The sequence below is a fragment of the Azospirillum picis genome (genome assembly GCF_017876115.1).
GTDB classification, from domain to species: Bacteria; Pseudomonadota; Alphaproteobacteria; order Azospirillales; family Azospirillaceae; genus Azospirillum; species Azospirillum picis.
On record NZ_JAGINO010000015.1, the window covers coordinates 1 to 56,565 of the forward strand.

Here is a 56,565-nt window from a genome sequence, read left to right on the forward strand (position 1 = left end):
CCTCAGCACAGGACATCCGCGGGGTGGAGCAGCCCGGTAGCTCGTCAGGCTCATAACCTGAAGGCCGCAGGTTCAAATCCTGCCCCCGCAACCAAGACACCGAACGCCCCGTTCCGAAAGGAACGGGGCGTTCTTTCATTCGGGCTTTGGTGCGCTTGCTACCGGGCTCGAACCGGCAGAATGCCTGGGACCAGTTCCATTGGCAGCCGGTTCTCCCCATTTGGCTCAGGTCAAACCGGCTTGAGAACGACCAGCACGATGGCGGTGGCCATCCCTAGCATGATCCCCGCAGGTGCGTGGCGCAACAAACCCACCGGTGTCTCCGACCCCCCGCCTGCCAGACGGCGCAGGCGTCCGGCCAATGCACCATGCAGCGCGGAGAGCAGCAAAATGATGGCGAGTTTGGCGGCCAGCCAAGTCTGAGGGAACCATTGGCCCGTCATCGCCAGCATCAGCCCGACACCCCATACAAGGAGCATGGCCGGCGTCGTGACGCGCCGGTCCCAGTGGCGCACGCCTCCGAGGAGCCTGGACCGGCGCGTGGACTCCTGGCCTCCATCCGTTTCGGCTACGGCGCCGATGGTCATGGAAACGGCCAGCATGCCGCCGATCCAGGTCACCACCGCGGCGATGTGCAGGGCCTTGAGCCAGAGATACTCCATGGTGTGTCCTCAGCCGGCTGCTGTCAGGGATGCCTGTCGACGCGCCAGAGCGCGTTCATTCACAAAGGCGCCAAGGGGAATGAAGGCTGCGACAACCATCCGGATCGTTTCGGCGCGCGTCCAACGCCCCTCCGATACGGTCTGGACGAGCATCCAGACATACAGGACAAAGGCAAGGCCGTGGATCGGCCCCATGATGGAGGTTGCCATTGTCAGGCCGGCGAAATGCTTCAGCGGTACGGCAAGGCCAAGGAGCAGAAGAAGCGTTCCCCCCTCCAAGAGCGACACGGCGCGCATCCTGCGAAGCCGAGCCAATTCTTCGGCCCGCTCGGCGGGATCGGTCATTCGACCTCCTTGAGGACCTTCTCGACCCGCTCCAGGCGGCTTTCGATGGTTGAGATGTGCCGGGCCAAGTTGGAAAGCGACGCGGCGCTCTCTTCCTGGGCTTTGACGGCCCGCTCGGCAAGGTCGCGGTAGGCCTCATCATCCGCCAGCCCCAGGCGGGCCGTTCGCGCAGCGGAGAAGTACTTCATGCCGAAGATGAGCAAGACCACGACAAAAGCGACTATCGTGAGGAGGAGAAAACTGCCGGCATGGTCGGCCATGCTTTGGTCCTTTCAGGCTTCCGAGGTTTTCGAAGGCGGGCTTAACGACTGTGCTGCATCCGCGACGGACGTCGGAGTCAAAGCAATGTCGAAGGGTAGGACCTCGTAGAAGTTGAGCGCCTTTCCCTCATCGGAAAGCTCAAGACGGCTCGTCACCAGTCCGGCATCTTCAAGCTTGCGCAAATGCAGATGCAGAAGAGGCCGGCTGATTCCGATCTCGCGGGCGAGCTGGCTCACATAGGTGCGGCCATTGGTCTGGAGAGCTTCGATGATCCTCAGGCGATGAGGGTTGGCCAGCGCGGCCAGGCTCTCCAGCAGCCGGTCTCCTTCGCTTTTCAAATCACCCTCGCAAAGCCGTCTCCACCACCTGTCAGAAAAATCTTACAAGGTTATGTCGGGTGCGGTCAATGATTCCCGTCACCTGAAAGAAAAATATGTCGGGTGCCTTCGTTTGGCTGGCAGGCCGACGCCGAAGCGGGGGACGCCGTCCTGACCGCAGGCAGCGGTGGCGTGTACCGGATGGAGGGGCGACCGTGGCCCACCCCTGCAGCCGCCAAGTCCCGTGTGCGTCACTGCACCTCGAACAGTGTGTACACCCCAGGCACGGCAGGCTGTGCGGGACGTAACCAATCGGGTGGTGTTCCGCGCGTCATCAGGTTGCCGAACGAGATGCTTGCGCCGGTGCTTTCAGCGCCGGACACCTCGCCAATCGGCGCCTGCGGTAGGCAGAACAGGACCCAATGAATGTCCCGTTGCCGCATGACGGTCCTCGCTTGGTCGGCAGGCGCGTCCCAGGTCCGGTTGAAAAGGTTCAGCCCACGATGGCCGCGGTGATACAGCGCGCCGACCACCCGGACGGAGCGGGCTCGGAACAGGAGTTCCGGCGCGTCGTTCGGAAAGACGAGCAGCATCTCCCCGGTCAGGCCGCGCAGGGTCGCTTCGACGTCTCGCATCGGGCAGGGCTTCAACGGCGTGTGGTCGGTATCGGGCGGGCGTGCGGCCGCAGCGCCCATGGAAATGGAGAGCGCCGCCAACGCCAGCGTCATCATCGCGGCCGTCCGGAAACCGCCGGCAAGGGCTGTGTGGCAACGCAGCCATTCCAGACCCAGGACGATGCCGGCTATTCCCATCGCGGCGGCATAAATGGAGAATCGGATATGCACCGCACCCACGAGCAGGCCGCAGCCTCCGCAGGCCAGGCCGTAAACCATGGCCACGCCGCTCACGCGCCGCCGGAGCGCGCAGGCGCCGGCGAGCAGTCCCATCGTACCCAATCCACAGTGGATGACGAAGTCGTAGGCATCGCCGATCGGCTTCATCTCGCTGATCCGGTTCCAGTCAAATCCGGCTTCTTCCCCGGCGGCACCGCTGGTGAGCATGACCTCGGCGGGGACGCGCAGGGCGTCCACGAAGCCGAGGATCCAGGTCACGCCCGTGAATCCCAGGACAAGCATCGTGGCGGTCAGGCGCAGAGGCAGGCGCCATTCGGCCGTGATCAGCATGCTTGCCGCCGCAGTGGTGATGACGAGAGCCGCCATGACGAACGGGACGGACAAGCGGTCCATCTCGACCCCCAGGATTCCGTCCGTCGGCGGGTCGACCAGGATCGCACCCATCATCGTGATGGTCAGTGTTCCGCCAGCCACCAACAGAAGGCGGGCGATCCGCCGCCGTTCCGCCGGTGTCCCGGCCGTCAGCCAGCCGATCCCCAGGCCGCCATAGGCCATTGCGCTGTAGGTCAGGCTTTCAACACTCAGCCAGGCCCCGACCGCCGCCCAGAAGCCCAGCGCCGCTGCGGGCAGCAGCGCCGGGCGCAAGGCAGCACGCCAGGCACAACCACACGCGAGCGCCACCAATGCCACGAGAAGGACATGGTGGTCCGCCACGCCGAACAGCCCGTAGCTGAGCAGCATCGGTGTTACGGCCACCAGTCCGCCGACCGGCGTTCGGGAATGGCGCGTCGGCACCAGTGGGGCGACCGCCCAGCACAAGGCCATGGCGAGCACCATCTCGCTCAACGGTCCGACCATCACGCCCACGGCCGTCAAGGCGCCATCAAGCCCGAGCATGGGACTGAGGAGACGGACGAAGGGAAGCATCACGCCTTCAAGCAGATGCGTCCAATGAAGCGACAGCGGCTGCCCGGCGTCCGCCCCGGCAACCGTATGGACAAGTTGCCCGGTTTCAATGACGGCGCGCAGGCGGTTCAACCGCATCCAACTGTCCGGGTCTATCATCGCCGAGCCGTCGAAGGCGATCAGATTGGCCCTCGCGGAAAGCGCGATCACCATGACGAAGGCCAGGGTTCCGGCGAACAGTACGTCTTTGACGCGCGTTTCACCGAAGTGGTCGCATGGTGCGGCATCGGCCGGCATCGGCCGGCAGACGACGGATCGCGCGGCGGAGGGAGCGTGGCTGGCCATCACTGCACGAGCACCATGGTGGTGAGGTCGGTTCCGACCTGGGTAAAGACGACCTTGAGGTCCTGCGGCAGCGCTGCATGATAGTATTTCGACGGGTCGCTGGCACAGTTCCGCATGAGGGTCTTGTTGACGGAAGAGCCGTAGGTGATGGTGTAGATCACCACATTGTGGTCGGCCTTCGCCGCGTTGCAGATCTTGAGCAGGTCTGTGTCGAGACTGGATGTGGACCTGTCGGTGTTATAGGAAAAATATTCAGGTTCATTGACATCGTTGATGCCGTCAGTCATCAGAACAATAACCTTCTTCATATATGGCACGTCGTAGTCAAGCGGCAGAGCAACCTCGGCGTGCGTGTTCCAAAGACCGCGCCATCCCGGCGACAGCATGCGCCATCCCCAGACCAAACCTTCGCCGATCCAGGTGGACCCTTTGGCCGTGTAGGAGGCCAGCGATGTGTCCAGGTCGGAACGAAAGGCGCTTAGTGCCTGGCTGACGCCCGGCGTTCCCACCGTCTTGCCAACCGTTCGGCGGCAATAGTCTTCCACCCCCCAGGCATCAGGCACCTTCCGAGAATCGAACTTGAAGGCGAGCGGCGGGGCGTTTCCCAGGTGCCGGTTGCCGGTCAGCGAACCCTTGACAGTCGCCAACGGGCAATCGCTGGCGCTGGTGGTGCCGTACTTGACCGGGGTGACGATGTCGCTCTTCGCGTTGACGGCCTGCTGGAGGACGTTCACGAAGCCGTTGTAATGCACCATTCCGACATACAGGTTCTTCCTGGTCTGGTCGCTCTCGAACAGCATGTCGAGCAGGGCCTTGACGCCGGCCTTCAGGTCCTTCTGCGAAGACGACATCGAACCCGAATTGTCGAGGACGATGACCATTTCCATGCCGCCCTTGTTCGACGTCTGGCTGGTGAACATGGCGCCGCTGGTCTTGGTGATGCCGACGCTGCCGACGGGGGAGCCGCCCAGCGTCTCGATCAGCGAAGCGAAGACCAGGGGCAGCGAGGCGGTCACGGTGACGGTGAATCCCTGCACCGTCGGCGGCGTCCCGCTGGTCGCCACAGCCAGGCTGGTGGTGGCACCCATGGTGCCGGGAGGGAAATTGGCGTCGAAATACTGCTGGGCGAGCGCCTTCAGTTCCGCGTTGGTGCGCACCTGGAAGTTCTCGCGGGCAACCGCCAGCGTCGCTGCGTCGGCGGCATAATAGATGCGGGAGGTGGCGAGCTGCGCGCGCGCGAAGTCGATCGCGACCCCGAGGATGCCCAGCAGCACCAGGAAGCTGACGGCAACCATGATGGCGATGGAGCCGCGGGTATCGGCAATGAAGCCGGCTGGACGCGATGGTTCGGCGGTCCGGATGCTGTTCATGCCATGCCTCCCGAACGATGGGTCAATTGGTGGCGAGGGTCCGCAGGTCGGTTGTGGCGCGCGGGCGGAAGACCGCCGATCGCCTGATGACCGGGGTGAAGATGTTCAGGGTGGTCCAGGGTCGGTAGGTGAAGAAGACTTCCGCGACCAGGACATTGTGGCTGGTCGGCAGCACCTGTGCCGCCGGCAGTTTGCCAACCATGCCGGGGCTGCCGACGCTGCTGCCGGCACCGGGCGTGGTGAAGCTGCTGGCCTGCTGCCAAAGGACGGTCTGCGCGCCGTAGGGCGCGGTGGGATTGGTGGTGTACCAGCCGACGCTGGACAGGATGATTTCGCCGTTCCGGGTGACGGCCAGGTCGCCGCCTGCCGTTGCCCCTGCATTGAAGATCGTCTGGACGTTGCATGGCGACGCCGTCTGGACGCTTGGTGCGTAGATCGTCTGGCATTTGGTCGCCAGGTCGGCGACCGTCACGGCCACGCGGTCGAGCGTGGCCGTGGTGCGGGCGTATCGCGCGACGTCGAGTGCGGTCATCACCATCAGGAACAGCGTCGGCATCAGGATCGCGGTTTCGATGGAAACGGCGCCGCGGCGATCCCGCAGGATGGAGAATGCCGACGGCCGCAGGAGCGGGCGCCATGCCGGTGGGAGCGGGTTCATTCGTTCTTGACCACGGCTTCGACCATGAAATGCGCATCGCCGTCGCCCATCAGGGTCTTCCAGATCGGGGTCAGGTAGGGGCGGCTGGCCGTGATGCGGTAACGCACCACATCGCCCGGCCCGCCGGCACCGCTTGCCGCCATGTTGCCGTCCCAATGCCCGTTCTTGTTGACGTCGGTGTAGGGTTCGTCGGCGTCCCAGGTGCCGTTGTGGTTCGTGTCGGTCCAGGGTTCCGGATCGGTGAGGTTGAAGCTTGAATAGACCCACAAGGTGACGAAGACGCGGCTCGGCTGGAAGTAGCCGGCGGTGATCGTCTGCACGGTGTCCTTGATGTACTGCTCGCGGCTGGTGTTGGCGGGCGTCCTGCCGGTGATGCCGATGCGCGACGCCTCGCGGGCGGCAAGTTCAAGGCAATTGCGGCTCAGCTCCAGCATGCCCAGCTCGAAGATGCCGACGAAGATCAGGATGATCACGGGTGCCACGATGGCGAACTCGACCGCCACCGATCCCTTGTTGTCCATCCGCCGGATCGAACGCTTCGGCATGGGCGGGCTCCCTCACTGGCTCCAGGTCCTGGCGACCTGGATGAAGGCGGGGCCGGCGACGATGATGAAGACGGCCGGCAGGATCAGCACCATCAGGGGAATGCTGATGAGGGCCGGCAGGCGGGCGGCACGCTCCTCCACCGCCATCATGCGCGCGTGGCGCATTTCCGCCGCCAGGGTGCGCAGGGCCTGGGTGAGCGGGGTGCCGTATTTCTGGGCCTGGAGCAGCGTCGAGACCAGCGAGCGCAGGGACTCCAGATCGTTGCGGGATGCCAGGTTGCGCAGAGCTTCCCGCCGGTCGGTGAGCACCCGCAACTCGTCGGCGGTGGTCATCAGCTCCTCGCTCATCGCACGCGCGGCGATCCGCATCTCCCGCCCGACGCGGGCAAGCGACAGGTCGAGGCTGTAGCCGGCGTTGGCGCAGATGATCAGCAGGTCGAGGGCGTCGGGAAGGCTGCGGCCGATCGCCGCCTGGCGCCGTTTGGCCAGGGACGCCAGGATTCGCTCCGGCAGGACGATGCCCGCATAGGCGCAGGCGAGGACGGCTCCGAGCTGCAGGGCGAAGACCGGCGGAAGCGGGTTGAAGCCGAACACGGCGACCGCGCCGGCGGCGACGCCCGCCAGTGCGCTTACATTCTTTGCCGTCAGGAAGAGCGGCACGTAATCGGGATCGCGGAAACCGGCGTTGAGAAGGCGCTGACGGATGCGGGCGCGTTCCGCGGCATTGGCCAACGCGACGGTGCCCAGCGCACCATGCAGGGCGCGGAGCATCCGCGCGAGTGCCTCACCGGGCGAACTGGCCCGCAGACCGCCCGCGTCGCTCTCATCGCCGGACGGCCCGCCGGTCTGCCAGCGCACCACCCGGTCCAAATGGTCGCGGATGCGGTCCCGCCCGCGCGAGGCCCCCGCCGCAACCAGCGCGAGAACGCCGAGGGCCAAGAGCAGAAGGACCAGTCCTTCCGCCCCGGTGTTGGCGATGGCTGCATACCAGGATCCGGTCCAACCGCCCATCATCTCAGGCCTCCGCCCGGGTCATGCGGCCGATCGCGAAGGTGCCCGCCCCCAGGCAGCCCGCCGCACCCAGCAGCAGCATATGTCCCACCGGATCCCGGAACAGGATCAGCATATAGGACGGGTCGATGGCGAAGATCATGCCCCCCGTCACGAAGGGAAGGGAGGTGACGATGTACGCCGACATTCGTCCCTCGGCGGTGAGTGCCTTGACCTTCAGGCGCATGTCCTTGCGCTTGCGCAGGATGTCGCTGAGGTTGCCCAGCGTTTCGGCGAGCTGTCCGCCGGTTTCGCGCTGCACGATCAGTGCGACCACGAAGAAATCGAAGTCGGGCAACCGGATGCGGAGGGCGGCCTCGCGCAGCGCGTCCTTCAGGTCGACGCCGATCGACACCGCATCGGCGACGCGGCGGAATTCGGAGCGCACCGGCTCCTCGGTTTCCTGCCCGGCGGCCACGATCGCCTCGCTCACCGGGACGCCGGCCCGGGTGGCGCGCACCACCAGATCGATGGCATCCGGAAGATGGTCGAGAAAGCGGATGGTGCGGCGATGGGTGAGGAAGGCCAGGATCTGGCGTCCGGCGAACAGGCCGACAGCCAGGGCAACGGCGGCCGCTGGCAGCATCGGCAGCGCCCGGCCGGCCAGGAGCAGACCGGTGCCGAAGGCCAGGAGCGCGCCGGCCGCCGTGGGGCGCAGGGCACGCCAGCCGCCGGCCGGCTCGATCAGCCGTTCCAGATGGCGCAGGACCCCGTGGCGCTCGTCGTCGCCGCCATCCACCGACGGGCCGGCATCCCCGCCGATCACGCTGGCCGCCGGTGCGCCGAGGGTCGCGAGGCGCTCGGCGACCGCGCGGCGGCGCCCGGTCAGGGCCTCCCGCAGCACGACGAAGAGCAGGATCACGCCGAGGATCAGGAGGAAGGCGCCGATGCCGGGCGCCAGCATCTGCAATGCCGCCGGCGTCATGGGGTCTTCATCGCTGCCATCAGCGCCTCCTCAAGGCCGTAATAGGCGGCGCGGCGGGAGAAATGCGGCCGCACCCCGGTGCCGACGAACGTGCCGTTGACCTTGTCGCCGAAGGAGGTGGCGTCGTATTCGAAGGTGAAGAGGTCCTGGGTGGTGATGACGTCGCCTTCCATGCCGATCACCTCGGTGATGCTCTGGATGCGGCGGACGCCGTCGCGCATGCGCTCGATCTGGACCACCAGGTTGACCGCTCCGGCGATCTGCATGCGGATGGCGCGGATCGGCAGGTTGGCGTTCGACATCAGGACCATGTTCTCGAGACGGATCAGCGCGTCGCGCGGCGTGTTGGCATGGACGGTGGTCATCGAGCCGTCATGGCCGGTGTTCATCGCCTGCAGCACGTCGAAGGCTTCGCTGCCGCGCGTCTCGCCCAGGATGATGCGGTCGGGGCGCATGCGCAGGGCGTTCTTGACGAGGTCGCGCTGGTTGATCTCGCCATGGCCCTCGACGTTGACCGGCCGCGTCTCCAGGCTGACGACGTGGGGTTGCTGCAATTGCAGTTCGGCCGCGTCCTCGATGGTCAGCACGCGTTCGCGCGAGTCGATCATCCGCGACAGCGCGTTCAGCAGGGTCGTCTTGCCCGACCCGGTGCCGCCGGAGATCACGATGTTCAGCCGGCAGGCGGCGGCGATCTCCAGCAGCTTGGCCATGCCGGAGGACAGGTTGTCCTGCCGCACCATCTGCGCGAAGTCGACCTTGCGCTTGGCGAACTTGCGGATGGAGATGACGCAGCCGTTGAGGGCGACCGGCGGGAGCACGATGTTGACGCGGCTGCCGTCGGGGAGGCGGGCGTCCACGGTCGGGCTGGATTCGTCGACGCGGCGCCCAACCGAGGCCGCGATGCGCTGGGCGACGTTCGTCGCGTGGGCGTCGTCGCGGAAGTGGCAGTCGGTCAGTTCCAGTTTGCCGTGACGCTCGACATAGACCTGGTGGGGGCCGTTGACCATGATGTCGGTGATCGTCTCGTCGGCCAGCAGCGGTTCCAGCGGCCCCAACCCGAACATGTCGTCGAGGACATGGGTGACGATCTGCTCCTGCTCGGCCGCATTGATCGGCAGCCGCTCGCCCGACGCGATGGCGGCGACGATCTCCACCAGTTCGTCATGCAGCCGGCCGCGCCCGGTCGTCACCGCCGCGGACACGTTGATGCGCGAGAACAGCTTCTCGCGGATCAGCCGTTCCAGGGGATCGCGGTCCGCGACGGCGGGTTCGGGCGGGTCGGCCGCCATGGCGCCGGCAGCCGCCGCAGCGGCGGGAGCGGGCGCCTCTCGGTGCCGATCGGGCGGGGCGGGTGGAAGGGTGGATTGAACCTTGCGTCCGAACATGGCTCACCTCAGCGTCCGAACAGGCGGGCGAGCGAAAAGCGCTGGACGGCGCGCCGGCCGGTCAGATCGTCGGTGATGCGCATCAACTGGTCGGTCGCCGTGCAGCGCCGCTGGGCCAGCAATTTTCCGGAATTGTCGGCGAACATGGCATGCCGCGTGAACGGGATCTCGAAGTCGACCCGTCGGCCGACCGCCTTCTCGAAGTCGCGGCGGCTGATGTCGGCCTGCGACGGCGGAGCGGTGTGGTTGAGCACGACCAGGAGCCGCTGGCCGATGTCGTCGCGTCCCGCCAGCTTGAGGATGCGCATGACGTCGCGGATGGAGGCGATCGTCGGGTTGGCGACCACCACGCGGACCTGGGCGCGGGAGAGCAGGTGCTGGTAGACCGGATCGGGCCGCCGCGGCACGTCGAACAGGACGTAATGGTGGCGCTGCTCGAGGACCTTGATGACCTGATCCAGCGCTTGCGGTTCGTAATGCGTGTCGTCGCCCAGCGGCTCCTCCGCGCTGAGCACCGACAGCCGTTCGCCGTGATGGACGAGCGTCCGGTCGAGGAAGATGTTGTCGATGCGGTGGGCGTTCTTCAGCGCTTCCATCATGCCGGTCTGCCTCTTGAGACCGAGCATCAGGCTGATCGCCCCGCATTGCAGGTCGAGATCGACCAGCGCGACGTTCCGCCCGATCTTGTTGGCCAGCAGCCAGCCGACATTGGTCATGACGGTCGAGGTGCCCACCCCGCCGCGGGCGCCGGTGACCGCGATGATCTTGCCGGTGCGCTGGCGCATCGCGCTGCCCGACTGGCCGCCGAGCCCGATCGAGATGCTGCGCCGCAACCACTCGGTCGTCACCGGCTTGACCAGATAGTCGGCAATCCCGAGGTGCATCAGGTCGCGGAACAGGCCGATGTCGTTCTGCTGGCCGAGGACGATGACGACGACCCCCGGTTCGCAGGCGCTGGCCAGCTCGTCGATGTCGGAGAGGGGCAGCCGGGAGCCGGAGACGTCGACGATCAGCACGCGCGGCGGTGCCGCGGTCCCGAGATAGGCGATGGCGTCACGGACCGATCCGCGGCGGACGACCGTGAAGGTCATCACCTGCTCCTGCACGAGCAGGCGCAGCGCGTTCTCCGTCTCGCCATCCGTGACGAACGCCGCGATCTCGGCGGCACCACTGCGCTTGGCCGGCCGTGCCGACGCCTGCTTTCCCAGGATGGACATCGCAATCCCCCGCCCGTTCAATTACCGCGCCGTCGTGGAAGCGGATGACGCCCCGCCGCCGTCTAGCCGAAGTGGCGTGTTCGTCCGGTAGCGTTGGACGGAGTCCTCCATCACCGCACCGGCGGCCGGGCCGCTGCGCTGCGGCTCCGCGAGGTCGCGTGGGTCGGCGAGCATCAGGCCGAGGTTGGCCGCGGTCGCGCAGCCGAGGCGGGGCGGCGGCAGTGCCTTGCGCCCAAGGTCGAAGGCGGTGTCGTTCTCCCGCTCGAGCAGCGTGTCGCGGGTGAGCGGCGGGCAGTCCGGGATCACCAACACCGCCGTTTCCCGGCGCAGATGCAGCATTCGGCCGGCCGGGCGGTTGGCCGACGATACGCCCATGTTGCGGTCGGGAACGCCGGCGGCCGCCAGCGTCGCCAGGACGTTCCGAAGCGTCGCCTCCTCGACCCGATCCCCCGGCGTCAGCAGGATGTGCGCGGCATAGGGATTCCCGTCCATCCGCGCGAAGCGGCGGAGAAGCTCGATGGTGGCGCCATCCAGCGAGCGCCGCCCGGGCGGCAGGTCCAGCGTGGTCTCCTCGGCGGATTGCGCGACGGTGAGTTGCTGCTGGACGGCAGTCTCCTCCTGGTAGATGGGCTGCGGCGAACAGCCGGGGAGAGCGGCTGACGCGATGAGGACGCCGAGGACGGCAAGCGGCGGGGCGATGGGCGTGCGCATCGATGGCACCTCAGTAGATGTAGCCGGCGGGGCCGTAATAGGAGCCGACCGGTGCCGGCAGGCCGAGCGCCTGCTGGCGGCGGCGCACCAGATCCTCCAGCTCCCGGTTCGGCTTCGTGCCGTGTTGCGGGATGACGCCCGGCCCGCGGTGGATCGGGTTGACGACGTAGGGCGTCACGATCACCACCAGTTCGGTTTCGTTGTTGATGAAGCGGCGCGACCGGAACAGCTCGCCCAGCACCGGAAGATCGCCCAGCCCGGGAAATTTGGTCAGCGTGCTGCGGTTGTTGTTCTGCAGGAGGCCACCGATGGCGAAGCTCTCGCCGCTGCCGAGCTCGACGGACGTCTCGACCCGCCGGACCGTCAGCGCCGGGATCGTCAGGCTGTTGATCGTCACGGCGCCGCTGTCGGTGAGTTCGCTGACTTCCGGCCGCACGGTGAGTGCGATGCGGTCGGGCGACAGCACGGTCGGCAGGAAGTTCAGCACGACGCCATACTGCTTGAACTCGACCTGGATCTTGTTGTCCTCCTCGGCGATCGGGATCGGGAACTCGCCGCCGGCAAGGAAACTGGCGGGCTTGCCCGACATGGCCACCAGGTTCGGCTGCGCCAGAAGCGTCACCAATCCCTGGTCCTGCATGGCATCGATGATGCCGGCGATGTTGACCCGCCCGTCCGAGCTTCGCATGTGCCCGATCAGGGATGACGCGCCGCTCGGCGCGCGGGTGTACATGTTCGTCGCCTGGTCGATGAAGTCGCGCCCGAGCGCCGCGGAGGCCAGGAAGTCGCCGATGCGGACCCCGCCTTCCCAGTTGACGCCGAGTTCCTGGCTGACCGAGCGGGAGACCTCGGCGACCTGGACGCGCAGGGTGACCTGGGTCGGCCCGGTCACCGCCATCTGGTTGATGACCTTGTCCTCCGGGCGGGCGAACCCGCTGACCATCTCCATCACCGAGTCCGCGACGGCAGGGGTCGGCACTTCGCCGGTGACGATCAGGCGGTTCGGCTGGGAGGTCACGCCGACCGGAAGGCCGGGAAAGCGGGCGGTGATCTGTTCGAGCAGCGGCGTCAGGCCGTGGGTCACCCGGATGTCGCGGTGGAGGATCACCTGGTCGTCCGCCCCCAAGGCATAGACCGTGGTCCGCCCGGGCTTGCGGCCGAGCACGAAGAGTGCCGTGCCGGAGGCGGCCTGCACGTCGGCGATGTCGGGATCGGCGACATAGACGTTGGTGGCCGGTGCCGACAGCTTGATCATCTCGCTGGTTCCGACGTCGATGGTCATGGTTGCGGTCGCCGCCTGTCCTGAGCAGGGAAGCACCAGCGCCATGACCAGTACGATCCACAGGACGGCGATCCGGGCGGCTGGCCGCCGCAGGGTGCGGAACACGGGCACGAAGGGCGCCTCTTGGCTGAGGGGAGCGGGAGGAAACAGGGTGCCTGGGTTCATGGCGTGCTGCGGCTCGCTCCGCGGATGATAGTGGGGACGGGGGGCTTGCCCAGTGCCGGCGCCTCGGGGGTGGGCGCCGGCGCGACCGGCGGGCGCGGCGTGACGACCGAGACGTCGGTGGCCCAGACCACCGATGGCTCGCCTCTCTGCGCGGAATTGGCCGGGCCAGTCGCGGCGACGCCCGGTGGCCGTGCCAGGCTGCGCAGGCTGAGCGTCAGGCGGCCGAGGCCGGTGGCGACAGAGATGACCTGCGCCTGCTTGGCGGTGACCTCGAGCGTCACCGTCCGGGCGACGCGCGAGGGCTGTCCCGTCCCCTCGCGTTGGATGTCGGTGCGTTGGTCGACGGCGAGGACGCGGAGATCCTCCAGGATCGTTTCGCTCGCCAGCCGATGGCCCGTCGCGTCCTCGCCGACGTCCTGGGTCAGCAGCAGGTCGACATGATCGCCGGGAAAGATCAGGCCGGCGGTTCCCGACACCTCGTCGACCGCCACCGAGGCTGCCCGCAGGCCGGGTGTCAGGACCGCGGCGAGAAAGCCGCGCTCGCGCGGCGACAGCAGCCGGTCGCGGCTGATGATCTCCCCCGCCTTGACGGCCTCGCGCACGACCGAGCCGGTCAGCGCCTCGATGTTGTCCTTGCCTTCGACCAGCGTGTCCGGGCGCAAGGCGTTTTCCGGAAAGGAGTCCCAGCGGACCGCCATCGGTTGCAGGAAGGAGCCGGCGGCGAGATCCGTCGCGGCGACGGCGATCCGCCGTTGCGGAACGTCGACGGGAGGTGCCGCGGCTTGCGTGCCGATGGCGGCCTGCACCATCAGGCCGCCGACGACGGCCATGGCCACAGCCGCGATACCGAGGAAGACCGTGCCGAGCTTCATCGTGCTTCGAACCCAACGAGGTGGAACTCAGGCCTTCTCCCGGCGGCGACGGATGGGCGGTCAGCCGGGAAAGAGCAGGGGATTGGACAGAAGCGCCGCCGCCGCGATGGCGACGCCGTAGGGGAGCCCGTCCCGGCCGGCGGTGGTGTTCCGTCCGCCAGCGCGCAACCGCCGCAGGCCGCGCCGGACGAGCACCGCGGCCGCCAGGAGACCGCCGAACAGGGCGGTTCCCAGCAGCAGGGCGGGCAGTCCCGAAAGACCGGCCCACAGTGCTGCCGCCGTCATGAGCTTGACGTCGCCGCCGCCGAGAAGGCCGCCGAGATAGGCGGCGAACAGGACCGTGAAGGTGACGGCCCCCGCCGCCAGCGCTCCGGCCGGGTCGAATCGGCCCGGCTCGACCATCGCGGTCAGGATGAAGAGGGCGGCCAGGGCCATGGAGACCCAGTTCGGGATCACGCGCCGGCGGACGTCGCAGGCCGCCGCCCAGGCGAGCAGGGCGCACAGCGCGGCAGCGATGCTCTCATCCATGTAGCCTCACCGGTTAGGGGGTGGTGCTGCTCTTGGCGTTGTTGCCGACCGTGGAGATCCTGTCCGAGATGTTATTGAACAGCGTGTTCAGGTTGTTGCCGACGGCCGTGACGCCGCCGATGATGACGACGGCGATGAGGGCGGCGAGCAGGCCGTATTCGATGGCGGTGGCGCCACGCTCGTCTTTGCGGAAACGGCGGAGAATGCGGAGCATTTGATGTCCTCCCGAAAGGTCGCAACACTACGAAAAGAATTTGCGTGTGAAGAGGCAAGAAGAGGATGCGCGTTGATTTTTCAGGGCATCCGATCCGTGCACTTCGCCAATTAACACGCGGTCACAGAGGTTTCCAAGAGGAAATGAATAGAACGTCGAGCGTATGTGCTACTTTGACGCATATCTGGTGGACAGGCACGGTTAAATAAGCAAGAAATATCAATGGCATCCGGTTGCAACGCAAGTGTCGCCAGCCGATCACTGTCCGATCGTCCTTGCATATCCGGATAAACGAATTTTAATCCGTGCAGATGTTTCGCTTACTAAGGTAATGTTTGTGTAAGAACAAAAATACATTTGTTCGATATGTAAATATTGCGATACGTAAGGTTTTTCTCAGCGACAATTTGGCCTATTTATCAGTGAAAACCACTTTACTATCCTGGTTGATAAGCATATAGGCTCGATTCTAAGTCTACGAAAGAGAGTAATCTCTCCCGCTTGACTCGGATATTGCTCGAGGTATGAGCAGTCATCGTGTATTCCCTGAAACAAGTGCTTTTTCTTCGAAGGTTTTCCGAGGCGGGAGGTGTCGCATGCCCCATGTTCTGATTGGGCTAGGTGCGACCGGCGGACAGGTGCTGAAGGCGTTTCGCGGGTTGGTTGAACCGCAGATGCATGAAACGCAAAGCTTGGGAATGGCCGTCCGCTTCCTTCTCGTCGATACAGTGAACGAGGCGCCGGACGATGCAACACAATCGGTTCCCGAATGGCGGACCGGCTTCGCTGATCACGAACGCGTAGACCTCCACCCGGCCGACTTGAAGACCAGGTCTACGAGCACGGCAAGCCATCAGTCGTCCCGTCTGCTTCACGAGCGCGTCGAGCGCGCCATGCGTGGGGATGACGAGCGATCGCTGGCGGCGCTCTGCGCGGACTCCCGACGGCTCGGCAGGCTGCTCCTCGCCGGGGCCGCCGCCTCCTTCACGGCGGCGCTCGACAGGGCGGTCGCGTCCTTGCAGTCCGATGCCGCGATGCCCCTGACCTTCCACATCGTCTTCGGACTGGGCGAGGGGCCGGGCGGCGGCCTGATCGAGGTGGTCGCGGGAATCCGCCTGCGTTGGCGCGACCCGCGGCGCGCGCGCATCCTCGTCTACGGACGATTGCCGGATCCGGATGGAAGCGGCGACGACGGTTCCTCCAACCGGCCGTCCAACACCTATGCCGCGCTTGTGGAACTGAACGCCCTGGCCGCCGGCGAGCTGGCCCCCCAGGACTTCACGTCGGGGGAGCTGAGCGTCGAGAGCCGCCCGGCCTTGAGCGCGGCCTATCTGTTCGGTGGAACGCTGGAGAACGGACAACCGCTGTCCGATGAGGATGTGCTGGAGACGGCGGCCCAATTCCTGCGCCAGCGGATGGAGATCGACCAAGCCGAAGGTGCGGGCCGGGACCGCCTGCGCCAGCTCGAGGGCGGGGCATACGGAGGAAGCGGACCGGACCAGCAGATCTGGAGCCAAATCGCATCCGTCCCGCTTCTCGCCTTCGGGTCCAAGCGCCTGGTTTCCCCGGACGGCGAAATCCGTGAGGCGCTGGGCCTCTCCTTCACCCGCGCCGGGTTGCTCCACTTGCTGCACAACCACTGGCAGGACGGTGCAGGATTCGTCGACGAACCTTCCGGCGCGCCCGCCGGTGCCGCCTTGCGGGGTGATGTGGAGAGCCGATGGCTGATTTCCGAAGATCACCTGCTGCTCTCGCAGGCCATTTTGCCGGCGGAGGCTTCCGACAAGCGCTGGCAGTCGATCACCGACGAGTGGTCGTCGATCATGGAGGGATTCAAGGATCTGGCCCGCCTGCGCGAGCGCGGCAAATGGCTTGATACGCTCATCGCGCTCTGCCATCGCCGCTATACCGAGGATTTCCGGAATGTGGGGGTCGCGGAATTCTATCGGTCGCGCTACGCCGAGGCGGCGGGCATGGCTGCCGAGGTGCGGGCGCGGATCGAGCGCGACCTGATCGAAGGCTGCAGGACGGGCCGCTGGTCGCTGGGCGATCTGGCCGGCATCGTCGACTCGCTGATCGGCTGGCAGGAGGAGCGGCTCGCCGGGATCCCGGAGCGGATTGCGCGGATCCGGAGGTCGGAGGATGAAACGCGGGTCCGGATCATCGGCGTGTGCCAGAAATGGGCCAGCCTCGGACCCTTTGCCCGGATATCCGGCAAATGCGAAGCGGTGCTCGACGAATGCGCCGTGCAGTTGCATGACCTGAACGTGAAGATGACGCGGGCCGAGGCCTGGGCTTTCGCCGGCCAACTGCTCCCCGCCATCCTGACCGAATTGCAGGATCTGAAGCAAACGATCGAGGCGGTCGTCCTGCGGGTGGCCGACGTCGTTGCGACCATCGACCGGCGTCTCGACCGCCTCGCCGACGTGCTGGAGGCGGAGCCGAACGCCTATGTCCCGGTGGTTCGGCTGTTCAACCGCGATCGGTTGCGCGGCATTGCCGCGGCGGTCCTGACTGACGAGCGCGAACAGCGGGACCATGCCACCCGGATGCGCGACTCCCTCTTCGCCAACATGGACAGCCAAGCCGGCTTCCAGGCGCTGCTCGATCACTTCGACGGGAGCGACCCGCTGCATGCGCTGCATGCGATCGGCGACTCGCGGGTCGACGATGCCCATGCGAACCATGTGGCAACCGCCGGCGAAGGGGTGCTGCGGCTGACCGTCCTCGACCAGATCCGGGAAATGTACGGCAGCGATCCGTTGGCGCTGCGCTCCTTCTTCGACACCGTGGTCTCGGCCACCCATTGCCTGATCGAGCTGAACGGCACCGCCAGCGCGACGGAGCGCCGGTCCTTCGCCCTGCTGCCGCATGCGGGCAAGCCGGAGGCCTTCGCCAAGCAGGTCCGTGCCGGCATCCGCGCCTGTGCCGGCGCCGAGATGACCCTGTTGGACACCGGCCGGAGCCCGTTCGAGATCGGCATCGTCACGATCCAGGCGGTGCCCGCCCTGTCCGAGGTCGCGTCGCTCGCCGCCTTCGATGCGGCATACCAGGCTCGGTTGTTTTCCGACACCGCCACCGCCTTCTACGACATGCATACGGTGAGCACCGCCACCGACCTCAAGCCGCTCGTCACCCAGGTTCCCGAGCACCAGAAAGAGATGGCGGCCGGCTTCAACCTGCCGCATCTGCTGATCGGGTTGGTGCGCGGTCTCGTCTACGACCGCAGGGGCGGGTCGTCGGGGACCGACGGATTCCTGCTGGTGCCCAAGGATGCCGACGGGTTCGACGAGCAACCCGTCTATCTCGGCACCGACCTGTTCGCGTCGAGCGAGGCGCTGCCGGCCTCGACGGTGGCGCTGCTGAGCGCGAACAACGCCCGGGCGCTGTCCGATGCTTCGCCGGCGCAACTCGACGACTGGCGCCAGGGGGTGGTGTCGCTGGTCAATCGCACCAAGGCCGAACGGGGCAACGACCCCACAGACCTGATCTACCGCAAATTCGTCGAGGCGGGAAAGACCGCGTCGCAGATGCTCAGGGGAGAACGCCGATGATGGCCAACCGGATGGGGATGTGCCCCAATATCGGGAATTGCTCGGTCGCCAGCGGCCGCACTCAAATCCCGTTGCAAGACGATGAGAACGCCACCTGCCCGGAATGCGGGCGCCTCCTGATCGCTGCAACGGTGCCGAGAGGCAGGACCATCGGACGCCGCCGGATCGTCGCGGCCGTGGCGGCGGTGCTCCTGCTGGCCGGCGGGGCTGCCGGCTATCTCGGCCTGTCCGCCGGCCGGCCGGCCGGGCCGCCCCACCCGCCCAGGGTGGTGGCTGCCCCTTCCACCGCGGGAGGAGACGCCGAGATCGCCATGGCTTCCCCGGAGCCTCCCCTGACGGCGGAGCCGGGTGCCCAGTTGTTGCAGGGCGTGGCGGTCGCCGCCGGATCGATGGTGCCGGTTCCGGCGTCCTCGGACCCCATGCCCGAGACGCCGGTGATCCTGCGCCTGTCGGGCTCCAACACCATCGGATCGAAACTCGCGCCGATGCTGGTCGAGCGCTTCCTGTCTGCCGACGGATACGAGCTGACCGGTCGCCGCTCGAACGCCGCCGGCGAGTCCGTCATCCTGGCGTCGCGCAACGGCACGCGGGTGGCAGTGACCGTGGCGACGCACGGGTCGGCGACCGCGTTCACCGACCTCGAACAGGGGAAGGCCGACCTCGGCATGGCGTCGCGGCCGATCACGCCAGCCGAGGCCACCTGGCTGTCGGCGCTGGGCGACATGACCTCGGCCTCCAGCGAGCACGCCATCGCGCTTGACGGCGTGGCCGTGGTCGTTCACCGGACCAATCCCCTGACGTCGCTGTCGACGCGGCAGATCCGCGACATCTTCAGCGGCAAGGTCACCGATTGGGTTCAGGTCGGCGGCCGGTCGGCGCCCATCCGGCTCTATGCTCCCGACGACAATTCCGGGACCTTCGACGTGTTCCGGTCGCTGGTGCTGGGCAAATCGACGCTGAGCGACAAGACCCGGCGGGTCGAGGACAGCCGCAAGCTGAGCAACGCCGTGGCGGTCGACCCCAACGGAATCGGCTTCGTCGGCCTGCCTTACATCGGCCTCGGCAAGGCGTTGGCGATCGCCGGGGAAGGGGACGGGGAGCCGTTCATGCCGACCGTCTTCACGGTATCGACGGAGAGTTACCCGCTGTCGCGGCGCCTTTTCCTGTATGTGCCGGTCAGCCCCGTCAACCCGCTGGTGCTGAACTTCATCGAGTTCGTGCTTTCCTCCGCCGGCCAGGCGGTCATCGCCGACGTCGGCTTCGCCCCGCTGACCGTCGAGGCGGCAACGGCCGTGGCGCCGTCCAGTGCCGCGCCGCGCGAGTACAAGGACTTGGCTGCAAAGGCCCGTCGCTTGTCCGTCAATTTCCGCTTCCGGTCCAACGCGTCGACGCTGGACGACAAGGCGGCGGGGGATCTCGACCGGCTGGTCGACTTTCTGTCCAGGCAGAAGCCCGAGGATCGCGGCGGGCTGGTGCTTACCGGCTTTATGGATGCGCAGGAGGCCCATGCGACCAATGCCGGCCTGTCGCAGCAGCGTGCCCAGATCATCGCCGAAAAGCTGCGTCGCCGCGGCGTCTCCGTGCAGAGCATCATGGGACTCGGTGCCGAAGTGCCGGCCGCCTCCAACGACACCGAAGAGGGCCGCGAAAAGAACCGCCGCGTGGAGGTTTGGCTGCGGGCACGCTCGTGATGCGCTCCGTCTCTCCCGCCGTTCCTGCCGCCACCTCTGCCGCAGGCGCCATCATCCTGAATCCGGAGTCCCCCATGCGTCGACGCGTCATTCCACCGGTCTTGGCTTCGGCCGCCGTCATCCTGCTGCTGTCCGGCTGTGGCACGACCGCCGACGGCGGATTCGCGATGGGTGGTCTGCAGGCCGATCGGCCACGGCCGTCGGCGTCCCTTCAGGTTGCCGACGCGGCGATGCGGCGCGGCGATGCCAAGGGCGCGGCACTGCTCTACGAAGTCGCCCTGCGCGCGGATCCGGGGAATATCGCTGCGGCGCGCGGCTTGGCGGCGGCACTGGAACGGGCGGAGGAGCCGGACGCCGCCGTCGCCGCTTACCGCGCGGTTCTGGCGATCGAGCCTTCGGACGTGAAGGCGCTGCGGCAGCTCGGGCACCTCGAACTGGCGAGCGGGCAGGCGAAGGCCGGGGCCGACACGTTCGGGCGGCTGCTGGCGATCGACCCGTCCGATGCCGATGCCCGTGATGGCGTCGCCGCTGCGAAATGCATGGCCGGCGCCTGCGAGGCCGCGGTGGCCGAGTACCGCCGGTTGCTGGATCAGCATCCCGAACACCGGAAGATCCGCAACAATCTCGGCTTCACCCTGCTTCTTGCCGGCGACACGGCCGGGGCGATCACGGTGCTGAAGCCGTTCGCCGATGATCCGAGGGCGTCGCCCTCCCACCGCCAGACGCTGGCGCTGGCCTACGGGATGGCCGGCCGGTTCGACGAGGCCGAGCGGATCGGGCGGATGGACCTGGACCAGGCCAGCGTCGATGCCAATCTCGCCTTCCTGAAGGCACGCGGTGCGCCGTCGGCCGATGCCGGACCGGCAGACGGGCGGGGAGGTGCACAGAAAGCGCCTGCCCCCAGCGCCGGGACGTCGGCCGACGGCTCCGTCGACCGCAAGCGGTGACAGGGCGGCGCCTGCCCCCGTGGCTCGGCTCAACCGGGTTGGTTGAAGACGATGCGCAGGGGGCTATCGGTGCGGGTGGCCACGCCGGCGGGAGGCCAGGGGCCGGCAATGGCATCGACGTGAAAGCCTGCCATGTTGTCGCTGTCCGGTTGGCGGCGAAGAGCCGGTCGGCCGTCGCCCGCTCGCCCTCGCCCTCATCCTTGCCTTCGTCCACCAAGACGATCGACACGCTTCCATGTCCGCAGGGCAAGGCGTAGAGGAAGCAACCATCCCTCGACACCGCAGTTTCGGCTTCCCGACGGTCGAGCCGGCATGTCACGGCAGTTGGGCTTGAGCGCCCGCATCCGGAAGGGACGGCGAACGGGCCGCCTTCAGCCTCATCCTAGGAGGACCCGGTGCCCAAAGCCATGGCATCGGCCGCCAAACCCCTGACCTGAAACGACTTTCCGCCTAAGTCTATTTTTCCGCTTCTAATCACGACTAACTTCATCGAGTATAAGATAATTAGGGCGATGCGGTCATATCCGCTCGGCCCTCCCGATGGAGCTCATCATGCGCGGACCAGATGACTGGAGGTGCTCCACCATGCCGGGCAGGGCGCCGGCCTCTCCGCGGATGATCCTTGCCTGACCCATCCACCCATAGGTCGCAACGATACCGAAACGGACAAACCGGAAACACGGCCGACGCAGTTCCCCGGACGCCGACAAGCCCGAGGTCGAAGGGACCGATCGCCTAAGGCCGGCCTTTTCCCGAGCGGATCAAGGAAGGACCGACACCGATGCCTGCAACGCCTAATGTCACCTCTCCCACCTTCTCCCCGGCGGAGCGCCATGTCGTCGTCGTCGGTGCCGGCTTCACCGGCAGCCTGCTGACGGCACATCTGCTTCGCAACACGGCGGTTCCGCTGACCGTCCACCTGATCGAATGCGATCACCGTCCGGGCGCCGGGCTGGCCTATTCGACGCCGAGCGGTGGCCATCTGCTGAACGTCCGCGCCTACAACATGAGCGCCTACCCCGACGACCCGCGCCACTTCCTGCGCTGGCTGTGGAGCAGGGATGGCGACGGGCGGACGCCGCCGAGCGGCCATGCCTTCGTGTCGCGGGCGCTTTACGGCACCTATGTCCAGGACGTGCTGGCGGAGGCTCAGGCCGAGGCGCCGGAACGGGCGCGGCTCCATCTCATCCGCGGCGAGGTGGTCGACGTGCGGCCGAATGGCCCCGCCACCGCCGCGCGGTCCTTCGACGTGCGCCTGGCCGACGGCCGTGCCATTACCGGCGACATGGTCGCGCTGTGTATCGGCAACTTCCCGCCGTCGCCGCCGTCGCTCGGGTCCGCCGGCGCCGCCGAGGCCCTGGCCTCCGACCGCTTCATCGGCGTGCCCTGGGACTTCGACGCGATTTCGCGCATCGACCGCGATGCGCCGGTGGCGATCCTCGGCACCGGCCTGACGATGGTGGATACCGTCCTGTCCCTGCTGGAACAGGGACACCGCGGACCGGTTACCGCGCTGTCGCGCCGTGGCCTGCTGCCGCAGCGCCATGAGGAAACCCGTCCCTACACCACCTTCCTGCATCCGGAGGTGATGCCGCACACGGTGCTGGACGTGCTGATCGCGCTGAAGGCGGACGCGCGGCGGGCGGTGGGTGACGGTTATGACTGGCGCGCCGCCTTCGATGCCCTGCGGCCGCACCATCACCGGATCTGGAAGCACCTGCCGATGGAGGAGCGGCGCCGCTTCCTCCGCCATGCCCGGCCGTTCTGGGAAGTGCACCGCCATCGCATGGCACCCGAAGTTGCGGACCGCATCGACGACGCCCGCGAGTCCGGCAGGCTGGAGATCCTGGCCGGGCGATTGAACGACCTGTCGCTCACCGGCGACGGGCTGGAGCTTCGCATCGCCCCGCGTGGCGGCGCCGGTACCGTGTCGCGGTCGGTCGGGGCGCTGATCAACGCGACCGGCACCAATTGCGACTACGGCCGCATCCGCCATCCGCTCGTGCGCTCCCTGCTCGACCGCGGGATCGCGCGGCCGGACGCCCTGCGGCTGGGGCTGGACGTCACGGAAGATGGTGCGGTGATCGGTTCCGACGGTATACCGGCGCCGTCGCTCCTCGCCCTCGGTCCGGTTTCGAAGGCACCCTTCTGGGAAATGACCGCCGTCCCGGAGTTGCGCAGCCAGTGCGCGGCGACGGCGTCCCGGATCCTTGCGGTGCTGTCGCATGGGACGGGAGCGGCCGACGGCCTCGCGATGGCGGCCGTCGATCACAGGCAGGCGGCGACTCCGCACGCATGAAACGGAGCCCGGCCTGGCCGGGCTCGACATTCTCCGTCGCCGTCGCTACCCGCCGCTTCGGCGGCGGAGAATGGCCTCGGCCAGTGTCAGGTCGGCCGGCCGGTCGACGTCCACGGCGGCATCGGCGAAGGGCAGGTCGACGGCGGCGAGCACCGTCCCCGTCCGGCGACCGAGCGCCGCCAGCGCATCGTCGAGCCGCAGCCGGCCGAGCGCGAAGGCCAGCAGGGTAAGGGGGCCGAGCTGGCGGATCATCCGCCACGGCCGCTTGCGGTCCCGCTCGACCTGACGCCAGAAGGTGACGACCGACCGCGACCGGGGGGTGCGGAAGGCGAACAGGTTGCAGCCGCTGTAGGCACCGCCGCGGAAGCGCAGATAGGTGCGGCGGCTCTCGGGATAGGCGGCGCGGATCGTCTCCGAGCGCGCCAGCGCCACGGCGGCGTCGGCGCCGGACGGCAGGTTGGTCCAGAAGTGATCGACCATCGCCGTGGTCAGCAGCGGGTGGTCGGCGGTGGTGACCAGGAAGGGGAAGGAGGTGTCGGGCCCGGCATGGTCCAGTGCCGCCAGGACGCTGAGGCTGGGCGACTCCGCCGCCGGAAGGACGGTCACCGCGCCGCCTGCCAGGAGGTGTGCGAAGGCGGGGTCTGCCAGCACCAGGTCCGGTTTTTCGATCAGCACGAGGGTGTGACCGATCCGCGGCACCGCGCCCAGGGTCTCCAGCACCCGGACCAGCATCGGCACGCCCGCGACCGGGGCCAGCGCCTTGTGGGACACGCCGGCGGCTGCGGCCACCGGATCCTCCGGTCCCCGGCTGCCCGCCAGCACGATCGCGGTGACGCCGCCCTTGTCCGCCCTGCCGGTCGCGACGCCGCTCACGGGGCCGGTCCCAGGGCCGTTCACAGCGTCTTCCCGTAGATGCGGTAGGTCTTGTAGGCACGGCCGCCGACCGCCTCGGCGATCCGGCGCATCGGCATGTTGTCCTCCAGCACCCAGGACATTTCGATCCGGTTGAGGCCCAGGGCTGCCGACTCTCGGCGGACGGCGGCGATCACCAGGAAAGCCAGCAATCCGCCGGTCATGCCGGCGGCGTGCTTGCGGCGGACGCCCATCAGCGGGACGCGGGCGCTGCCGAGGCCCGACACCTTCAGGCGCCACAGCAGCTTGGCCCAGCCGAACGGCAACAAGCTCCCTCCGAGATCGCGGACCGCCTCGTTCAGGTTGGGCAGGCAGACCGCGAAGGCGGCGGGCTCGCCGTCGACCTCGGCGAACCAGACCAGCCGCTCGTTGATCAGCGGCTTGAGCTGCTTGGCCATATGGTCGATTTCTTCCGGGGTCAGCGGCACGAAGCCCCAGTTGCCGCTCCAGGCGTCGTTGAAGATCGCGGTCAGGGCGTCGATCTCCCGCCGGTATTCGGCCATGCGCAGCGGGCGCACCCGGATGTTCGCCGGCAGCGGGCGCCCGACCAGCGCCCGGATGCCGGCGGGAAGCTCCGGATCGTCGCTGATGTAGGCCAGCATGTCCTTCGCCTTGCGGTAGCCGGCCGCCTCGATCAGCCCGCCCAGGTAGGGCCGGTCGTGCCCCATCAACAGCATGGGGGGCGTGTCGAAGCCGTCCACCAGCAGGCCGGTCTCCTCGTTGATCGACAGGTTGAAGGGGCCAAGCACCTCGCGGCAGCCGCGCTCCCGCAGCCAGGACTCGGCCGCATCCGTCAGCGCCGCGACGACCGCCGGGTCGTCCACCGCGGCGATCAGGCCGAAATGGCCGATCCCGGCCTCGGCGAGCCGGTCGATCTGCGCGCTGATCCGCCCGACGTCGCGGCCGTCGCGGCGCGCGATCCAGAAGGCCGCCTCGGCATGGCGGAAGTACGGGTTTCCAGCCGGCGACAGGGCCGCGCGGCGCTCCATCATCAGCGGCGGGATCCAGTGCGGATCATCGCGGTGCAGCGCGAACGGCAGGCGGATGAAGCGATCCATCGCCTTGCGGCCGCTGACCGGCTCAAGGTCGATGCCGGTCGCGACCGCGCGTCCCGGCCCCTGGTCGGCGAGAGCGCTCATCGCCCCGCGACCCCTTCGCGCGCCCCGGGGGGGCGGTCGCGGGGAGGCGACCCCGTCAGCTCCGCCACCCACGGATAACGCTTCGCCTCCTCGACGTCGTAGCCGAGGTTGAACACGGTGGGGCTGCGCTGGCGGTTGCGCGGCTCCGCCTCGAAGCTGCCGGCGAGCTTGTCGACCAGGAAGGTGGTGATGCCGAAGTTGGAGTTCTCGTCATGGAAATGGTGGGCGAGATGCAGTTGCTTGATCCGCAGGAGGAGGCGGTTCTTCGGCTTGACGTTCAGGTGCTGCATGCAATGGCAGAGTTCGTAGATGCACATCAGGGTGGTGGCGCTGGCGAGCGCGGCGGCGGCACCGGCGCGGCCGTCTATGGCAAAGCCCACGGGCAGGGCGATGACGAGCAGCAGCGGCAGCGTGTTGGCGAGCGAGCCGAACAGCACTCCGAGGTCGTGCGGGTCCTGGTGATGGTCGAAATGGATGCGCTTCCACAGTGCCGCCGTCCAGCGCGACCGGTAGAGGAAGCGGCCATGCAGGATGAAGCGGTGCAGGCCGTATTCCACGAACGGGTAGAGCAGGACGATAGCCAGCGCCGCGAGCATCGTCCGTCCCGGCGCCACGCTCCACAGGGCGGCTGCCGCACCGGCAATGACCGCGATCGCCGCATAGACCTGGATCGCCGGATAGGTGACGTAGGCAGCCACCAGGTCACGCGCGGACATCCGGCCGAGGTCGTAGGTACGCCCATGCCATCCGGTTCCCATCCGCCCAGCTCCTTTCTCTTCCGCCATGCCAGTTTCCACATCACGCAGTTTCATACGCTCACTCCTCCAGATACAGGAGGATGGTGCCGCCGATGCAGGCGAAGATCAGTGGCGGCGTCCACACGGCGAGCGTGGCCGGGAGGGTTCCCGCCTCCGCCAGTGCGGACAGGAGTCCCTGCACCAGCAGGAACAGAAGGCCGAGCCCCAGCCCGATGGCGAGGCCCGACCCGAAGCCCGGACTGCGGCGCACGCCGTGCAGCGCCGGTTGCGCCAGCAGCAGCATGACGAGCGCCGAGGCCAACGGCGAGAAGATTCTCTGGATCTGCACCTCGTAGTAGGCGCGTGCCCGGGTTCCCGACCACGCGCCGTCCATGATCGACAGGATGCGCTGGACCGACTGGTACTGGGTCGGACGTGCGACGAACAGGATGTTGGCGGGCGATGGTCCTTCCGGCCAGGGCATCTCGTCCAGGTGCTTTGCCTTGAGCGTTCCGCTGCCGACCAGCGTGACGGCATCGACGTCCCCGAGCATCCAGCCCGCGTCCGTCCATCGGGCCGTACGCGCCACCGTTCGGCCGGTTGCAAGCCCCTGGTCGTCACGGCTTACGATGGTGACGCCGTCCAGCCGGCGCCCATCCTCCTGCACGCGCTCGATCGAGATGATGCCGGTACCGGAACGGACCCATACCGGCTTCGGCGCCTCGGTTTCGCCGGCCGGCGGCGGGCGCGCCGCCCACCAGTCCTGCAGGGCTCGCTCGGCCCGCGGCGCAACCTGGTCCATCAGCAGGACATGCAGCACGGCGATGACCGTCACCGCCGGGATGAGGAGCCGGAGCAGGCGCCACGGCGACGCGCCGACCGAGCGCAGGGCGATGATCTCGTTGCGCTGCGCCAGGGAGAAATGGGCGGTGAGCGCGGCGATCAGGATGCTCAGCGGTACCAGTTGCCCGACCAGCAGCGGCAGGTGCAGGCCGATGTAGGTGAGCATGTCCACCGGACCGTGCCCGCGCTCCAGCACCGCGCTCGCCTTGTCGAGCAGGTCGAGCAGTTGCAGGAGGCCGGTGAAGGCGAGCAGCACCGCCAGGAAGCGGCCGAGGAACGCCCGCGTGAAATAGATGGCGAGCATCAGGTTGTACGCCGCCGGTGCGGCAGCAGGCGGCGTAGCCGCAGGAACAGCATGTCGATCGCCTCGAAGACGCCCCCGAAGGGGTTGGCGCCGGGACCACGGTCCACGACGGCGTAGAGCAGGATGCAGCCGGCGGCGAAGAGGGCGAAGGGTCCCCAGAGGCTGAGGAGCGGATCGGCCCGTCCGAGGTCGGCCAGGCTCTCGCCGAGCTGGATGGCGTGGTGATACAGCAGAAGGATGACCGCCGAGGTGGCGATTCCCTGCCAGCGGCGGGCACGCTTGGCCGCCATGCCCATCGGAACGGCCAGCATGGGCAGCAGCGGCAGCGACACGGACCGCACCAGCCGGGCGTGGAACTCGGCGCGCAGGCGGCTGCGCGTCACGGATGGGGCGCCGCTGCGCATCTGGTCGCGCAGCTCGCTCATCGTCAGTTCGCGCTCGCTGTCGCCGCGGGCGCGGAAAAGCGGGATGTCGCGGGAGAAGGGGCGCTCGATGACCAGCCGGTCGAAGGCCAGCACCGAGTCCTGCTTGCCCGGCACCTTGCGGATCTGTAGGGCCTCCCGCATGGCCAGGGTCATGCGCTGCCCGTCATCGGAAAGGCGCAGGTCGCCGCGCTTGGCCGTCGTGGTGATCTCCCCGCCGTCGTCGAGCTTCTGGTGGACGAAGACATGTTCCAGCCAGTCGCCGTCCGGGCTCATGCGGTCCGCATAGATGGTGTAGCCACCGCCGGTATCGATGAAGGTGGCGGTCTTGATCGTCGCGTCCCAGGGCGCGTTGGTGACCGCATAGAAGATTTCCCGGTAGGCGTAGCGCGAGTAGGGCTGGATGTAGCCGTAAAGCGCGATGCTGAACAGCGCCAGCACCACGCCGGCGCCGAGGAAGGGAACGCCGAACCGCCGCAGCGAGATGCCGCAGCCGCGCAGGGCGTCGATCTCGCTGTCCTCGCTGAAGCGGGCGGACACCAGGAAGATGCTGATGAAGAAGGCTGCGGGAAGCGCCAGGCCCAGATAGTGCGGCACCAGATTGGCGGCCATCGTCAAAATCTGGCCGAACTGCTTGCCCTGGTCGGCCAGGAGGTCGAACAGCCGAAGGATGCGCTCGAGAATCAGCGCCGTCAGCACGACCACCAGCGAGATCGCCAGCGGCTTGGATGCCTCGGAAAGAATGTAGCGGTCGATCAGGCGCACGTCGCGGCCCTTGTTCCCCGAGAAGCCGCGGTCATGCCGCAGGCGCAGTCCAGCAGGCGCGCAAGGCCGCGACGATGGCGTCGAGTGTCTCCGGGGCGGGCGACTCGGCCTGCCCCAACGCCGGCTGCCCCGGCCACCCATGGTCGCGGAAAGTCAGCCCGCCGAATGCCCGCTCCCCGTCATAGCGCGGGATGACATGGAAGTGGACATCCGGATCCACCATCATCAGCATCAGGTAATTGATCTTCTCATAGGCGACGAACGCCTTCAGCGCGGCCTCGACGCCTGCCACCGCCAGTTCGAGGTCGGCGAACGCCCTGGGACCGATCTGGCCGAAGCCGGTCGCCGGCTCGCGGCAGGCCAGCACCAGCGATCCGAGGGTCACCTGCTGGGGCCGCAAGAGGACCGTCCAGCAGGCGGTCTCGGCCACCAGGGTGCGGGGGTGACCGAACTTCCGCATCGTCGCATTCGCCATGCCCGCCGTTCCTGTCCGCCCGTCGCCATGAGAGGACACTATTTAGGGCTGCCCGGAACGGCAGGCAAATGAAAGACATCGCCATCTGAGGGGAAATCGGCCGTCATGCCGGGATGGGCCGACGGCCGCAGTCGATCTCGAAAGCGCCGTCGGTGTGGAACCCGTCAGCGCCACAGGTGCGGACCGCCCCCGCCAGCCGCCAGCCGCCGTCTGTCAGCGGCGCCACCGTGAATCGGTTCCAGCTCGCCGGTTGTCCGCCGGCCGCGGCGTCGGCGGAGGCGGACGCCACCCCCATCACCGGAATGGTGCTCCCGCCGGGACCCGGCAGGGAGGCGACATGGTTGCGGTGATGATGGCCGTGGAGGACCAGCTCGGCGCCGGTGCGGGCGAGGATTCCCTGGATGCGCCGCCGGTCCGTGAGCGCCTTGCGCTCGGAGCGGCCGACTCGGAGCGGGGGATGGTGCATCAGGACGACGCGGAACAGGCCGCGCCCGCCCAACTCGCCCAGCATCGTCTCCAGCAGCGCGGCCTGGCGGGCGCCGACCGCGCCGGTGGCGAGCAGCGGCGGACTGGGCACGGCAGTCGATACCCCGATGAAGGCGACAGGCCCGCGCAGCCGCAGGAAAGGGAAGCCGGCCCCGTCATCGGAGGGGCCGGCTTCAGGCTCTCCGCCGCTCGCGCCATCGCCGGTCATCCAGGGCCGCCAGAGGCCGAGGCCGGACTCCCAGGGCACGCGGACGGTGGCGTCATGGTTTCCCGGGACGACGGTGACCCGGTCGGGCGGCCCCACCCGTTCCAGCCAGGCCCGTGCCCGCTCGAACTCGTCCGGCAGCGCGATGTTGACGAGGTCGCCCGTCATCACGAGGTGGTCGGGGCGGTGGGCGGCGATGTCGTCGAGCAGCCTGGCCAGCACCTCCGGCCGGTGGACCCGATGCCGCTTGCGCCGCCAGGAAATGAACCCTAACAATCGCTTGCCCGCGAGGTGGTGCAGCCGCGCCGGCCAGCCGGGCAGCAAGGGCAGATGCGGATCGGAAAGATGGGCGAAGCGGAAGACGGGTTGCATGGCAACGACAATACATCGGTGAGCTCTTCCGGACACGCTTCCAAACCGATGGCCGGCGCCGTTCCGGCAGCCTCCTCCCCGAAGCGCCCGCCCGTGGCATCGATTATCGGCCGGTGTCCGGTGCGCCTGTGGGGCATGACCTCCGCCGAGCGGCTGCGCCGTTCGCTCGCCCGTGCTGGCGTGACCGAGGTGCGCCAGGGCCTGGACGTGCAGGAGGTGGGCGACGCATCCCCCAGCGACGACGGGCGGCGCCATCTGCTGGTGCGGGACGATCATGTGTTCGATGCGGTGCTGATCGCCGACCTCGCGCGGGCTGAGGACACGGTCCTCACCACCGATGCCGGCCTGCCGGTCGCCGCCATCGTCGGCGCCGCAGACGTGGGGGCCGCCGCGGCGATGCTGCAGGGGGGCGGATCCGTGCCTGCCGGACTGCGCGTCGTCGGACCCGGCGGACTGAGCTCCGCCTACAACAACGCCCTGCGCAAGCGCGAAGCCCCGTACCTGATGCGGCTGGATGCGGACACGCTTCCGGCGGTGGAGCGGCGCATGTTCGCCGGCTCCTACAAGGGGGTGACCGACCTCGTCACCAAATATGTCTGGCCGGCGCCCGCGCTGCGGGTCACGCGCTGGTGCGCCGGGCACGGCATCACCCCGAACATGGTGACGTGGCTCAGCCTGGTGCTGGTGCTGCTGGCAATGGCCGCCTTCTGGCACGGCTGGTTCCTGAGCGGCCTTGTGATGGCCTGGGGGATGACCTTCCTCGACACGGTCGACGGCAAGCTCGCCCGCGTCACCATGACCTCGACCAAGCTCGGCAACGTCTTCGACCACGGCATCGATCTGGTCCATCCGCCCTTCTGGTACTGGGCGTGGATGGTGGGCCTGGCGGCCGTCGGGCTGCCGCTCGATCCCGGCTGGCTGGTGCTGGCGATCGTCGTCGCCGGCTATGTCCTGCAACGCCTGCAGGAAGGCCTGTTCATCGCGCTGTTCGGGCTGGAAATCCACATCTGGCGCCGCTTCGACAGTTGGTTCCGCCTGATCACCGCGCGCCGCAATCCCAACCTGCTGCTGCTGACGGCGGGGGCGCTGGCGGGACGCCCGGACCTGGGCATGCTGGCGGTCGCCGTATGGACCATCGCCTCGCTGTTGGTCCATACGGTGCAGATCCTCCAGGCATTGCCGGCGCGCCGGTCCGGTCCCCTCGTGTCCTGGCTGGCGCGATGACACGGGTCGGACTGATCACCAATCCGGTCAGCCGCGGCAACCGTGACGGCGAGTTCGGCCGGGCCGCCGCCGACTTCCCGGACTTGCCGCAGGCACAACCGCGCACGACGGCGGAACTGCTGGACAGCTTGGCCGAGTTCCGTCGGCGCGAGGTGCGGGTGATCGCCGTCAGCGGCGGCGACGGCACCTTGCGGGAGGTGCTGACGGCACTGCCCGGCACCTATGGCGACGAGCCCCCGGACATCGCCCTGCTGCCGGCAGGCAAGACCAACCTGGCCGCAAGGGTCGTCAGCCGGGCCGGAAGCGGGGCCGCCGGGCTGCGGCGGCTGCTCGGCGCCGCCAGCGACCGTTCCCTGCAAAGGATCGAATGGCCGGTGCTGGAGGTGGTGTGGAACGCCGAACCGGAGCGGCGGTTGCGCGGCTTCCTCTTCGGGGCCGCCGGTTTCTCCGTGGGTACGCAGCTCGCCTACAGCCACATCCACAAGGCCGGCATCAACGACGCGGCTGCGGTCGCCCTGTCGATCGCCGCAACCACGGCCTCGGCGCTGTTCGGGCGCGGGCGGCGGTCCCTGCTGGCGGGGGAACCGATGGAGCTTGCCGTCGATGGCGGTGCGCAGCGCGGCGGGCGGCATTTCCTGATGCTGGCGACCACGCTCGACCGGCTGGTCTTGGACATCAAGCCGTTCTGGGGCGAAGGAAACGGCGCCCTGCGCTGGCTCGACATCGCGGCGCCGCCCAAGCGGCTGGTGTCGGCCCTGCTGCCGACGCTGCGCGGCCGGCCGCGGCCCTGGATGGCCGAGGCCGGCTATGCCAGCGGGCGGGCGCGCGAGCTGACGCTTGAGCTGACGCACAGCTTTGTGGTGGATGGCGAACTGTTCGAGCCCGGTGCCGCCGGGGTGCGGCTCACCGCCAGCGTGCCGGTCGGATTCGTCGCTCCGGGCGGGCGGTCGTGACGGACCACTTGCCGGAGGCGCCGCAGCCTGCCCAGCCCTTTTCCAATCCGTTTCTGGCGGCCATCGACGAGGGGCTGGGCCGTCCGGTCAGCGCCGAGGCGCGGCGTCTGACCGATGCGATCCTCGCGCGTCATCGCGGGAGCGTGGCGGCGGTGCTGTTCTATGGCTCCTGCCTGCGAAGCGCCGATCCGGAGGGGATTCTCGACGTCTATGTCCTGACCACCAGCCTGCGAGGCTTCCACCGGCGTCTGTGGCCCTCCCTGTTCAACGCGCTTCTTCCGCCCAACGTCTCGTATCTGGAGGTTCCGGGAGAGAACGGACGGATGATCCGGGCCAAGGTCGCGGTGATGGGCCTCGGCGCCTTCGCCCGCGCCATGCGACCGGACGGCCTGGACACCACGCTGTGGGCGCGGTTCTGTCAGCCTGCGGCGCTGATCCATGCCGACGACCGGACGGTGCGCGGACAGGTCGTCGAGGCGCTGGCCGATGCGATGGCGACCGCCGCCGGCTGGGCCGTGCGGCTGGGACCGGAAACCGGCACGCCGGCCGATTACTGGACCACCCTGTTCCGCCACACCTACGGAGCCGAGCTTCGGGTAGAAAGCCGCAACCGGCCTGAACTGATCTATGGCTGGGCCGCCGGACGTTACGACGAGCTTCTGCGCCCGGCATTGGCCAGGGCGGGAATCGTGGTCGAGGACGAGGACGACGGGTGCCTGCGTCCGCTGGTCGCCGACCGCTCTGCGGTGCTGCGCAGGTGGAGGATGCGCCGCCGGTTTGGCAAGCCGCTGAACGTGCTGCGTCTGGTGAAGGCGGCCTTCACCTTCGAGAACGGCGTCGACTATCTGCTGTGGAAGCTGGAACGCCACTCCGGCCGGCGGCTTCAGCTTACCGGCTGGCAACGCCGCCATCCGGTCCTGGCGGCGCCCGGCGTGCTGTTCCGTCTCTACCGGGACGGCACGCTGCGTTGAGGTTTCCCGCCCCCCGTCAAATGCGGAGGGCGGGAAACGGGGTCAGCGGACGGCCATTTCCAGGCACCGGGTCTCCGGGATCACGTCCAGCGAGCGGCCGATCCGGATGATCGCCTCCGCCGCCGCGTCGAGCTGGGCCGGGCTGTGGGCGGCGCTGACGCTGGAGCGCAGCAGCGACGCGTTGTCCGGCGTTGCCGGCGGCAATGCCAGATTCAGGTAGACGCCGGCATCGAGCAGCGCATTCCAGAAGGTGATGGCGACGGTGATGGACGGCATGCGGATGGAGACGATCGGGCTCGTCCGCGGGCCGAGCTGGAAGCCGGCGTCCTTCAGCGTGTGGTACAGGCGGCTCGCATTGTCCTGCAGCTTCCGACGGAGGCCCGGCTCCTCTTCGACGCGGCCAAGCGACCGGATCACCGAGGCGATCACCGCCGGCGGCAGCGAGGCGGTGAACATGTACGGCCGGCAGGCGATGCGGAGGATGTCGAAGTCCGGGAGATTCGAGACGCAGAACCCACCGACGGCACCCAGGCTCTTGCTGAAGGTGCCGACAATGAAATCCACGTCATCTTCGATGCCGGCTTCCTCGACCAGCCCGCGCCCGTGATCGCCGAGCACACCCAGCGAATGGGCCTCGTCGACCAGCAGATGGGCACCCCATTCCCGCTTGACCTCGGCGATCTCCGCCAAGGGAGCGGTGTCGCCGAGCATGCTGTAGATGCCCTCGACCACGATCAGGCGGTTGCCGGGCGTATCCTTCAGGCGGCGCAGGCGGCGTGCCAGATCGTCCGGGTCGTTGTGCCGGAACCTGATGACCTCCGCCTGTCCGAGTCGGCAGCCGTCATAGATGCTGGCATGGCTGTCGGCATCGATCAGGATGTGATCCCCACGGCCGGCGACCGTCGACAGGATTCCGAGGTTGGCCTGGTAGCCGGTGGAGAACACCATGGCCGAACTGCAGCCGTAGAAATCGGCAAGGCGCCGTTCCAGGTCCGCATGGCCTCCATAGGTGCCGTTGGCGATGCGGGATCCGGTGGTGCCGGTGCCGGCCCGCCGGACCGCATCGGCGGCGGCCTCGATCGCGGCCCGGTCGAAGGTCAGGCCGAGATAGTTGTTGGTGCCGAGGAGGATGGTGCGGCGGCCATTCATGACCGCCTCGCTGGGCGAGAGCACCTCGTCGAATCGGACCGAGAAGGGATCTTTGCCGGCAGCCCGAACGGTTTCGTAGGCCGCCTGCAACGGTTTGAACTTGTCGAGGATTGTCATGCGCGCTCGGCGCCCATCAAGTTGGAAAGGGTCGCGGCGAGGTCGGCCACCGTCTCGATTCCCACAAGTCGATCCATGGGGATGGAAACGTCGAACCTGTCCTCCAGGGTCATCACGAAGTTCATCACAGCCAGCGAATCGAGGCCGAGATCGCGGACGATGTTCGTCTCAGGCGTCACGCCACGCTTGGCTTGGGGTAAAGCACCGATCATGTCGATGATCACGTCGGCGATCTCGTTCGTCTGAGGCATGTCTGGATCTTGTCGCCTGCGGGAGAGGGCTGCCCCTCGACACCTGCCGGCGCCGGACACAGCATGAAAAATTTGTAACTCTTTTGTGAAGTGGGCAACCCTATTCTTTGGTATGCCCCTCATGAAAAACGTGTATGCATCAGGCGTGGACAAGCCGTCCGACATAGCGCCTGCTTTCGTTGCAACGTCAGAGTGGCTACGGGAGAGGTACATCATCCTGGACAGCCGGTGCAACCTACATCCAGGCTGCATCGCTGTACCATTTTGCGGTTGCGGCAAAGCCGTCACGCAGCCCGATTCGCGGCGCCCACCACCCGGCCGGCGGTTGAACGGCGGCTGACGACGACCAGTCGGCATGCAGCATTTCGCGGGCCTTGCCGGACGTCAGCATCGGCGTGCGGCCGACCAGGGGTCCGACCGCCCCGGCCAGCGCTCCGGCCAAGGTGACGACACTGGCAGGAACCGGAAGGATGCGCCCGGAGCCGCCGACCGCCCTTGCAGCCTCCTCCAGGACCACGCGCCACGGATAGCCTTCCCGCCGCTCGTCGCTGAGTTCGAAGACCGCTTCCGACGGACCGCCGGCACACATGGCCACGACGGCCGCCGCCGCGTCCTCGACGTGGATCAGGCAAAGGCGGGAGGCCGGTCCATGGAACAGCGGCATCGCCCAGGCGCGCGCCGAACGGAAGATGGGGAAGGTTTCGCGGTCCCAGGGGCCGTAGATCGCCGATGGCCGGAGAACCACCCAGGATGCCCGGCCGCAGGCGGACGTGGCGGCCTCCTCGCCGGCGCGCTTGCTCGCGGCGTAGTCGGAGAGCTGCGGTTCGCGCGCCGCCAGCGACGACACCAGGACGAGCCGGGCGTCGGGGGCGGTGGTGGCGACTGCCCGTGCGATCCGGCTGCTGCCGTCGCGGTTCGTCCGCATGAACTCCTCGCGCGACCGCGCCTTGATCAGGCCGGCAGCATGGACCACGGCATCGGCCCCCTCGACCAGCCGGTGCAGCCGCTCATCGGCGCCGAGGTCGCCGGACACCACCTCGACCCCGCCGGTCGGAAGCTGGGGATGACCGGGATCGCGGCGGGCGAGCAGGCGGACGCGCCAGCCGTTCCGCACCAGTGCGGCGACGACGGCACGCCCGAGGAACCCCGTTCCACCGGTCACGGCGGCGAGCCGTTGTTCGCCGCCCGTCCCCACGCTCCCGTCCATGCCGCCCGGTGGCGTGCCGGCGGCCGTGCTCACTGCCCCTCTCCGAACGCTCCCGACAGGTAGAGCTGGCGGGCCTTGTTGCGGCTGAGCTTGCCCGACGAGGTCTGCGGCAGGCTACGCGGCGGAACCAGCACGATGCCGGCGTCGGCGCCATGGCCGTCCCGGAGCGCGGCTGCGACGGCGGCGGCCAGCGCCGAGCGTTCCGCCGGATCGGTCTTGCGGCATTCCACCAGCACGACGATCCGTTCCGAACCGCCGTCGTCGACCGCAAAGGCGGCGGCGTCGCCGCTGCGCAGGCCTTCGACCTGCTCGGCGCTCCACTCCAAATCCTGCGGCCAGATGTTCCGGCCGTTGACGATGATCACGTCCTTGGCCCGGCCGGTGATCACGAGCTGGCCGTCGACCCGGAAGCCGAGGTCGCCGGTGTCAAGCCAGCCGTCGGCCGACAGCACCCTGGCCGTCTCATCCGGGCGGTCGAAGTAGTCGCGCATCACGCTCGGCCCGCGCAGGAAGATCCGGCCGAGGGCGCGGTCGGGCAGGGCAGTGCCGTCCGCGCCGCGGATTTCGGCCTCGTGGCCGGGCAGCGGCGGCCCGCAGCGCACGAAGTCGCGAGCCCTTGCGCCGTCGCCTGCCGGCGTCGCGATGCCCTCCTCCATCAGGTCGAGGTCGACGCGGTCGACCACCACCCCGGTGTCGAGCGGCGCGAAGGAGATCGCCAGCACCGTCTCGGCCATGCCGTAGCTGGGGACGAAGGCGCGCGGCGAGAAGCCGTGCGGGGCGAAGGTCCGGGCGAACTCCTCCAGGACGTGCGGGCGGATCATGTCGCCGCCGATCCCGGCCGCGCGCCAGCTCGACAGGTCCAGCGGCGGAAGGGTTGCCGTCGACGCCCGCCGGGCGCAAAGCTCGAACCCGAAGCTCGGGCTGTAGGACAGGGTGCCGCGGTTGCGGGCGATCAGCGACAGCCAGGTCAGTGGACGCCGCGCGAACTCGCGCGTCGCCAGATAGTCCACCGAAATCTGGCTGAGCAGCGGGGTGAGCAGGAAGCCGACCAGCCCCATGTCATGGTAGAACGGCAGCCACGACACGCAGCGGTCGGTGCGGGTGATCTGCAGGCCGTACAGCGAGATGGCGCGCGCATTGGCCATCAGGTTGCGGTGCGTGACCGTCACGCCGACCGGGAAGCGGGTGCTGCCGGAGGAGAACTGCAGGTAGGCGACGTCGTCGTCGGCCACCGCCGGCAGCGGTCCTTCGTGGTCGGCCAAGGCTTCCAGTGAGGACAGCGAGCCGGCGACCCGGAGCGTCAGTCCCTGGGCCGCCTCGTTGATCCAGCCGGAGAGCGACGGCGGGGCCAGCACACCGGACGCCTGCGCGGTTTCGATCATCCCGCGGAGATGGGCGACATAGGCGTCGCCCCGCCCGAATGGCATCGGCAGCGGCATCGGAACCGGAACCAGCCCGGCATAGCTGCAGGCGCAGAAGGTCCGGACGAAATCGCCGTCGGTTTCGGCGACGATCGCCACCCGTTCGCCCGGGACGAAGCCCGCCCCCAGCATCCGGCGGGCCAGCGAGACGGCCTGCTCGCGCAGGTCGCGGTAGGACAGCGCCTCTTCCAGTTGCCCGCGCCCGGAATAGAAATTGAGCCCGCGGCTGCTTCCGGCCGCGTAATCAAGAGCCTCCGGCAATGTGGCGAAGTCTGCCGCGCGCGTGGGCAAGGGGCAGATGGTCGGTGTAGGCTCTGGCATTCCCAATTCCTGATAGAAGTCTGTCTGGGCTCTTGGTGCGGAACGATGGGGATCGCGTCATCCCCCGGGTGAAATTGACTGGCCGATCACCCGCGCGGCCCTAGTAGCGTAATCGGATGGACAGGCGGTTATCGCCCTCCGTCGCGGTGAAGCGCGCCGACTCATAGCTCGGAATCCCGGCGATGGCCGGCGCGTCGTTGGAGATGCCGTACCCCTCCACCGGGAAGCCCAGCAGGTTGCGGTTGAAATCCCGGTCATTGTTTTCGTCATGGTACAGGGCGATCGCATAGCTGCGGCGGGCCGGCACACCCAGGCATGCCGCGGTGGCTCCGGCATGGGCGGGGGTGCGCAGGCGCGCCAGCTTCTTTCCCGGCGCGAGGAACTCGGCCGGATTGTCGCCGTAGACCGTGATCGTGATCATCCCATGGTCGTTCCGCACGTTCGTCGCCTCGACATGCAGGCGGACCTGTGTCGGGGAGTCGCCGCAGGGCGCCGCCTCCCCGGTCAGGACGGGGCCGGCGTCGGCGCCGCTCGCCACCGCCGGCTGCGCCGACGCCGTGACCGACGGCCCGAGGCCGCAGAACGGCAACAGCCCGCCGGCCAGGGCGAGAAACATGGTCAGACGACGGCTTGCGGTCATGACGGCCTGCGCAGATGACGATCCGGCGAAGATATGTACTGACGGATACAAAACGCCAGCGACTTATGCGTGATGGCCGCCTGCGGCGTGTGATCGCGGGCTGCGCGGCATTCGCAAGTCGGCGATGGCGGGAAATTTCAGGGCGCCGGCCGCCCGGAGGGCGGCGACTCGCCGGCCCTTGCCGAGGCCCGGCCCGCCGTGGGGGGCTGGCCGGTGGAGACGCCGGCCGACAACGCCGCCGCCGCACCCAGCACATAGAGGACCGCGCTTGCCAGGGCGGTCGCCACCGAGGCCCAGCCGGCGCCGATCAGCCCGTGGCGCTGCAGCATCCAGGCCATCAGCGCACACAGAGCGCCGTTCGACAGGAAGGCCATCTTCAACAGCAGGTCGGGCCGGCCCAGGGCGTAGAGCAGCGGCTCCACCGGGAAGACCGCGACCGTGAGCGCCGTCGCCAGCACGAGCAGTTGGAGCACCGGCACGGCGGCCAGGAAGGCCGGGCCGAACAGGGTGGCGACGATCGGTCCCCCGGCGACCTCGATGATCAGGAACAGGAGGGTGCCGACCCCGCCGGCCAGCAAACCGGCGCGGATGGCGATGGACCTCAGCCCGTGCCATTCGCGGGCGGAAGCGAGGCGGGAGAGATCCGGATAGAGCGTCTGGTTCAGCAGGTCGACCGGCTTGCCCAGGGCCGTGCCGATCTCGCGGGCAACCTTGTAGAGCCCGGCGGCGGCCGGGCCGGCGATGCCGCCGACCAGGAAGACAGAGACGTAGTTCGGCACCAGCGCCAGGGTCGAATGCAGGTTCGAGATCGCCATGAACCGCCAGATGCCGGGATTGCAGCGCCCCAGTCCCCGCAGATCGGCCGTCATGCCGGCGAGCAACCCGCGCCGCCGTGCCTCACGCCACGCCATGACGACGGCGATCACCGCGCCGGCAAAGCCGGCGACCATCCAGACGGCGAGATAGGCCGGCAGCGGGGCATCCAGCAGGAAGGCCACCGCCGAACCGATGAGGCGCACCGCCGGGGTGACCAGCACCTGGCGTGCCAGCAGGTCGAAGCGGTCGAACTGGCGCAGCATGCCCTTCGGCGTCGCGATGGCGTTGGCCAGTGCCAGCGGCGTGAAGCACTGCGCATAGAAGACCACCTGGTCGTTCCATTCCAGGAAGGGCGCCACGGCCGGCGCCAGGAGAACGGCGCAGACCATCGCGACGATCGCCCCGGCGACGTCCATCACCGTGCCGGCCTTGATGGTCGCCTGGAAGCCGGCAAGGTTGCCGGCCTCGACATGCTTCACCCCGTAATGGATCACCGCCTGGTTGGACTGGACCGTCGCGACGCCCGACAGGAACTGGACGTGGGTCTGCAGAAGGGCGAAGAGGCCGAATTCGACCGGCCCGAGGCCGCGGGCGATCAGCGCGAAGCTGCCGAGCTGCATCAGGCCGGTGGCGCCTTTGCTTCCCAGAAGCAACCCGACATTGCGGAGCGCCCGCCGCATCATTCCGACGTGGCGCGTTCCTGTTTGCTGCGTCAAACGACAATCCTCTGGCTCTGCGACCTGCTGCGACAGCGCTATGCGTTGCCGCCTTCCATACGCGATGATAAGTAGCCTGTCTCTTCGGAACACGCCGCTTGATTGTTGCCGAGGCGGTTGGCATCGGCGGTCCGGCGTTCCATGTCATCGGAAATCAGCCCCTCATCGGGGCTCGAAGGGCAGCGATGTTGCTAGATCTCAGGGAGCTTGCCGGGACCTCGTCGTTCGAGACGGGCCTGTGCATCGTCGGCGCCGGTGCCGCCGGGGTGACGCTGGCGCGTCAGATGCTGGCCCGCGGGCACGAGGTGATGCTGGTCGAAAGCGGAGGCGTGGACTTCGAGGCCGACGTGCAGGCGCTGGCCGCCGGCAGCACCAGCGGCCAGCCATACTACGACCTCGGCGACGTCAACCTGCGGATGGTCGGCGGCACCACCCCCATCTGGGGCGGGCGCTGCGCCGAGCTTGAATCCATCGATTTCGCGCAGCGGTCCTGGGTTCCCCACAGCGGCTGGCCGATCACCCGCGACGAGATGGAACCCTACTACGTGCGGGCGGCCGGCGAATTGTCCATCGCCAGGCCGGATGCGGGCCGCGATGCCCTGATGCGGACCCTGCCGATCCTGCGGCGGCTGGAGACCGACGGGCTGCGTGTCGGTTGCTGGAGCTTCGACGACCGCCGCAACCGCTACACGCTTCCCAACATCCGCGACGTCGCCGACCATCCCAAGGCCCGTCTTCTGGTCCATGCCACCGCCACAGGGCTGGCGCTGTCGGACGACGGGCGGCGCATCCTGTCGGTGACGGTGCGGGATGTCGGGGGACGGGAGGCGGTGATCCGCGCCGGCCGCATCGTGCTGGCGCTCGGCGGGCTGGAAACGCCGCGCCTGATGCTGGCGTCCAACGAGGTGGCGCCGGCCGGCATCGGCAATGGCCGCGACCTCGTCGGCCGCTTCTTCATGGAGCATCCGCATGCGCGCGGCGGCCGTCTGGAAACCACGGCGTCCTGGCCGCTGCTCGCCGCCTTCGGGCGGAGCCATCGCGTCGGCGGCACGCGCCATGCAGCCCTGCTCGGCCTCCAGGAGGAGGAGCAGACGCGGTCGCAGACCCTCAACTCGGCCTTCACCCTCGGTGCCCGCCAGGGCGAGCGGGAAGCCCAGTTCTGGGCGATGAAGAGCTACAACGCCATGAAGCACAGGCTGAACCCGTCGGCCCTGAACCGGCGGTTGTGGCGCGGCGTGAAGGACACGGCGCTGTGGGTGCATGAGCGGGTCGATCCGCTGCGGCCCTGGGCGCTGGTGCGCTCCGGCGCCCGGCAGCTCGCGATGATCATGCGGGCGGAGCAGGCTCCCAATCCCGACAGCCGCCTGACCCTGACGGCGGACCGCGACGCGCTCGGCATGCCGCGTGCGGAACTCGATTGGCGGCTGACCGAGCTCGACAAGCATACGGTCCGGGTGATGGTCGCGCGGATGGATTCCGCGTTGAAGCGCCTCGGCCTCGGCGCGGCGGTTCCGTCGCCCTGGCTGGAGGATCCGGCGACGCTCTGGTACAGCGATCCGCTGATCAGCGCCCATCCGCTGGGCGGATACCACCACATGGGCACGGTCCGCATGGCCGACGACCCGGCGCGGGGTGTCGTCGACCGGAACGGCAAGGTGCATGGGGTGGAGAACCTCTATGTCGCCGGGAGCGCCGTCTTCCCGACCTCGGGCTGGGCCAACCCGACCTTCACCATCCTCGCACTCGCCCTGCGGATGGGCGATCATCTCGACCAACTTGCGCCGGCAGCGGCGCGATAAGCGAATGTTCCGAATTCCGCCCGCAGATGGGCGGGCTTGGAAAACCTGCTTCGTCACCTCCAACTCGGGAATCACAGGTTTGAAGGCAATCATCCTCAGCGCGGGCCAGGGCAAGCGGCTCCTTCCCTTGACCGACAGCCGTCCGAAATGCCTGCTGCCCCTGAACGGACGCTCGCTGCTGGAATGGCAGCTCCGGGCGCTGGCGGCCAACGGCTTCACGGACGTGGTGGTGGTGGTGGGCTTCGCCGCGCAGGCGGTCGAGGCCGCGGTCCAGGAATTCGTCGTGCCGGGACTGAAGGTCCGCACGCTGTACAATCCCTTCTACGGCGTCGCGGACAACATCGGCAGTTGCTACGTGGCGCTTCCGGAGATGACCGGCGACTTCCTGATCCTGAACGGCGATACCTTGTTCGAGCCGGCCGTGCTCGGCCGGTTGCTGGAACGTGCCACCGCGCCGGTGACGGTCACCATCGACCGCAAGGAAGCATACGACGCCGACGACATGAAGGTGTGCCTGGACGGCGGCCGCCGGCTGCGCGCCATCGGCAAGACGCTGCCCGTCGACAGCGTCGACGGCGAGTCGATCGGCATGCTTCTGTTCCGTGGCGACGGCGGCCAGCGCTTCGCCGGATCGATCGACGCTGTGCTGCGCGAGCCGGAAGGGACGCGCCGCTGGTACCTGTCGGCGATCGACCAGCTCGCCCGCCGCTGCGACGGGGTGGAGGTGGTCTCGATCGAAGGGTTGCAATGGGGCGAGGTCGATTTCCCGGCCGATGCCGAGCGGGCGCGACGGCTGGTCGAGGGGTGGGTGGAGAGCGGACGGTTCCCACCCCACTGAGGATGGTCCCGGCCACGGGGCATCTTTCCACCTGAGCGCTTGCGGTCCGCACAAGGCGGTTCAGCCGGCCGACTTCCGGCCCTGCAGAGTGTGGGCGAGCAGCGCGATCTGGCCGACCGCCAGCTCCTCCAGCCGCAGCGCTTCGGAAAGCACCGATTCGTCCGTCGACCTTTCGGCGATGTCGCCGAAACTCTCGGCCAAGCGCTCGGGCACCGCAACGGCGGCGCGCACGGCCTGCGCGATGTCGGTCGGCAGAGGACGGGCCGGCAGGGGACCGGCTGCGGCTGAGCCGGGCAATGCCGCGCTGTCGGCCGCCCGCAGCTCGGCCACGGTCCGCTCCAGCCAGGCGACCCCGTCGGGATCGCCCAGGCCGTGTAGCACGGCGGCAAGCTCCTGGAGTTCCGAGACGGCCGCGGACAGCAGGGCCGCCTTCAGCGGCTGGAAATCCGCCATGGATGCGACGCGATGGCGCGGGGCCGAACGGGTGTCGGCGGGATGCGCGCTGCGTTCCCGATGGAACGCGGCGCGTCTCTCCCGCCGGAGTCTGGCGGCATGGGACAGCTCCTCCCGCGCCAGGGCTTCGGCATTGCTGCGGACGGGGTCCGCCTCGGCGTGGGCGGCGATGTAGCTGTAGAAGGCGAAGGCGCGCTGTTCGTTCAGGACCGCCAGGGACAGCGCCTGATAGGGTGTGATGCTGCTGCGTTCCGCCAGTTCGTCCCAGGACGAGGCGATGTCCGGCGGCAGGTGCCAGACGAAGGCCCCGGTGTCCGCAGGCGGCAGGCCGAGCGCATCCTCCCAGTGTTCGACCGCGGCGGCATGCCCTTCCTCTTCGCGGACCAGGGCGCGGAAGATGCCGGCCAGCGCGGCATCGCCCCGCCGGTCCATCATGCCGGCCAACTGGCCGTAGCGGCGTACCGCCTCGCTTTCCATCGCCCGGGCGATGCCCATGAGGTCGGCCAGCGAGGCGACCGGGCCCGGCGGCTCCTGCGTCAGAAACGGCATTCCCACTCCTCCTGTCCGCATCGCCCGCCCGCGATATCCGCCGCAAGCCGGCCGGGCGGCAGTCGTCATGTCCCGCAGCATATTCCGGAAGCCGGTCATCCCGGCTTGACCGCGGTCAAGACGTCCGGGACCGCGGCGCGCTTAGATCCCCCAACGACACCAGGGACATGTCCGGGGAAGAGCGGTGGTGATGGTCGAGACGGTTCGAAGAGTGGCGCGGGCAGTCTTGCTCGGGCTCCTCCTTCTGGCGACGGGAGCAGGCGTAACGGCGGCTGCGGCCGATGGGACGAAACTGGCCCGGTACCTGTCCGCGCTCCAGCCGGCGGATCTGGTGCCCGGCGCCGACCGCTTCGGCCAGCCCGCCGGGGGGGCGCGGCCGCTGGTCCCGGTCTTCAAGGGCGAGACGCTGGCGGGCCACGCCTACCTGACCTCGGACTTCGTCAACACCACCGGCTATTCCGGCCGGCCGATCGACGTGGTGGTCGGCCTGTCGCCCGACGGCACGGTGACCGGCGCGCGCCTGATGGACCATCACGAGCCGATCGTGCTGATCGGCATTCCGCCGGCGCGCATCAACGCTTTCATCAACGGCTATGTCGGCAAGAACGTGCTGGAGCTGGCGTCGCAGAGCGCCGCCAGCCCGCCCGTCGACATCGTTTCGGGCGCCACGGTGACGGTGATGGTCATCGGCGATTCGATCATCCGGTCCGGCAAGAAGGTGATGCAGGCGCTCGGCCATGGCACGCCCGCGGACGCGGCGACGGCGGTCAGGAAGAGCCTGGACCTGTCGCAGACCGCGGTGGAGGACTGGGCGGCGCTGATCGGCGACGGCTCCGTCCGCCGGCTGACGCTGACGGTGGGCGAGGTCAACGCCGCCTTCGAGCGCACCGGCCGTGCCGAGGCGGTGGCCAGGGCGGAAGCCGGAGAGCCGGACGACGGGTTCATCGATCTCTACGCGGCCCTGGTGACGGTTCCGGCCATCGGACGCTCGCTGCTGGGCGATGCGGAATACGAGAGCCTGACCGGCCGCCTGAAGCCGGGCCAGCAGGCGATCCTGGTCGCCGGCCAGGGGCGCTACTCCTTCAAGGGTTCGGGCTATGTCCGCGGCGGCATCTTCGACCGCATCGAACTGGTGCAGCACGAAGGCTCCATCCGCTTCCGCGACCGCATGCACAAGCGGCTGGGAACCGTCGCCGCCGCCGGTGCGCCGGCTTTCCCCGAGATCGGCCTGTTCGTCCTGCCGGAAACGGCGGAGTTCGATCCGACGGAGCCGTGGCGGCTGCAGCTTCTCGTGCAGCGCCCGGTGGCGGCGCTGGACAAGGTCTTCGTGACCTTTGATCTCGGCTACCAGTTGCCGGACAAATACCTGAAGGTCGAGCGTGCGGCCGCACCGGTCGCGACGCAGGCACCCGCCGGTCCGGCTGCCGCGGCGCCGGAGGTCGCAACTCAGAACGGCGTCGACGCCGAGTCCGCCGATGCCGCGGAGACCCCGCTGTGGCAGCGCATCTGGCAGAGCCGGGTCGCCGACATCGCGGTCCTGACTGTCGCGATCCTGCTGCTGACCGGCATCTTCTTCTTCCAGGACCAGTTGGTGAAGCGGCCGGCGCTGTATGAGCGGGTGCGGCTGGGTTTCCTGGTCTTCACGCTGGTCTGGCTCGGCTGGTACGCCACGGCGCAGCTCTCCGTGGTGAACGTCCTGACCTTCGCCAACGCGTTGCGCAGCGATTTCCGCTGGGACTATTTCCTGATGGATCCGCTGGTGTTCATCCTGTGGTTCTCGGTGGCGGCCTCGCTGCTGTTCTGGGGACGGGGCGCCTTCTGCGGCTGGCTGTGCCCGTTCGGTTCCCTGCAGGAGCTGGCGTCGAAGGCGGCCAAGCGTCTCGGCATCCGCCAGGTGACGGTGCCCTTCGGCCTCCACCAGCGGCTGTGGCCGATCAAGTACATGATCTTCCTCCTGCTGTTCGGCCTGTCGCTCTATTCGCTGGCGTCGGCGGAGAAGGCCGCCGAGATCGAGCCCTTCAAGACCGCGATCATCCTCCACTTCGTCCGCGACTGGTGGTTCGTGATCTTCGCGGCGGCGCTGCTGCTCGCCGGACTGTTCATCGAGCGCTTCTTCTGCCGCTATCTCTGCCCGCTCGGCGCGGCGCTCGCCATCCCCGGCCGGCTGCGGATGTTCGACTGGCTCAAGCGCTACAGCGAGTGCGGCAGCCCCTGCCGGCGTTGCGCCAATGAATGCCCGGTCCAGGCGATTCATCCGGACGGTTCGATCAACCCGAACGAATGCATCCAGTGCCTGCACTGCCAGGTGCTCTACCACCACGACCGCAAATGCCCGGTCATGATCCAGAAGCGGCTGAAGCGGGAACGCCGGGAAGCCGGCAGCCAGACGCCGGAGGTGCCGGAGCCGCCGGCCGGCCCAGGCCGGCGCCGTGTCGGCACCGTCAGCACCGACCCGGTGACCGGCACCCTCAGCCTGCGTCCGCGCGGGCACTGACCGCCACCCACCGGCCCCCTGCCTGCCGGTGGCGGGCCAACCGGCAAGACTTTCATCGGGGCCGCCGTCTCGGCGGTCCCGCCAAGCCCCCCAAGAGGGGTTTATCGAAGGAGCAAAGCATGTCGAACGAGATGATTCCGGCGGGCGTGAACCGCCGCGCGCTTCTGGGCGGAACGGCCAAGGTGGCGGCGTTCGCCGGCCTCGCCGGTGCCGTCGGCGGCGGGACCGCAAGCGGGGTCGCCGGAAGCGCACTGTTCGGCGCGGCCGCCGCCCAGGCGGCCACCCCTCAGCCCGGCCACCTCAACGCCGAGGTGAAGCCCGGCGACCTCGACGAATATTACGCCTTCCATTCCGGCGGGCATTCCGGTGAAGTCCGTATCCTCGGCCTGCCGTCGATGCGCGAGCTGATGCGGATTCCGGTCTTCAACCGCTGCTCCGCCACCGGCTGGGGCATGACCAACGAGAGCCGGAAGATCCTGACCGAGCATATGCTGCCGGAAACGAAGAAGTTCCTGGAGACGCGCGGCGGCATCTATCTGAACGGCGATGCGCACCACCCGCACATGTCCTTCACCGACGGCACCTATGACGGCCGTTACATCTTCATCAACGACAAGGCCAACACCCGTGTCGCGCGCATCCGCTGCGACATCATGAAAACCGACACCATCATCGAGATCCCCAACGCCGCCGCCATCCACGGCCTGCGCCCGCAGCGCTACCCGCGCACCGGCTATGTCTTCGCCAACGGCGAACAGCGCGTGCCGACCCCGAACGACGGCCGCGACCTGACCGCCACCAAGAACTACAAGTCGCACTTCACCGCCATCGACGGCGACACGATGAAGATCGCCTGGCAGGTGTGGGTCGACGGCAACCTCGACAACACCGACGCCGACTACCAGGGCAAATACGCCTTCTCCACCTGCTACGATTCCGAAGAGGGCGTCACCGCGGCGGAGATGACCAGCGGTGAGCAGGACTGGGTCGTCGTCTTCAACCTGAAGCGCATCGACGAGGCGGTGAAGGCCGGCAAGATCCAGTCGGTGAACGGCGTGCCGGTGGTGGACGGCCGCCATGGCAGCCCCTATACCCGCTACATCCCGGTGCCGGCCAACCCGCACGGCATCAACGCCGCCCCCGACGGCATCCACGTCACCGTCAACGGCAAGCTGTCGCCGACCGTCACCGTGTTCGACGTGCGCCTGCTGGACGACCTGTTCGACGACAAGATCAAGCCGCGCGACGTCGTCGTCGCCGAACCGCAGCTCGGCCTCGGGCCTCTTCACACCGCCTATGACGGCCGCGGCAACGCCTACACGACGCTGTTCCTCGACAGCCAATTGGTGAAGTGGAACATCGACAAGGCGCGGCGTGCCTTCAAGGGCGAGAAGGTCGATCCCATCATCCAGAAGCTGGACGTCCAGTACCAGCCCGGCCACAACCACAGCTCGATGGGCGAGACCAAGGAGGCCGACGGCAAGTGGCTGGTGTCGCTGAACAAGTTCTCCAAGGACCGCTTCCTCAACGTCGGCCCGCTGAAGCCGGAGAACGACCAGTTGATCGACATCTCCGGCGACGAGATGAAGCTGGTGCATGACGGCCCCACCTTCGCGGAGCCGCACGATACCCTGATCGTCCACCGCTCCAAGGTGAACCCGCGCTCGGTCTACGACCGCAACGACCCGATGTGGGAAGAGGCGCGCCAGCAGGCCAAGAAGGACGGCGTGGTGCTGGAGGACGACGCCAAGGTCATCCGCGACGGCAAGAAGGTCCGCGTCTACATGTGGCAGCGCGCCCCGGCCTTCGGGCTGGAGGAGTTCACCGTCCGCCAAGGCGACGAGGTCACCGTCTATGTCACCAACATGGACGACATCGACGACCTGACCCACGGCTTCAGCATCACCAACTACGGCGTCTGCATGGAGGTCGGCCCGCAGGCCACATCCTCGGTGACCTTCACCGCCGACCGTGCGGGTGTGTACTGGTACTACTGCCAGTGGTTCTGCCACGCCCTGCACATGGAGATGGCCGGCCGCATGATCGTCGAGCCGTCCTCCACCTGATCGCCTGAAGCTCTCCCTCTCCCGCCCCGGGAGAGGGAAGGGGCCCATACGAAGCATGGGAAGGGTGAGGGTCGATCCAAGGATCAAGATCCATGTTCGGATCACCCCTCACCCTCCCGCCTGCGGCGGGTCCCTCTCTCTCCCGGGACGGGAGAGGGGATCAATCCACCCGCCGATGGAGACAGACCATGCTCCTCCGCACCGCGACAGTCCTCGCCGCAGCCCTGGCAACCGCTCCGGCGCTCGCCGCCACGGCGACGGTCGCCCCCGGCGGCTTGGAAGCGGCGCTGGCGGCGGCGGCTCCGGGGGACACGCTGGTGCTGGCCGCCGGCGTGCATCCAGGCCCGCTGACCATCCGCACCCCGGTCACCCTGACCGGCGAGCCGGGCGCCGTCATCGATGGGCAGGGCAGCGGCAGCACGCTGACCGTCCTTGCGCCGAACGTCACCCTGCGGCACCTGGAGATCCGCAATTCCGGCCTCAGCCTGATCGACCAGAATGCCGGCGTCTTCCTCGGCAAGGAGGCGCGCGGCGCCGTGGTCGAGGACAACCGCCTGCGCGACAACCTGATCGGCGTCTACATCTGGGGTGCCGCCGACAGCCTGGTCCGCCGCAACGACATCGTCGGCCGCACCGACCTGCGCGTGTCGGAACGCGGCAACGGCATCCAACTGTGGAACGCGCCGGGCACCCGCGTGCTCGACAACAATGTGCGGGAGGGACGCGATGGGCTGTTCACCACCTCGTCCCGCAAGAACGTCTTCTCCGGCAACCGGTTCGAGCATGTCCGGTTCGCCGTCCACTACATGTACACCAACGATTCCGAGCTGACCGACAACGTCTCCATCGCCAACAATGTCGGCTATGCGGTGATGTTCTCCAACAACCTGCTGATCCGCAACAACCGGTCCAGGGCGGATCGCGAACACGGCCTGATGCTGAACAACGCCAACGGTTCGCGCATCGACGGCAACCTGATCGAGGGCCGCTTCGCCGGTGCCCTGTCCGACGATGGCGAGGCGCTGCCCGACAGCGACATCCCGCGCGACAGCGAGGCGATGAGCGACCGGCTGCGCAGCGGCACCTGGAAATGCGTCTTCATCTACAACGCCAACAAGAACCGCTTCACCGCCAACCGGTTCGAAGGCTGCGAGATCGGCGTCCACTTCACCGCCGGATCGGAGCGCAACAGCCTGACCGGCAACGCCTTCATCGGCAACCGCACCCAGGTGAAGTATGTCGGCACCCGCTATCTCGACTGGTCGGAGAACGGGCGCGGCAACTACTGGTCCGACAATGCCGCCTTCGACCTGAACGGCGACGGCATCTCCGACGAGCCCTACCGCCCCAACGACGTGGTGGACCGGGTGATGTGGGAGTACCCGGCAGCGAAGCTGCTGATGAACAGCCCCGGCGTCCAGGTGATCCGCTGGGCGCAGAAGCAGTTCCCGGCCCTGCACCCCGGCGGCGTGATCGACAGCGCTCCACTGATGACGCCTCCCCCGATGCCCGCCCCGGTCCAGACAGCCCAAAGCCCGATTGCCGAAAGGAAACAGCCATGACCGACTTCACCGCGGAGGTGCAGGGCGTCACCAAGCGCTATGGCGAGACCGAGGCGGTGCGCGGCGTGGACCTGACGCTGGCGCCCGGCGAATGCGTGGCGATGGTCGGCCACAACGGTGCCGGCAAGAGCTCGCTGATCAAGCTGATGCTCGGCCTGACCACCCCGTCGGAGGGCCGCATCCGCGTGCTGGGCGGCGACCCGGCCAGCGCCGCCTGCTCCCCCATCCGCCGCCGGATCGGGTTCCTGCCGGAAAACGTCGCCTTCCATCCCAACATGACCGGCCGCGAGACGCTGGACTTCTACGCCCGGCTCAAGGGGGCGCCGCGCGGCGGCAACGACGCGCTGTTCGAGCGGGTCGGGCTGGAACCCGCCGCGATCAGGCGTCGGGTCGGCACCTACTCCAAGGGCATGCGGCAGCGTCTGGCGCTGGCACAGGCGCTGCTCGGCGGCCCCAGGCTGCTGTTCCTCGACGAGCCGACGACCGGCCTCGACCCGGCACTGCGCCAGAGCTTCTATGCCATCGTCGCCGAGCTGCGCGACCAGGGCACGACCGTCCTGCTGTGCAGCCATGCCCTGACCGAGCTGGAGGGGCAGGCCGACCGGGTCGTGGTGATGAACCGCGGACGCAAGGTCGCCGACGGCTCGCTCGCCACCCTGCGCAGCCTCGCGCGCCTGCCGGTGCGCATCCGCCTGACCATGCCGGCCGCCGACATCGACGATCTGGTCCGCAGGGTGGGGGAGGGGGCGGCGCCGACCCGGCTGGCCGGCGGGGTGGTGGAACTGGCCTGCGCCAACGACGACAAGGTCGGGTTGGTGCGCCGCATCGCCTGCGACGGACCCGCCGTCCACGACATCGAGATCGTCCAGCCCAGCCTGGACGAGATGTACGCCCACTTCCTGCGCCGGGAGGCCGCCGAATGAACACGCTCCTGATCATCGCCGGCAAGGAACTGCGCGAGGCGACGCGGAACCGCTGGGTCGTCGCGACCACGCTGCTGATGGGCGCGCTGGCCCTGACGCTGAGCTTCCTGGGATCCGCGCCGACCGGCACGGTCGGCGTCGGACCGGTGGAGGTCACCATCGTCAGCCTGTCGAGCCTGACCATCTTCCTGCTGCCGCTGATCGCCCTGCTGCTGTCCTTCGACGCGGTGGTGGGGGAGATCGACCGCGGCACCATGACCCTGTTGCTGTCCTATCCGGTGGCGCGCTGGCAGTTGCTGCTCGGCAAGTTCCTCGGCCATGCGGCGGTGATCGCGCTGGCGACGGTGGTCGGCTACGGCGCCGCCGGGCTGACGATGGCGATGGGCGACACGCCGATCGGCCCGGAGAGTTGGCGCGCCTTCGCCGCGATGATCGGCTCCAGCGTGATGCTGGGGGCCGCCTTCACGGCGCTGGGCTATCTCGCCTCCACCCTCGTCCGCGACCGCGGCACGGCGGCGGGCATCGCGGTGGCGGTCTGGCTGTGCTTCGTGCTGCTGTACGACATGGCTCTCCTGGGTCTTCTGGTCGCCGGAAGCGGCATCGGCGTCGAGGCGCTGAACTGGCTGCTGCTCGCCAATCCGGCCGACGCCTACCGCCTGTTCAACCTGACCGGTTTCAAGGGCGTCAGCAGTTTCGCCGGCACCGCCGGCCTCGCCGCCCATGTCCAGTTGCCGGCCCCGATGCTGCTGGCGGTGATGGCCGCCTGGGTGGCCGCCCCGCTGGCGCTGGCCGCCGCCCTCTTTTCGAGGAAGCAGATCTGATGCGAACCATCCCAACCCTGCCGGCCGCCCTGCTGGGCGCCGCCCTGCTGCTGACGCTGCCCGGCTGCAAGCAGGAGCGCGCCGAGGTCGTACCGCCGCCGCCGGCGGTGCTGACCGCCGACGCCGTCGGCCACTATTGCGGCATGAGCCTCGCCGACCATGCCGGCCCGAAGGGGCAGATCCTGGTGAAGGGACAGGAGCGCCCGATCTGGCTGTCGTCGGTGCGCGATACCTTCGCCTTCACCATGCTGCCGGAAGAGCCGAAGGAAATCCGGGCCATCTACGTCACCGACGTCGGCAAGTCCAAGGATCCGGAGGCGCTCGACATGACCGCCTGGGTGGAGGCGCGCCGGGCATGGTACGTGCTGGGCAGCCGCCTGCGCGGTGGCATGGGAGAGGCCGAGCCCTTCCCCTTCGCCGAGGAGAGCGCCGCCCGTGCCTTCGCCGCCGCCAATGGTGGCGAGGTGCTGCGGTTCGCCGACATGCATGAGGACCGGATCCTCACGCCCCCGGCAGAGCCCGCCATGGCGAAGGAAGACCACCAATGACCATGCCCGTCACCCGCCGCCGCTTCCTGTCCGTGGCCGCCGCCTCTGGCCTTTCCCTGCTGCCGCAGCGAGCGCGGGCGGCCGGGGTGCCGCTTCGCACCTGGCGGGGCGTGGCGCTCGGCGCCGATGCCAGCCTGACCATCGCCCACCCCGACCCGGTGGAGGCCGACCGTCTGATCACCCTCAGCCTGCGGGAGGTGGAACGGCTGGAGCGGGTCTTCAGCCTCTACCGTGCCGACTCGGCGCTCCGCCGCCTCAACCGTGACGGCATGCTGGACAACCCGCCTGCCGACCTCGTGCGCCTGCTGGCCCAGGCGGTGGCGTTCGGCCATGCAAGCGGGGGGGCCTTCGACCCGACCGTGCAGCCGCTGTGGGAACTCTATGCCGGCCACTTCTCCCGCAGCGGAGCCGATCCGGCGGGGCCGCCGGCCGCCGCGGTGCGGGGGGCGCGGGGGCTGGTCGATTTCCGTGCCCTGCGCGTGGACGCAGACCGCATCGCCTTCGCCCGGCGCGGGATGGCCGTGACGCTGAACGGCATCGCCCAGGGCTATGTCACCGACCGGGTGTCCGAGCTGTTGATGGCCGAGGGAATGGGGCAGGTGCTGGTCGACATGGGCGAACTGCGCGCCATCGGCCATCATCCGGCCGGCCGGCCCTGGACGGTCGGGCTGGCCGACCCCGCCGATCCCGAGCGGACCGCGGAGACGGTGGAGCTTGGCGACCGCGCGTTGGCGACGTCCGGTGGCTACGGCACCCGCTTCGATGCCGAGGGGCGTTTCACCCACCTGTTCGACCCGGCCAGCGGCACCTGCGCGGCGCACTGGCTGGCGGTGACCGTACAGTCTGCCGACGCCACCACAGCCGATGCCCTGTCCACCATCCTCTCAGTGGTGCCGGAAGGGCGCGTGGGGTCCATCCTGGCCGGCCATCGCGGCACCGCCGCCCGCCTGACCCGCCCCGACGGCAGCGTCCTTCGGCTCGCGGCATGAACGTTTCCGCACAACGGTTATGGAATTGAGGAGGATATCGTGGGTAGCTTCAGCCTTTTCCATTGGGCCATCGTCCTGCTGGCCGTCCTGCTGCTGTTCGGCGCCGGCAAGCTGCCGAGCGTGATGGGCGATCTCGCCAAGGGCGTCAGGAGCTTCAAGGCCGGCCTGAAGGAGGAGGACCGGGGCGGGGGCACACCCGTCGCCTGACGGACGCACGGGTCGGCACCGGACGGCGGTAAGCCGGTCGACAATGCACCGCGCCGGGTGCTCGGAAGGGCATCGCTGGCCGGCGTGGCGAGGCCGGCGGGGACATCGGTGTCCCCGCCGGCCCGTTCCGTTACTCGCTGTTCTTCTTCAGGAAGGCGATCAGATCCTTGCGGGCCTGTTCGTTCTTGACGCCCGCGAAGGCCATCTTGTTGCCCGGCAGGGCGGCCTTCGGGTCGGTCAGGTAGGCGTCGAGGCCAGCCTCGTCCCAGGTCTTCCCGGCGTTCTTCAGGGCCTCGGAGTAGGAGAAGCCATCATGCGAGCCGACCTTGCGGCCGACGATGCCATGCAGGTTGGGGCCGACGCGGTTGGGACCGCCAGCCTCGATGGTGTGGCAAGCCTTGCACTGGTTGAAGACCTTCGCCCCGGCCTCGGCATCCTGTGCCGCGGCAACGGCGGGCATCATCGCCGACAGGCCAAGCATCAGGCCGAGAGCGGGTCCGATGGCGGCCAACCCGGCAGTGTTCCTCTTCATACCTTGTCCCTTTTCTTCTGGACGTGAAAACAGCCGACCGGCGGAAGCCGGCCGACTCCGGTGGCGGGCGCGCCGCTCAGACGCGGTGCGACGCACCAACGATACGACGGGCGCCCGCGCTGTCGTGGAAAAAGCCGTTGACGAGGGGGGCTTCGGTCAAGCCGGCCAGTTCCGCTGCCACCGCGCCACCCTCCCGCCGGCCGTCGAGCAGGTCGCGGAAGGCCTCGGCGACGCGGACCATGTCGACCACCTGCGGCGACAGGCGGAAGCGCCCGACTCCCATTGCGGTCAGCTCCTCCAGTTCCTCCGCGAGGCAGAGATAGCCGTGGGACAGGGTCTGGGTGCCGTTGACCGTCAGGAAAGGCTGGCCGTCCATCGTCGCCACCGGCATGCCGTCCGGATCGCCGGCGCAGACGAACTGGCAGCCGTCCTTATGCAGGCCGTGGGCGCGCGCGTGGTAGCAGCGGGCGGAGATGGCGAGGGGCGCCCGGCCCCACGCCTGCACCTCCACCGCCGTGCCGACTCCGGCCGCAGCCTTGGCCAGGGCCGCCACCGAGGCCGCCGGCAGTTCCGCCGGCAGTGACACCGCCACGGCGCCGCGTCCGGCGAGCCAGCCCAGCGTCGCCTCGTTGTATACGTTGATGGTCGGTCCGACCGCATGGGGGCGACCCGCCAGCAGCGCCAGCGCCCCCATGTCGTTCGCCTCGATCATCGTGGCATCGGACAGGGCGTTGCCGGGGGACACCAGCTCGCGCATCGCCGCACGCTCGCGCTCGCTGCCCACCAGGATGGGGCTGGCGAGCCAGACGGTCTTGCCGGCCGCCGCCAGCCGCTCGACGACCGACTGCATCGCCACCGCGAAGAAGGGAGCCCGCTTGTGGCAGACGATCTCGCCGACGACCACGGTGTCGACCGGGGCCTCGTCGGCGATGCGGGCGTAGAAGTCGCACCAGCGGTCGACCGACCAGTTGAACAGCACCGGCCCCAGGGTCAGGGAGGGTTTCATCGTCATCGTCTCCTCAGCGCCAGGCGCGGGTGTAGGCGCCGGTGGTCTGGGTCCCGCCCTCCACCATCGCCTGCAGGTCGATCCTCGGCACCGGCCGCCCGGCGGCGAAGGCATCCAACGCCTCGCGGTAGGCGCGGACCACCGCGCCGATATAGGCCTTGCCGCGCTGCCGGCCCTCGATCTTCAGGGCGCGGACGCCCGCCGACTTCAGCTCCGGCAGCAGGTCCATGGCGTTGAGGCTGGTCGGCTCCTCGAACAGGTATGCGGCGGTGTCGCGGGCGACGAAGCGACCCTTGCACAGGGTCGGATAGCCGGCGTTCTCGCCTTCGCCGAAGACGTTGATGGTGAAGCCGCCGAGGGTGGAGGCCAGCGCCTTGCCGCGCGGTTCGTAGCGGACATGGCTGGCCGGCGAGCAGACGCCCTGCTTGTTGGGCGAGAGGCCGGTCGCATAGGACGACAGCGAGCAGCGCCCTTCCGCCATCGGGCAGAGGCCGCCGAACACGAACACCTCGGTCTCCACGTCGACCTCGGCATTGAGCTTGGCGATCTCCGGCACCGTCAGCACGCGCGGCAGGACGATCCGCCGGACGCCGAAGGCATCGCGGTAGAGCCTGATCGCCTCGGCGTTGGCGGCCGATGCCTGGACCGACAGGTGCAGCCTCAGTTCCGGGTGGGTGCGCGCGGCATAGTCCAGCAGCCCCAGATCGGCCAGGATGACGGCGTCGGCCTTCAGCCGTGCCGCATCGTCGACCGCGCGGTGCCAGGGGGCGAGGTTGCCGGCCTCCGGATAGGTGTTGATGGCGACGAACACCTGGACCCTGCGGGCATGGGCGAAGGCGATGGACTCGGCCAGATCCTGGCGGGTGAAATTCAGGCCGGGGAAGTTGCGGGCGTTGGTCTCGTCGCGGAAACCAAGATAGACGGCATCGGCGCCGGCCTCCACGGCGGCGCGCAGGGCGGCCGGGGTGCCGGCCGGGCAGATCAGTTCGAACCTGTCCATCCCTTATGCCTCCCGTCCGGGGCCGAAGCCGGGCAGCCGTGCCTCGATCCGGGCGATTCCCCACTTCAAGGGCGGCGGCAGAAGCCGGCGCGCATCGGCCAGACGGTCGAGCAGGGGGCCAGCATTGCGGCGCAACACCGGCAGCAGGCTTGCCAGCGGTCCGGCGAAGGACAGCGCATCGGCCAGCAAATCCATCTCCTCCCCGTCCAGCGTGTTGCGCAGGGCGACGATCAGCGCGGTGTCACCGGCGATGGACAGTTCGCGGCGGAAGAACAGCGCGTCGCCGTCGATGCGCCCCTCCAGAAGATCGAGCAGCCGGGCATAGGGACCGCTGATGACGGCATCCGCCATCCCGTCCGTTGCAGCCGCGCCGTCCTTCCGCGCCTGACAGGGCCGCAGGCGCAAGGACAACTCGGGCCCGACCCGCAGGAGGAGGGCGACGCGCGCATCGGTCGGCTCGATCAGGACCCTGGCGTCCGGCATTTCCCGCATGGCTACGAACGCACGGGGATGGCGGATTGCCAGGAGCCGGACGAGCCGGTCCAGGAGAAGCCCGCTTCCCCGGTCTCCCATTCGCAGGACGAGCCCAAGACCTGCGCGGCTCAATTCGGCTTCGATCAGGCGGGCGCGGCCATCGGCAATGGACTCCGCATCGGCATCCAGTACGGCATCGGGATCGCGCATCGGCGGTTCCCCTCCTTCTTGGTCAATCCGAGCCCAATGAATTCAAGCCGATAGCCCTTGTCCTTGATAACGATCAAGTCCGTGGCAAATAGCCGCGCTTCAGGCAGCCCCCATGAGGGGGGAGTGGTCGATGATGTCATACAGCCCGTGGTCCTCGCGGGCGATCCGCTGCTTCAGGGCGGTCACGACCTCCCTGGTTTCGCTGACGAAGGCGGCCGGATCCCTGGCGACGGCCAGCGGGCCGGGCCAGCGCGTGCGGTACTGGTCGAAGCGCGCCCTCAGGTTGCCCATCTCGGCCTGGAAGCGGGCTGCCGTGCCGCGCAGGGCGGGATCGGGATGAGTCATCAGGCGGGGGTAGAGCGCCTTGTCTTCCAACGACAGGTGAACCGCGAAGATGCCGAACAGGTCACGGACTGCGGTGGTGAGCGGGCCTGGATCCGATGCTGTCGCGGGGGCCGTGAGCAGGACCTCTATGCGGTCGACGAGCTTGCTCACGTTTGCGTGGTGCTCGCGATAGATGGCGGTGTTGATGAGGGCGGTGGTCA

General features: G+C 68.5%; 53 protein-coding genes and 1 tRNA gene (1 of these 54 only partly in view). 18 read left to right on the forward strand and 36 right to left on the reverse strand.

Translation table 11 applies throughout. The annotated features are described in order from the left end of the window. Positions 1–17: 17 nt before the first annotated feature. Positions 18–94, forward strand: a tRNA-Met gene (locus tag J2850_RS18930). A gap of 136 nt (positions 95–230) precedes the next feature. Here J2850_RS18930 and J2850_RS18935 read toward each other — a convergent pair. The 17 genes from J2850_RS18935 to J2850_RS19015 all read right to left on the reverse strand — a co-directional run bounded on the left by J2850_RS18935 (position 231) and on the right by J2850_RS19015 (position 14,612). Further along, positions 231–662: a CopD family protein gene (locus tag J2850_RS18935; RefSeq protein WP_209984670.1), complete on the reverse strand. Its 432-nt coding sequence runs from the start codon at positions 660–662 to the stop codon at positions 231–233. 9 nt (positions 663–671) lie between these two features. Next, complete coding sequence (locus J2850_RS18940) at positions 672–1,007, reverse strand: DUF3817 domain-containing protein (RefSeq protein WP_209984674.1); 336 nt, start codon at positions 1,005–1,007, stop codon at positions 672–674. Then, entirely contained in the window at positions 1,004–1,267 is a 264-nt protein-coding gene (locus J2850_RS18945; RefSeq protein WP_209984677.1) for a hypothetical protein, read from the reverse strand. The genes J2850_RS18940 and J2850_RS18945 overlap by 4 nt, the downstream gene beginning before the upstream one ends. A 12-nt stretch (positions 1,268–1,279) precedes the next feature. After that, positions 1,280–1,606 (reverse strand): ArsR/SmtB family transcription factor, encoded by a 327-nt coding sequence (locus tag J2850_RS18950; RefSeq protein WP_209984680.1) that lies wholly within the window; start codon positions 1,604–1,606, stop codon positions 1,280–1,282. A 230-nt stretch (positions 1,607–1,836) separates the two neighbouring features. Continuing rightward, positions 1,837–3,690: a hypothetical protein gene (locus J2850_RS18955; RefSeq protein ID WP_209984683.1), complete on the reverse strand. Its 1,854-nt coding sequence runs from the start codon at positions 3,688–3,690 to the stop codon at positions 1,837–1,839. Then, the gene (locus J2850_RS18960) at positions 3,690–5,060 is read right to left on the reverse strand and encodes a VWA domain-containing protein (protein WP_209984686.1); all 1,371 of its coding nucleotides are present in this window, start codon (positions 5,058–5,060) and stop codon (positions 3,690–3,692) included. The genes J2850_RS18955 and J2850_RS18960 overlap by 1 nt, the downstream gene beginning before the upstream one ends. A 22-nt stretch (positions 5,061–5,082) precedes the next feature. Continuing rightward, the gene (locus J2850_RS18965) at positions 5,083–5,718 is read right to left on the reverse strand and encodes a TadE/TadG family type IV pilus assembly protein (protein WP_209984689.1); all 636 of its coding nucleotides are present in this window, start codon (positions 5,716–5,718) and stop codon (positions 5,083–5,085) included. Continuing rightward, positions 5,715–6,263 (reverse strand): TadE/TadG family type IV pilus assembly protein, encoded by a 549-nt coding sequence (locus J2850_RS18970; RefSeq protein WP_209984692.1) that lies wholly within the window; start codon positions 6,261–6,263, stop codon positions 5,715–5,717. The genes J2850_RS18965 and J2850_RS18970 overlap by 4 nt, the downstream gene beginning before the upstream one ends. Positions 6,264–6,275: 12 nt before the next feature. Further along, a complete protein-coding gene (locus tag J2850_RS18975) occupies positions 6,276–7,277 on the reverse strand; it encodes a type II secretion system F family protein (RefSeq protein ID WP_209984697.1) in 1,002 nt (333 codons plus the stop codon). A 1-nt stretch (position 7,278) separates the two neighbouring features. Further along, complete coding sequence (locus tag J2850_RS18980) at positions 7,279–8,238, reverse strand: type II secretion system F family protein (protein WP_209984699.1); 960 nt, start codon at positions 8,236–8,238, stop codon at positions 7,279–7,281. Continuing rightward, on the reverse strand, positions 8,235–9,623 hold the full coding sequence (locus J2850_RS18985; protein ID WP_209984704.1) for a TadA family conjugal transfer-associated ATPase: 1,389 nt from the start codon (positions 9,621–9,623) through the stop codon (positions 8,235–8,237). Before J2850_RS18985 ends, J2850_RS18980 begins: the two co-directional genes overlap by 4 nt. An 8-nt stretch (positions 9,624–9,631) precedes the next feature. Beyond that, positions 9,632–10,840 (reverse strand): CpaE/TadZ family protein, encoded by a 1,209-nt coding sequence (locus J2850_RS18990; protein WP_209984707.1) that lies wholly within the window; start codon positions 10,838–10,840, stop codon positions 9,632–9,634. 21 nt (positions 10,841–10,861) lie between these two features. Further along, complete coding sequence (locus J2850_RS18995) at positions 10,862–11,551, reverse strand: CpaD family pilus assembly lipoprotein (protein WP_209984710.1); 690 nt, start codon at positions 11,549–11,551, stop codon at positions 10,862–10,864. Between the two features lie 10 nt (positions 11,552–11,561). Then, complete coding sequence (locus J2850_RS19000; RefSeq protein WP_209984712.1) at positions 11,562–12,998, reverse strand: type II and III secretion system protein family protein; 1,437 nt, start codon at positions 12,996–12,998, stop codon at positions 11,562–11,564. Further along, positions 12,995–13,870, reverse strand: coding sequence for a Flp pilus assembly protein CpaB (gene cpaB / locus J2850_RS19005; RefSeq protein ID WP_209984715.1), 876 nt, complete (start codon positions 13,868–13,870; stop codon positions 12,995–12,997). The genes J2850_RS19000 and cpaB overlap by 4 nt, the downstream gene beginning before the upstream one ends. Positions 13,871–13,930: 60 nt before the next feature. Continuing rightward, positions 13,931–14,398: an A24 family peptidase gene (locus J2850_RS19010; protein WP_209984717.1), complete on the reverse strand. Its 468-nt coding sequence runs from the start codon at positions 14,396–14,398 to the stop codon at positions 13,931–13,933. 13 nt (positions 14,399–14,411) lie between these two features. Beyond that, positions 14,412–14,612 carry a Flp family type IVb pilin gene (locus J2850_RS19015; RefSeq protein WP_209984719.1) on the reverse strand — a complete coding sequence of 67 codons (201 nt, stop codon included), beginning with the start codon at positions 14,610–14,612 and terminating at the stop codon, positions 14,412–14,414. 596 nt (positions 14,613–15,208) lie between these two features. Here J2850_RS19015 and J2850_RS19020 point away from each other — a divergent pair. The 4 genes from J2850_RS19020 (at position 15,209) to J2850_RS19035 (ending at position 23,103) form a co-directional block, all read left to right on the forward strand. Beyond that, positions 15,209–18,166: a tubulin-like doman-containing protein gene (locus J2850_RS19020; RefSeq protein WP_209984722.1), complete on the forward strand. Its 2,958-nt coding sequence runs from the start codon at positions 15,209–15,211 to the stop codon at positions 18,164–18,166. Positions 18,167–18,342: 176 nt separating this feature from the next. Continuing rightward, positions 18,343–19,857, forward strand: a complete 1,515-nt coding sequence (locus J2850_RS19025; RefSeq protein WP_209984725.1) for a phosphate ABC transporter substrate-binding/OmpA family protein — start codon at positions 18,343–18,345, stop codon at positions 19,855–19,857. A 74-nt stretch (positions 19,858–19,931) separates the two neighbouring features. Then, the gene (locus J2850_RS19030) at positions 19,932–20,804 is read left to right on the forward strand and encodes a tetratricopeptide repeat protein (RefSeq protein ID WP_209984728.1); all 873 of its coding nucleotides are present in this window, start codon (positions 19,932–19,934) and stop codon (positions 20,802–20,804) included. 781 nt (positions 20,805–21,585) lie between these two features. Next, entirely contained in the window at positions 21,586–23,103 is a 1,518-nt protein-coding gene (locus tag J2850_RS19035; RefSeq protein WP_209984731.1) for an FAD/NAD(P)-binding protein, read from the forward strand. 45 nt (positions 23,104–23,148) lie between these two features. On the opposite strand, the gene J2850_RS19040 is transcribed toward J2850_RS19035, so the two are convergent. From J2850_RS19040 to J2850_RS19070, 7 genes are all read right to left on the reverse strand, one after another. Beyond that, positions 23,149–23,976: an NTP transferase domain-containing protein gene (locus J2850_RS19040; RefSeq protein WP_209984734.1), complete on the reverse strand. Its 828-nt coding sequence runs from the start codon at positions 23,974–23,976 to the stop codon at positions 23,149–23,151. 20 nt (positions 23,977–23,996) lie between these two features. Next, positions 23,997–25,154, reverse strand: coding sequence for a GNAT family N-acetyltransferase (locus J2850_RS19045; RefSeq protein ID WP_209984737.1), 1,158 nt, complete (start codon positions 25,152–25,154; stop codon positions 23,997–23,999). Then, positions 25,151–25,966 (reverse strand): sterol desaturase family protein, encoded by an 816-nt coding sequence (locus tag J2850_RS19050; RefSeq protein WP_417281586.1) that lies wholly within the window; start codon positions 25,964–25,966, stop codon positions 25,151–25,153. Before J2850_RS19050 ends, J2850_RS19045 begins: the two co-directional genes overlap by 4 nt. A 4-nt stretch (positions 25,967–25,970) precedes the next feature. After that, positions 25,971–27,038 carry an LptF/LptG family permease gene (locus J2850_RS19055; protein ID WP_209984741.1) on the reverse strand — a complete coding sequence of 356 codons (1,068 nt, stop codon included), beginning with the start codon at positions 27,036–27,038 and terminating at the stop codon, positions 25,971–25,973. Continuing rightward, complete coding sequence (locus J2850_RS19060) at positions 27,038–28,225, reverse strand: LptF/LptG family permease (protein WP_209984744.1); 1,188 nt, start codon at positions 28,223–28,225, stop codon at positions 27,038–27,040. Before J2850_RS19060 ends, J2850_RS19055 begins: the two co-directional genes overlap by 1 nt. A 31-nt stretch (positions 28,226–28,256) precedes the next feature. Beyond that, on the reverse strand, positions 28,257–28,700 hold the full coding sequence (locus tag J2850_RS19065) for an HIT family protein (RefSeq protein WP_209984747.1): 444 nt from the start codon (positions 28,698–28,700) through the stop codon (positions 28,257–28,259). A 103-nt stretch (positions 28,701–28,803) separates the two neighbouring features. Then, positions 28,804–29,763, reverse strand: a complete 960-nt coding sequence (locus tag J2850_RS19070) for a metallophosphoesterase family protein (protein ID WP_209984750.1) — start codon at positions 29,761–29,763, stop codon at positions 28,804–28,806. Positions 29,764–29,856: 93 nt separating this feature from the next. Here J2850_RS19070 and J2850_RS19075 point away from each other — a divergent pair, with 93 nt between their 5' ends. The 3 genes from J2850_RS19075 to J2850_RS19085 are packed head-to-tail and all read left to right on the forward strand — an operon-like array spanning position 29,857 to position 32,911. After that, the gene (locus tag J2850_RS19075) at positions 29,857–30,987 is read left to right on the forward strand and encodes a CDP-alcohol phosphatidyltransferase family protein (protein ID WP_307354460.1); all 1,131 of its coding nucleotides are present in this window, start codon (positions 29,857–29,859) and stop codon (positions 30,985–30,987) included. Further along, complete coding sequence (locus tag J2850_RS19080; protein WP_209984754.1) at positions 30,984–31,940, forward strand: diacylglycerol kinase family protein; 957 nt, start codon at positions 30,984–30,986, stop codon at positions 31,938–31,940. Before J2850_RS19075 ends, J2850_RS19080 begins: the two co-directional genes overlap by 4 nt. Further along, positions 31,937–32,911 (forward strand): hypothetical protein, encoded by a 975-nt coding sequence (locus J2850_RS19085; RefSeq protein ID WP_209984757.1) that lies wholly within the window; start codon positions 31,937–31,939, stop codon positions 32,909–32,911. The genes J2850_RS19080 and J2850_RS19085 overlap by 4 nt, the downstream gene beginning before the upstream one ends. A gap of 42 nt (positions 32,912–32,953) precedes the next feature. Here J2850_RS19085 and spt read toward each other — a convergent pair whose 3' ends face one another. The 6 genes from spt to J2850_RS19115 all read right to left on the reverse strand — a co-directional run bounded on the left by spt (position 32,954) and on the right by J2850_RS19115 (position 39,549). Then, positions 32,954–34,177 (reverse strand): serine palmitoyltransferase, encoded by a 1,224-nt coding sequence (gene spt / locus J2850_RS19090; RefSeq protein WP_209984760.1) that lies wholly within the window; start codon positions 34,175–34,177, stop codon positions 32,954–32,956. Continuing rightward, a complete protein-coding gene (locus J2850_RS19095; RefSeq protein ID WP_209984763.1) occupies positions 34,174–34,428 on the reverse strand; it encodes an acyl carrier protein in 255 nt (84 codons plus the stop codon). Before J2850_RS19095 ends, spt begins: the two co-directional genes overlap by 4 nt. 235 nt (positions 34,429–34,663) lie before the next feature. Continuing rightward, the gene (locus J2850_RS19100; protein WP_209984766.1) at positions 34,664–35,668 is read right to left on the reverse strand and encodes an NAD-dependent epimerase/dehydratase family protein; all 1,005 of its coding nucleotides are present in this window, start codon (positions 35,666–35,668) and stop codon (positions 34,664–34,666) included. Further along, positions 35,665–37,377, reverse strand: a complete 1,713-nt coding sequence (locus tag J2850_RS19105; RefSeq protein ID WP_209984769.1) for a fatty acyl-AMP ligase — start codon at positions 37,375–37,377, stop codon at positions 35,665–35,667. Before J2850_RS19105 ends, J2850_RS19100 begins: the two co-directional genes overlap by 4 nt. 100 nt (positions 37,378–37,477) lie before the next feature. Next, complete coding sequence (locus J2850_RS19110; protein WP_209984772.1) at positions 37,478–38,017, reverse strand: DUF2141 domain-containing protein; 540 nt, start codon at positions 38,015–38,017, stop codon at positions 37,478–37,480. A 137-nt stretch (positions 38,018–38,154) separates the two neighbouring features. Continuing rightward, entirely contained in the window at positions 38,155–39,549 is a 1,395-nt protein-coding gene (locus tag J2850_RS19115; protein ID WP_209984774.1) for a lipopolysaccharide biosynthesis protein, read from the reverse strand. Positions 39,550–39,734: 185 nt separating this feature from the next. Between J2850_RS19115 and J2850_RS19120 the strand changes: the two genes are divergently transcribed. Beyond that, complete coding sequence (locus J2850_RS19120; RefSeq protein WP_209984777.1) at positions 39,735–41,348, forward strand: FAD-dependent oxidoreductase; 1,614 nt, start codon at positions 39,735–39,737, stop codon at positions 41,346–41,348. A 79-nt stretch (positions 41,349–41,427) separates the two neighbouring features. Next, positions 41,428–42,186, forward strand: coding sequence for a phosphocholine cytidylyltransferase family protein (locus J2850_RS19125; RefSeq protein WP_209984780.1), 759 nt, complete (start codon positions 41,428–41,430; stop codon positions 42,184–42,186). A 60-nt stretch (positions 42,187–42,246) separates the two neighbouring features. Here the strand turns inward: J2850_RS19125 and J2850_RS19130 are convergent, their stop codons facing one another. Then, on the reverse strand, positions 42,247–43,188 hold the full coding sequence (locus tag J2850_RS19130; RefSeq protein WP_209984783.1) for a ferritin-like domain-containing protein: 942 nt from the start codon (positions 43,186–43,188) through the stop codon (positions 42,247–42,249). Positions 43,189–43,414: 226 nt separating this feature from the next. Here J2850_RS19130 and J2850_RS19135 point away from each other — a divergent pair, with 226 nt between their 5' ends. The 8 genes from J2850_RS19135 to tatA all read left to right on the forward strand — a co-directional run bounded on the left by J2850_RS19135 (position 43,415) and on the right by tatA (position 52,798). Further along, positions 43,415–45,682: a NosR/NirI family protein gene (locus J2850_RS19135; RefSeq protein ID WP_246513225.1), complete on the forward strand. Its 2,268-nt coding sequence runs from the start codon at positions 43,415–43,417 to the stop codon at positions 45,680–45,682. A gap of 119 nt (positions 45,683–45,801) precedes the next feature. Then, complete coding sequence (nosZ, locus tag J2850_RS19140; RefSeq protein WP_209984787.1) at positions 45,802–47,748, forward strand: TAT-dependent nitrous-oxide reductase; 1,947 nt, start codon at positions 45,802–45,804, stop codon at positions 47,746–47,748. 188 nt (positions 47,749–47,936) lie between these two features. Beyond that, positions 47,937–49,310 carry a nitrous oxide reductase family maturation protein NosD gene (locus tag J2850_RS19145; protein WP_209984788.1) on the forward strand — a complete coding sequence of 458 codons (1,374 nt, stop codon included), beginning with the start codon at positions 47,937–47,939 and terminating at the stop codon, positions 49,308–49,310. Further along, positions 49,307–50,233 carry an ABC transporter ATP-binding protein gene (locus J2850_RS19150; protein WP_209984790.1) on the forward strand — a complete coding sequence of 309 codons (927 nt, stop codon included), beginning with the start codon at positions 49,307–49,309 and terminating at the stop codon, positions 50,231–50,233. Before J2850_RS19145 ends, J2850_RS19150 begins: the two co-directional genes overlap by 4 nt. Then, positions 50,230–51,054 carry an ABC transporter permease gene (locus tag J2850_RS19155; protein ID WP_209984792.1) on the forward strand — a complete coding sequence of 275 codons (825 nt, stop codon included), beginning with the start codon at positions 50,230–50,232 and terminating at the stop codon, positions 51,052–51,054. Before J2850_RS19150 ends, J2850_RS19155 begins: the two co-directional genes overlap by 4 nt. Then, positions 51,054–51,602 carry a nitrous oxide reductase accessory protein NosL gene (locus tag J2850_RS19160; RefSeq protein ID WP_209984794.1) on the forward strand — a complete coding sequence of 183 codons (549 nt, stop codon included), beginning with the start codon at positions 51,054–51,056 and terminating at the stop codon, positions 51,600–51,602. The genes J2850_RS19155 and J2850_RS19160 overlap by 1 nt, the downstream gene beginning before the upstream one ends. After that, entirely contained in the window at positions 51,599–52,591 is a 993-nt protein-coding gene (locus J2850_RS19165; protein WP_209984796.1) for an FAD:protein FMN transferase, read from the forward strand. The genes J2850_RS19160 and J2850_RS19165 overlap by 4 nt, the downstream gene beginning before the upstream one ends. Positions 52,592–52,630: 39 nt before the next feature. Further along, positions 52,631–52,798 carry a twin-arginine translocase TatA/TatE family subunit gene (gene tatA / locus J2850_RS19170; RefSeq protein WP_209984798.1) on the forward strand — a complete coding sequence of 56 codons (168 nt, stop codon included), beginning with the start codon at positions 52,631–52,633 and terminating at the stop codon, positions 52,796–52,798. A 130-nt stretch (positions 52,799–52,928) separates the two neighbouring features. Here the strand turns inward: tatA and J2850_RS19175 are convergent, their stop codons facing one another. From J2850_RS19175 to J2850_RS19195, 5 genes are all read right to left on the reverse strand, one after another. Continuing rightward, positions 52,929–53,330: a c-type cytochrome gene (locus tag J2850_RS19175; RefSeq protein ID WP_246513227.1), complete on the reverse strand. Its 402-nt coding sequence runs from the start codon at positions 53,328–53,330 to the stop codon at positions 52,929–52,931. Positions 53,331–53,406: 76 nt separating this feature from the next. After that, positions 53,407–54,336 (reverse strand): ubiquinone anaerobic biosynthesis protein UbiV, encoded by a 930-nt coding sequence (ubiV, locus tag J2850_RS19180; RefSeq protein WP_209984801.1) that lies wholly within the window; start codon positions 54,334–54,336, stop codon positions 53,407–53,409. Positions 54,337–54,349: 13 nt separating this feature from the next. Beyond that, complete coding sequence (gene ubiU / locus J2850_RS19185; RefSeq protein ID WP_209984803.1) at positions 54,350–55,336, reverse strand: ubiquinone anaerobic biosynthesis protein UbiU; 987 nt, start codon at positions 55,334–55,336, stop codon at positions 54,350–54,352. A gap of 3 nt (positions 55,337–55,339) precedes the next feature. Next, positions 55,340–56,020, reverse strand: a complete 681-nt coding sequence (gene ubiT / locus J2850_RS19190; protein WP_209984806.1) for a ubiquinone anaerobic biosynthesis accessory factor UbiT — start codon at positions 56,018–56,020, stop codon at positions 55,340–55,342. A gap of 99 nt (positions 56,021–56,119) precedes the next feature. Beyond that, positions 56,120–56,565: the 3' portion of a hemerythrin domain-containing protein gene (locus tag J2850_RS19195; protein ID WP_209984810.1), read on the reverse strand. 1 nt of this gene lie beyond the right edge of the window; only the last 446 of its 447 coding nucleotides appear in the window; only part of the start codon is in view: it crosses the right edge, with 2 bases visible at positions 56,564–56,565; its stop codon occupies positions 56,120–56,122.

Excerpts from the sequence above, each read along its gene's own strand:
- J2850_RS18935 (WP_209984670.1), bottom strand. The coding sequence starts at position 662 with ATGGAGTATCTCTGGCTCAAGGCCCTGCACATCGCCGCGGTGGTGACC.
- J2850_RS18940 (WP_209984674.1), bottom strand. The coding sequence starts at position 1,007 with ATGACCGATCCCGCCGAGCGGGCCGAAGAATTGGCTCGGCTTCGCAGG.
- J2850_RS18945 (WP_209984677.1), bottom strand. The coding sequence starts at position 1,267 with ATGGCCGACCATGCCGGCAGTTTTCTCCTCCTCACGATAGTCGCTTTT.
- J2850_RS18955 (WP_209984683.1), bottom strand. The coding sequence starts at position 3,690 with ATGGCCAGCCACGCTCCCTCCGCCGCGCGATCCGTCGTCTGCCGGCCG.
- J2850_RS18960 (WP_209984686.1), bottom strand. The coding sequence starts at position 5,060 with ATGAACAGCATCCGGACCGCCGAACCATCGCGTCCAGCCGGCTTCATT.
- J2850_RS18965 (WP_209984689.1), bottom strand. The coding sequence starts at position 5,718 with ATGAACCCGCTCCCACCGGCATGGCGCCCGCTCCTGCGGCCGTCGGCA.
- J2850_RS18970 (WP_209984692.1), bottom strand. The coding sequence starts at position 6,263 with ATGCCGAAGCGTTCGATCCGGCGGATGGACAACAAGGGATCGGTGGCG.
- J2850_RS18975 (WP_209984697.1), bottom strand. The coding sequence starts at position 7,277 with ATGATGGGCGGTTGGACCGGATCCTGGTATGCAGCCATCGCCAACACC.
- J2850_RS18980 (WP_209984699.1), bottom strand. The coding sequence starts at position 8,238 with ATGACGCCGGCGGCATTGCAGATGCTGGCGCCCGGCATCGGCGCCTTC.
- J2850_RS18985 (WP_209984704.1), bottom strand. The coding sequence starts at position 9,623 with ATGTTCGGACGCAAGGTTCAATCCACCCTTCCACCCGCCCCGCCCGAT.
- J2850_RS18990 (WP_209984707.1), bottom strand. The coding sequence starts at position 10,840 with ATGTCCATCCTGGGAAAGCAGGCGTCGGCACGGCCGGCCAAGCGCAGT.
- J2850_RS18995 (WP_209984710.1), bottom strand. The coding sequence starts at position 11,551 with ATGCGCACGCCCATCGCCCCGCCGCTTGCCGTCCTCGGCGTCCTCATC.
- J2850_RS19000 (WP_209984712.1), bottom strand. The coding sequence starts at position 12,998 with ATGAACCCAGGCACCCTGTTTCCTCCCGCTCCCCTCAGCCAAGAGGCG.
- cpaB (WP_209984715.1), bottom strand. The coding sequence starts at position 13,870 with ATGAAGCTCGGCACGGTCTTCCTCGGTATCGCGGCTGTGGCCATGGCC.
- J2850_RS19010 (WP_209984717.1), bottom strand. The coding sequence starts at position 14,398 with ATGGATGAGAGCATCGCTGCCGCGCTGTGCGCCCTGCTCGCCTGGGCG.
- J2850_RS19015 (WP_209984719.1), bottom strand. The coding sequence starts at position 14,612 with ATGCTCCGCATTCTCCGCCGTTTCCGCAAAGACGAGCGTGGCGCCACC.
- J2850_RS19020 (WP_209984722.1), top strand. The coding sequence starts at position 15,209 with ATGCCCCATGTTCTGATTGGGCTAGGTGCGACCGGCGGACAGGTGCTG.
- J2850_RS19030 (WP_209984728.1), top strand. The coding sequence starts at position 19,932 with ATGCGTCGACGCGTCATTCCACCGGTCTTGGCTTCGGCCGCCGTCATC.
- J2850_RS19035 (WP_209984731.1), top strand. The coding sequence starts at position 21,586 with ATGCCTGCAACGCCTAATGTCACCTCTCCCACCTTCTCCCCGGCGGAG.
- J2850_RS19045 (WP_209984737.1), bottom strand. The coding sequence starts at position 25,154 with ATGAGCGCTCTCGCCGACCAGGGGCCGGGACGCGCGGTCGCGACCGGC.
- J2850_RS19050 (WP_417281586.1), bottom strand. The coding sequence starts at position 25,966 with ATGAAACTGCGTGATGTGGAAACTGGCATGGCGGAAGAGAAAGGAGCT.
- J2850_RS19055 (WP_209984741.1), bottom strand. The coding sequence starts at position 27,038 with ATGCTCGCCATCTATTTCACGCGGGCGTTCCTCGGCCGCTTCCTGGCG.
- J2850_RS19065 (WP_209984747.1), bottom strand. The coding sequence starts at position 28,700 with ATGGCGAATGCGACGATGCGGAAGTTCGGTCACCCCCGCACCCTGGTG.
- J2850_RS19070 (WP_209984750.1), bottom strand. The coding sequence starts at position 29,763 with ATGCAACCCGTCTTCCGCTTCGCCCATCTTTCCGATCCGCATCTGCCC.
- J2850_RS19080 (WP_209984754.1), top strand. The coding sequence starts at position 30,984 with ATGACACGGGTCGGACTGATCACCAATCCGGTCAGCCGCGGCAACCGT.
- spt (WP_209984760.1), bottom strand. The coding sequence starts at position 34,177 with ATGACAATCCTCGACAAGTTCAAACCGTTGCAGGCGGCCTACGAAACC.
- J2850_RS19095 (WP_209984763.1), bottom strand. The coding sequence starts at position 34,428 with ATGCCTCAGACGAACGAGATCGCCGACGTGATCATCGACATGATCGGT.
- J2850_RS19105 (WP_209984769.1), bottom strand. The coding sequence starts at position 37,377 with ATGCCAGAGCCTACACCGACCATCTGCCCCTTGCCCACGCGCGCGGCA.
- J2850_RS19110 (WP_209984772.1), bottom strand. The coding sequence starts at position 38,017 with ATGACCGCAAGCCGTCGTCTGACCATGTTTCTCGCCCTGGCCGGCGGG.
- J2850_RS19120 (WP_209984777.1), top strand. The coding sequence starts at position 39,735 with ATGTTGCTAGATCTCAGGGAGCTTGCCGGGACCTCGTCGTTCGAGACG.
- J2850_RS19130 (WP_209984783.1), bottom strand. The coding sequence starts at position 43,188 with ATGCCGTTTCTGACGCAGGAGCCGCCGGGCCCGGTCGCCTCGCTGGCC.
- nosZ (WP_209984787.1), top strand. The coding sequence starts at position 45,802 with ATGTCGAACGAGATGATTCCGGCGGGCGTGAACCGCCGCGCGCTTCTG.
- J2850_RS19145 (WP_209984788.1), top strand. The coding sequence starts at position 47,937 with ATGCTCCTCCGCACCGCGACAGTCCTCGCCGCAGCCCTGGCAACCGCT.
- J2850_RS19150 (WP_209984790.1), top strand. The coding sequence starts at position 49,307 with ATGACCGACTTCACCGCGGAGGTGCAGGGCGTCACCAAGCGCTATGGC.
- J2850_RS19155 (WP_209984792.1), top strand. The coding sequence starts at position 50,230 with ATGAACACGCTCCTGATCATCGCCGGCAAGGAACTGCGCGAGGCGACG.
- J2850_RS19160 (WP_209984794.1), top strand. The coding sequence starts at position 51,054 with ATGCGAACCATCCCAACCCTGCCGGCCGCCCTGCTGGGCGCCGCCCTG.
- J2850_RS19165 (WP_209984796.1), top strand. The coding sequence starts at position 51,599 with ATGACCATGCCCGTCACCCGCCGCCGCTTCCTGTCCGTGGCCGCCGCC.
- J2850_RS19175 (WP_246513227.1), bottom strand. The coding sequence starts at position 53,330 with ATGAAGAGGAACACTGCCGGGTTGGCCGCCATCGGACCCGCTCTCGGC.
- ubiV (WP_209984801.1), bottom strand. The coding sequence starts at position 54,336 with ATGAAACCCTCCCTGACCCTGGGGCCGGTGCTGTTCAACTGGTCGGTC.
- ubiU (WP_209984803.1), bottom strand. The coding sequence starts at position 55,336 with ATGGACAGGTTCGAACTGATCTGCCCGGCCGGCACCCCGGCCGCCCTG.
- ubiT (WP_209984806.1), bottom strand. The coding sequence starts at position 56,020 with ATGCGCGATCCCGATGCCGTACTGGATGCCGATGCGGAGTCCATTGCC.